This window comes from Chryseobacterium sp. Chry.R1 (assembly GCF_039645525.1).
In the GTDB taxonomy this organism is placed as follows: domain Bacteria; phylum Bacteroidota; class Bacteroidia; order Flavobacteriales; family Weeksellaceae; genus Chryseobacterium; species Chryseobacterium proteolyticum.
The window spans coordinates 4,267,693-4,325,363 of sequence record NZ_CP151793.1; the positions used below are offsets into that span (position 1 = coordinate 4,267,693).

A 57,671-nucleotide genomic window follows, 5' to 3' on the forward strand; every position below is an offset into this window, starting at 1 on the left:
ACCGTTTCATCTTTGCTCGTTTGCGGAGCAGTAGGATGATTATTTCTTGCCGTAACTGTAAAATTAAGTGTCCTTGCCACACTGGATAAAGACTCCCAACGGGTCGCATATACTCCGGCCAATACTTTATTAAAATCAGGGAAGTACCTTACAGGTGTACTTACCGGAGGTAAGGACCGGAAAGTAGGACCGGAAGGTTTGGCAGCATAGGTAAGAGAGTTCACCGTTCCTGTTTGTGCCGAACCGGAATCCATCTGCTCCCACGTATAAGTATAACCAGCACTATTGGCATCTGTTGTGGTTGCTTTCAATGCGAAAGGTGTAGATTTAGGAATTGTATAATCAGCTCCGGCATTTACTGCTGGTGCAGGGTTAGCAAACGGCACATTAACACCGCATGCCACGCCATTGATCACATCTTTGATCTCTTTAAGATTAAAAGCATGAAAATAATCAAATGAGTTAAACTGCACATCACTATTACCACCCATAATACCTGTATAAGCCATAATCGTAGATCCACTTCCCGGCTCTACTAAAGAAGCATCCGTATAGCTTGCATTATAAAGCGTAAATGTATGGTTCGCCCCCATCTGATGACCCATTTCATGAGCAACATAGTCTATATCGAATTTATCTCCTTCAGGAAAATTATGAGCTGTCCATCCACCTGCTTTAGCATTATCATCACAGATTACTCCGATATCTCCTGCCTGGCCGTTACCATTCTTTTTATCCAGCAAATGACCCATATCGTAGTCCTGAGCTGCAATACGCGCTGAAATCTGGGTTTGAGCTTCACCAGGTCCTCCGTTGGTATAAGGATCTGCAGTAGGTTCTAAAAAAATAAGCACATCATTATTGGCAATTAAATTAAAATGTAATGACAGATCTTTTTCAAATAACTGATTAAGACGGGTTAATGTCGTATTCATAGCTGCCAGTACTACCGCTTTTTTCTGCGCTTCCGTAGCATTTGCCGGTGTTCCGGCTGCTGTTAAATGATACTGGGCATATTCCCCGGTACATGACATAGCCAGCCTGAAAGTATTGAAACCTGCGGCTTTTTTGTTTTGTGCACCATTTTTACTAGATAGGGACTTCGTTGCCAGATTTTCAGCAGTACCACAAATGAAAGGTTCTGCCTCCTGGTTCTTTCTTGCTTTTGAATCGAATACAGCATATACTGTTCCGTCCTGTGAATAAGGTTCAATAAATTCAGAATTACCGGATCTTGTAATCATGGATGAAAAACCTACCGGTGAAAGACTAAATCTTAAATAAGCAGACGGGTCTTCTATTCCCCTTCCCATATAAGATTTTATGTCTGGATATTTCTCCTGTAATTCAGGAGCCATATTGGAATATTCCCATACCTGAAACCTTTCTGTTTTCCCATTGATATCAGGAATTGAAATAACAACACCTTTTCCCTCAGAAGTTTTAGAAGATGTATTTTTAAGGGTTTGTTTTAAAGCGTTTATATCTAATGTATACAAGCCTGAAAATTCCAGTTTTTCCTGTACTTTTTTTACGCTTTGTGAACGTAGTTCTGTTCTCTTCCATTGTGATGACCCCATAAAAGGAACCATCGCCAATGCGATCAATAAGTAGAATTTCATATCTATAATAATTTAAACTGTTTGTGTTAAGGTTGGTATATGTTCTAACTCACGCAAACATCTTAAATAAAATAAACGATATTTTCCAGAGCCTAAAACACTTTACAAAAAAAGCAAAAAATTAAACACAAAAACCATAATATTAATAATAAATAACACTCATTATTAACATTTTCACAATTAACTTAAATTATTTTACGATAGAAGTAAATAGATTAAAAATTTTATATAAAATAAGATTTAAAAAGAAATAAATTCAAATACACATGAAATAACATCAATGAAATCAAAGCCCACCTCACTGATTACCTGAATATTACATGTAATTTTCAAGTAACTAAATCACTGATAAAAGATTTAACAACAATAAATGGAATCGATTATCTTGTCCCTTTTACCCTTGTTGGTAAAGTATATACTGACTTTGAAGCAGTAATAAAAAGAATATCATTATGCTTTCCTCCGAATGTTACGTTAGAGGTCCATTCCTCTTCTATTGGAATATGATAGATTTTCTTACCATCGCGATTAAACACCGTAACCCCATTACCTGTTAAATAAACATTCCCGTGCTTATCTAATGTCATTCCGTCAGACCCCATTTCACAGAACAGTCTCTTCTCAGAAAGTTCTCCTGCATCCAATATGTCGTATACATAAGTTTTTCCTGCATCAATATCAGAAACATAGAGTTTTCTGTATTTCTCACTTCCGGCAATGCCATTGGGCTGGGTAAAAGTATCGATTTTTTTTACTTTACCTTCTTTATTTCTGTAGTAAAGACTTTTATGAGGAATTTCCTGTTTAAAATCAATCCAGTAATCTCTCTTATACAAAGGATCAGTAAAGTACATTCCACCTGAAGAATCTCCCCATACATCATTCGGACCATTAAGCCTTTTTCCTTCGAAACCTTTTAATAAAATCTGAATCTTTTTATCTTTAGAGATCTTCCAGATCTCGCCCTGATCATCAGAACAGGTAATCAGATTATCGTCTTGATCAAAATGGGTTCCATTGGCGCGTCCTGTTTTGCTTAAAAATTCCCGGATTTCATTTGTTTTCCAATCCCAATAATAAATTTTATCATTGGGCTGATCTGTAAAATAAACATTCCCTTCTTTATCTGAGGAGGGCCCCTCAGTAAAACCGAACCGGTCTGAAATCTTCTCTGGCATTACATCATGATAAAACATACGGGTATAATTTACTGATTGACAATTTAGTAATACTAAAACCAAACCAACCCAAGTCATTTTAAAAAGATTCTTCATTTCTTATTTCATTTTAGGCTCACAATGTACAACATGAAAAAATAAAATTCAAGAATTATTTTCTCATTTTGATACAATAATAAAAAATTGATAAATGTCCTATTTGTCCTATCCAATACGTGTATACTATTAGTAATGTATTCCCTTAATTAAGAGCTTTGCGGTAAGAAACTCAATAGATGTTTTTTAATAAAAAAAACAACAAAATGAGGGATTATTCAGTTGGTTATTTAAAATAAAAGAATGAATACAGACACCAAACCCGAAAAGGTTATAGCAATAGAGAATGAAGCTTTCAGAAATTCTGTGGGAACAATGGATGATACAGGAAAAAGAAAATGGGTGTTCCCCCGCAAACCCAAGGGGAAATATACCAATTACAGAAATTACACCAGCTACATCCTGCTTGCTTTGTTTTTTATTCTGCCTTTCGTAACTATTAATCATAACCCTTTTCTTCTGATTAATGTTATCGACAGAAAATTTTTCATTGTGGGGCAACCTTTTTATCTCCAGGATTTTTTTATTCTGGCTCTGGGCGCTGTTACTTCTGTCATATTTGTTATGCTTTTTACAGTAGTTTTCGGACGAATATTCTGTGGCTGGCTTTGTCCGCAAACTCTTTTTATGGAGATGGTTTTCAGAAAAATAGAATATTGGATCGAAGGTGACCGTAATAAGCAAATGAAGCTGGACCGACAGGAATGGAATAGTGAAAAAATAAGAAAGAGGAGTCTGAAATGGTCGGTATTCCTTTTGGTTTCATTAATTATCAGTCATTTCATGTTCATGTATATTGTAGGATACAGAGAGGTTTTTAAAATCATGAGTGAAGGCCCTGCAGAACATTCTTTGAAATTCATTGTTATGCTTTCTTTTACAGCTGTTTTTTATTTTACTTTCGCATGGCTCCGTGAGCAGGTATGTACATTGGTATGCCCCTACGGACGCTTACAGGGAGTTCTTATTGATAAACAAACCATCAATGTATATTATGATTTTAAAAGAGGTGAAAACCGTTCCAAATGGAAAAACGGTGAAGACCGAAAATCAGAAGGAAAAGGAGATTGTATCGATTGCCAGCAATGTGTCGTGGTTTGCCCTACAGGAATAGACATCAGAAACGGCCAACAGCTTGAATGTATTAATTGCACGGCGTGTATTGATGCCTGTGATGAAGTAATGGAAAAAATAGGTCTTCCAAAAGGATTGGTTCGCTACGCAACTGAAGCTGAAATTGAAAACCAATCCAGGTTTATTTTTACCTCCAGAATGAAAGTCACTACGGTTTTTCTGGCATTATTAATCGGTTTTCTTGGTTTTCTAATGTATGACCGTGGATCTATGGAGGCCAAATTTATTAAACCTGCCGGATCCACTTTCTTTACAAAAAATGGAAAAATAACGAATACATTTATTTATACTTTTTTAAACAAAACCAATGAGAAAAAGGTTTTAACAATAAAAGTAATAAGTCCTAAAAATGGCGAGATCACTTTTTTTGGTTCAGATAAAATTGTATTAAAGGGAGATCAGATTTTAAAAGGTAACATTAATATTACATTTCCTGAAAAAGACATCCGATTTTCCAAACAGAACATTGTGATTGCTGTACTTGATGAAAAAGGCAAAATTGTGGATACTTTTGAAACAACTTTTGAGGGACCTTTCAAACTTTTGTTGTAGCCAAAAAGTTTATGATTTATACTTTTGAATAAACTGAGTCGGGGTTATTCCGGAAGTTTTCCGGAATACCCTCACAAAATAAGAATATTCTTCATATCCTAATCTGAAGGCAATCTCAACAAGACTTTCGCTTAAATACATCAGCATCCGTTTTGCTTCCAGCACTACCCTTTCAGTAATAACTTCAGTAGCCGTTTTCTGAACCATAGTCTGCGTAATCCTGTTCAGGTGTTTAGGAGAAATATCCAGCAAAGAAGCATAAAATGAAATCGATTTTTCTTTTGTAAAATGTTCTTCGAGTAAAGTCTCAAAATCCTGATAGTGCTTTAAATATGAAATACTAACCGGGGAATTAAAAGTATTGTATTCTTTAGAAAACAACCTTGATGAGGTGATATACATTTTTGTAATCACTGAAAGTATCAGCCCCTCCTTCATAAGGTTATGAGAATAATACTCATTCTGAATCTCTTCAAACAAACCAACCATTGGGTTCAGGTATTTTTTTTCAAGCTGAAGCTTTCTTAAAAAATTAACCGAACTAAAAAAAGGGAAGTTTCTCAGATGCTGATTGATATAATGCATATCATAAAATTCCTGAGATAAGAAAAAAATATACCCGTCCGTGTCTTCCGAAAGTTCCCAGCTGTGGACCTGACCGGGTGATAGAAAAAACATGCTTCCCTCTGAGACATCATACCTGTGAAAATCGACTTCATGAATTCCTGTACCTTTTGTAAAAAGCACCGTTACGTAAAAATCATGCCGATGGGGCTTCTCAATATGTTTATGGCTACTGACCAGATGATCTTTCATTGTATTGAAATAAAAATCCGAAGTATTTTTCCCGGACTGAAAAAGATCAATATGAAGTACAGATATAGAATTCAAATCTATTAATTTACTTCAAAATTAAAAAAAGACTTCCATTTAATCTTAAATAGCACTGGAAGATTATAGTATTTCAAGAAAAGAAAAGAGTTTTAAGAATATATTTTGGATGGTAAATTTGTAAAAAAATTCAAAAAAAATTATCTTTGAAGATTAGGATTCATAAAATGAAGATAAATTTACCCGATAAGCTGTATTATTCAATAGGAGAAGTTGCTAAAGCATTTGATGTAAACACTTCATTAATACGTTATTGGGAGCAGGAATTCCCTATTATCAAACCTAAAAAAAACAAGAAAGGTAACCGGTACTTCACCCCTGAGGATATTAAAAACCTGCAGATCATTTACCATCTGGTGAAAGAAAAAGGTTACACGCTGGATGGAGCAAAGATCGCTTTGGCAACAAACAGTAAAATATCCGAAACCATTACTATTATCGACCGTCTGGAATTCGTAAAAGCTGAATTACTGAAATTAAAAGAATCTTTAGTAGAAAAAGACTCTGAATAACAGAAACGGATAAAAAATACCCTAACATTTTTTTCCAAATATCAGATTTTACATAAACATCTGCTAATCCTGTGATGATCAATTTTCTGCCCCTTTTCACACCTTGGCAAAATAAGATCAGCAATGAAAGCTCAATGACTTTTTCACTTATTTATTTTATTTTTTGGCATTATTTTAGTTAGTAAGAAACCAAATTTAAAAAACATATTATGAAAAATTTATTTCTCGCAGCAGCTTGCGCATCATTCATCGGATTTACTTCTTGCAGTACAATGAAAAATCAAAAGGAAAATACTTCGGTAACTAAAACTTCTACTTTTGTACCAGGAGTTTATAAAGGAAATATCCCTTCAGGAAACTCAAAACAGAATTTTGAAATCACTTTCAAAGATGATAATACTTTCGCTTTGTCTGAAACTTTTCCTGGTAGTACAGCTCCTATGTCAAGTACAGGGACTTGGAAGTATTACAAAGACACCAATAAGGTAATTTTAAAGTATTCAAATATTGCAGACCGTGTAACAACCTTCTCAATTGTCAATGATAAAACAATTCAAATGCATAGCGGAAGTGCATGGACAAAAGAAACAGCAGGAACAGAATATAATCTTGTTCGTCAGTAATACAATAATCTGTTATTAGTTAGATATATCCCCAAAAACATTTTGGGGATTTTTTATGCCATCATATATCATATTATCTCGATTATTCCGATGAGTAGGCTTGAAAAAATTCAATTAATCAAAAGATCAGCTTCATTTTAAAAAGGGTTACCATCAAAAAACAACCCTTTATATATCATTATATCAAATTCTGAACATTATTCTTTTAAAAGTTGAGGTTTATCAATAAGTTTAGCTTGATGAAAAGAAGCTACTATCAAAAGATTGCATTTTTAGGTATACTGCTGCTCATATTATTCATCTTCCAGGAGTATACCAGTAAAGAAAAAGAAAATTTCCCCGAAATAAAGTTTGTGTCGGAGGAAAACGCTTCATTGTATTTAACCGAATTTAATCCTAATGACCTTAACGAAAAACAGTGGCAAAGCCTTGGATTTTCTTCAAAACAGGTATTAACGATACTAAACTATAAGAAAATTGTTGGTGGAGAATTTACTTCTAAAGAACAATTACAAAAATGCTACGCTATTTCCAAGGAGAAATTTTCAGAGATCAGTCCATACATTATGCTCCCAAATGACCATAAGGGTATAAAAAATGATAGATCGGGAGTGCCTGATAAAAAAACAATCACCGTCTCCGGAACATTCAATCCGGATCACCTTTCTGAAAAAGAATGGGAGAATATGGGATTCAGCCCGAGACAGGCCCAAGCGATTTTGAAATACAAAGCTTATCTGGGAGGTAGTTTTGTAAGTAAAGAAAAATTAAAAGCCTGCTTTATAATCAATGATGAAAACTATCAATTATTAGCACCACATCTGCTTTTACCGGAAAAAACACCTGAAAATTTAAAAAACATTTCTAAGAGTACTGAGCAAAAGCCTCGTATTTATCTCCGTTTTTTTGATCCTAATACTTTAAACACAGCAGGATGGCAATCTCTTGGTTTTTCCGAAAAGCAAGCATTAACTATAGTTAATTACAGAGATAGAAATTTAAAGGGACGTTTTAATACCTATCAGGATATTCAGAAATGTTTCGTCATTTCTCAGGAAAAGTTTGAAGAATTAAAACCCTATATTAAAATCAAAGATCAGCAAAATGATGAAAAAAAGAATCCAATCATTCAGCAAAAAACAGATTTCGCATCTACTGATTTAAATCAAATTACTTTTAAACAGCTTCTGGAATTCGGACTTGATGAAAAAAGTGCAGGATCAATTATTGGTTTCAGAAAAAAACTGGGCGGATTCGTTACCAAACAGCAAATCCTGGAAACTTACAATATAGATACAGATCTTGTGCAGAAATTAATTTCAATTTGTAAGCTTGATTCGTCCGGCATCACAAAATATACACTTGTGGACGCGCCGGAAGAATGGTTAAAGAACCATCCTTATTTCAGATACTCTGCAGATAAGATTATTTATTACCGTGTGAGCAATCCCGAAGACAAAAAAATATGGAGGTTTCTGAAATTAAAGCCAGAATATGAGACAAGGATGAAATTATATCTGAAATGATTGAATCTTACTTTCTTATCAATTTAATCTACCGTTTTACTGGAGTCTTCAAGCAACTTGTTCAAAGCGGACAGCTCCTCATCGGTAAGATCTCTCCATTTTCCTACAGGTAAATCCAGCTTGATATTCATGATACGCATCCTTTTAAGTTTTTTCACTTCGTAGCCCAAATATTCACACATTCTGCGAATCTGCCTGTTGAGGCCTTGGGTAAGAACAATTCTGAACGTCATATCATCTACTTTTTCTACTTCACATTTTTTAGTCACGGTATCCAGGATGGGAACTCCATTTCTCATTTTCTCCAAAAATCTCGGATTAATCGGCTTATCGACTCTTACAAGATATTCCTTTTCGTGATTGTTCCTGGCCCTTAAAATTTTGTTAACAATATCCCCGTCACTGGTTAGAAGTATTAGGCCTTCACTAGGTTTGTCCAACCTACCAATCGGAAAAATTCTTTTAGGATGATTGATATAATCTACAATATTGTTTTTTTCTCTTTTTGTATCTGTGGTACAAACAATACCAATTGGTTTATTAAAAGCAATATAAACAGGTTTTTCTTCTGTTTCCCGGATCGGTTTACCGTCTACTTCCACAACATCTTCGTCGGAAATTTTCGTTCCCAATTCAGGAATCTGCCCGTTGATTTTTATTCTCCCTTCTTCCAGTAATTTATCTGCCGCTCTTCTTGAGCAGAAACCAACTTCTGATAAATATTTATTAATCCGTGTCTTTTCCATTAATCGTCTCCGTAACCCGTGTAGTTTTTATTACTAAAAAATGTTATCCCATAACTCAAACCGATAAAAAAAGCATTTGATTTTCCAAAGTTATGATTTTCAAGAACAAGTCCTCCTTCCTGGCTTAATCTTTTCGAATATGACACCTGTTTTCCCAACTTTATTCCCCAGAATTCAGCATTTGAAACAACAGAGTGGTTGATCTGCTTTCCATAATTAATATCAATAAAAAAAGGTTCATCTCCAGGACCAATTATGAATTTAGGCTGGATAACCCAATAAAGCAAATGAAAATTCTTATCCGTAAAACTATATTTTATCCCTGATCCTAAGGCAAAGTTAGGAAGAAAATTATACCCACCGATAACTGTCATTCCAAAAGTAATTTTATTAGGGAGATAAGGAGCTATGTATTGTTGATAATAGGCTGAATCCTTATTTCTGTCATCCTGAATACTATTTCCAAGATTATATCCTAAATTGAGAGTGGGATTAACATAAAAATCCATTTTCGGCTTTTTGTTCTCAACATTTTGAGCGTATGATAGAGTTATCGAAAATAAACTTATGAACAAAAGGAGAGTTTTTTTCATATACTTTCAAATTTAAAATCATTTTCTAAAAACTTTTCTGTACTGTCTTCTATCTTATATTCCCCGATCTTCGTGCGTCTCAGTTGCGTTAAATATGCACCAACACCAAGCTCCTGCCCAATATCATGTGCAAGACTCCGGATATAGGTCCCCTTTGAACATCCTACCGTAAAACTCACAAAAGGAAAATCAATCTGAATATTATTAAGATAAAAAATAGTAGTTTTTCTCGACTTCATCTCTACTTCTTCACCTGCTCTCGCTAGATTATAAGCTCTTTTCCCATCAATTTTTATAGCAGAAAAAACCGGAGGTTTCTGGTCTATTTCTCCAACAAATTTCTGTAAAACTGCTCTTACCCGCTCCTCGGAAACGTTTGAAATATCCTGATGAAGAATTTCAGGTTTTTCAGTATCGTAAGATTCCGTCTGAACCCCTATCTTGATTTCAGTCCAATATTCTTTAGGGGCATCCTGTATTTCAGGAATTTTTTTAGTGAATTTCCCGGTACAGACAATGAGTAAACCTGTTGCTCTAGGATCTAAAGTTCCGGCATGCCCAATCTTAAATTTTTTAGGAAGTTTAAACTCACTTTTGAGTTTATATTTCATTTTATTAACGGCCTGGAAAGAGGTCCAATCCAAAGGTTTATCAAGTAAAAATATATGGCCTGATTGTAATTCTTCGCTAGTCACTTAGTTTCTATTAAATTATTTAAAGCTGATTTTTAGATGTTTGCAGGTAATCATAGATAAGAGTACTATCATTTCTGTATATATAATAAAGGGCAGAACTTCTTTTTTTTGAAATGGAATCACCTTCTTTGATTATTTCATAAAAATTAGAATCAATATAAAATTTTTCTTTGTCGTAAAAGATGATATAGGGCATATTTCTATTTTCAGTATCCAGCCTCTTCTCAACTACACGTCCTTCCTTTCTATATTCTAAATTCTTTTGTAAATGTAACAGCATGATACGACTATAGTCAGAATCACGGTTACATTTTTGGGCAACAAGACCCACCATAGCGGCACCGATCAGCACAAAGATTACAAAATACCTTGTATCAGTAAATACTTTCTCAGCAATTTTATCATTAAATTCCTTACCAAACACTTACTTGAAAAAATAAAAATAAATAAGCAAGGCTACTCCCACAAAAATACGATACCATCCCCAAGGTTTGAAACCATATTTATTAAGGACTCCGATAAAAGCTTTAATAGCAATCAAAGCCACAATAAATGCCACGATATTTCCAATGATAAAAATAGTAAGATGATCTTGTGATGACAAAATCATTTCATATCCTTTCTGAGGATTAGGAGTTTCTTTTCCCCAAGTTTTTACAAAAACTGAATACACAGTAACTGCCAGCATCGTAGGAACAGCAAGGAAAAATGAAAATTCCGCAGCCGCCTTTCGCGTTAATCCCTGTGTCATTCCTCCGATAATAGAAGCAGCACTTCTGCTTGTTCCCGGCATCATTGCAAGACACTGCCAAAAACCTATGGTCACGGCTTTCTTGATAGTGATTCCCTTTTCATCATCAATTGTCGGGTTTTTAAACCAGGTATCTGCAAATAATAAAACGATTCCACCTAAAACCAAAACAGACGAAATAGCGATCTGATTTCCAAGAACAGCTTCAATCTTATCATCAAAAAGATATCCCAAAGCCAAAGCCGGTATTACCGCAAAGGCAAGCTTATAATAGAATTTAATATTATTAAAATCAAAGAACTTTTTCCAATAAGCAACCACCACTGATAAAATAGCACCAAACTGAATAGATACCTGAAACATTTTTAAAAATTCATCTTCCGGCAATCCCATTAAGCTAGCCGTGAAACCCATGTGGGCTGTAGAAGAAATTGGAAGATACTCAGTAAGACCTTCTATAATCGCAATAATAATTGCTTTGAATAAATCCATATGTATAAAATTAAAAGATTAAAAAGCCTGAAATCCGGAATACTCCGAATTTCTCAAACTTCTTAATCTTAAATAAAAAATTATTTTCTTTTTAAAATCGCATATACTTCTATGACGAAACCGATAACTACAAATAATGGAGCTATCCGGATTCTGCGAATAGAGAAGATACCGTCGTTCCATGAGTTCGGATCATATTTTCCATCGACAGTATTAGCGTCGGCACCCATCATCAGCAGAAAACCTACTACAATGAATGCTAATCCAATCAGCATCCATTTAAAGTTTTGTTGTCCGAAATAAAAAGTGTTTTCCTGTGGAGCTTTGGTATCCGTACCAAACTCAGCTGCAGAAAATTTATTTGTTTTTTTGCTCATCTTTTTAAGAGTAATATAAATCGTCAACGTTTGTTCTCAAGAATCTCCAGGTAGCAACAATGGTACTTAAAACAGTAATAAAAATCCCTACCCCGAATACCAATATAACAAGCCAGAAATATTGCTGATTATTCTGAACAAATGCAGACCCGATCTGACTTGTGAAATAATACCATACTCCAAATAGTGCCAGAAGTCCGATAACAGAGCCTATACAACCCAAAATCAAAGCCTCAATAATAAATGGTTTCAGGATAAACCTTCTCTTTGCCCCTACAAGCTGCATGGTCTTAATAATAAATCTTTTGGAGAATATTTTCAGACGGATTGAATTGTTAATCAAGACAACCGCTAAAATAAGGAATAGTATAGAAAAGCCTAAGATCCATTTCAAGATTCTGTTCAGGTTATTATAAACATCTACCATCAGGGTACTGTTATTCTTTACATCTACAATACCGGGAACGGATTTCAGCGTTTTAATAGCCGCATCAATTTTTGCCGGATCCACATACTCCGGTTTTAAGGCAACTTCGATAGATGAAGGGAAGATATTTTCTTCAAAAAGTGCATCACTATCAATTCCCATACTGGCTTTTGCTTCCTTAGCAGCCATCTCTCTTGAAATATAGGTTGCCCTTTTTACGGGGGCTAAAGTCTGTACTTTTTTAAAAGTTTCTTCTTCCAGTTTCGCAATTTTAACAGAATCTTTAGCGTCATAGTTTTCATCAAAGTATGCGTTTACAACCAACTGCTCCTTGATATAGTCAGAATATTTCTGGGCATTAATTAAAATCAATCCCATTAATCCTAACAAAAATAACACTAAGGCAATACTAATTACCACTGTAATATTGCTGGACCTAAGTCTCTTCTTATTAAATTCATCTACAGATTTCGCCATTAATATTAAATTTTTTGGCTAAAATAGAAAAAATCTTCCGAAATTTGGGACGAAAAAAAGAAAATCATTGTTAACAAAATCATAAAAAACTTTGAGTGTAAAAGCAAAAAAACATCTTGGTCAACACTTCCTGACAGATGAAAACATAGCGAGAAAAATTGTAGAAGGCTTAAGCTTTGAAAACTACAATAATATCATGGAGGTTGGTCCGGGAATGGGAGTCCTTACAAAATATCTATTGGAAAAAGACCAATATATTTATCTTGCTGAAATTGATAACGAGTCCATCGAATATTTGAAAAATCATTATTCAAAAATTACAGATAAAAATTTCGTAGGAGATTTTTTAAAGCAGGATTTTGCTTTTATCAATAATGAACAGCTTGCTATTATTGGCAATTTCCCTTATAATATATCTTCGCAGATCCTTTTTAAGATCATAGATCATTACGAGCTAATTCCTGAAATGGTAGGAATGTTCCAGAAGGAAGTTGCAGAAAGAACAGCTGCCGTTCCGAGAACAAAAGACTATGGTATTTTATCTGTTCTTATTCAGGCGTACTATGATGTATCCTATATGTTTACTGTTCATGAAAATGTTTTCAACCCGCCACCAAAGGTAAAATCAGGAGTTATCAGGTTAACCAGAAATCCCAAAGAAGGTTTAGCCGGCAATGAAGTCCTGTTTAAGCAAATTGTAAAGGCAGGATTCAACCAGAGGAGAAAGAAATTATCCAACTCTCTTAAAATACTGAATATTCCTGAAGCATTAAAAACGCATGAATTTTTAGATAAGAGAGCTGAAGAACTCAGCGTTAACGATTTTATTTCTTTTACAAAACAGTGGAAAGAAAACGCATAATAATAAACTAAGAAATAAAGAAATAGGAAAAGCCTTTCAGATATCTGAAAGGCTTTTCAATTTACAATCTATAAATAAATAATTTATTCTCTGTTTTTAAGTAATATCCAACCGGACCAGTTCATCTGGGCTTTTGATTTAGGATATTCAAAGTTAAATTTATACCAGTACGTAGCGGTAGATAATCTCTTTCCTCCTACGGTTCCATCCCAGATCGGATTTTCTTTAGAGAACCTGAACATTTCCACACCATATCTATCATAAATAGATCCGGTAAAGTTATTAAAGTTCTTTAGAGACGACAGGTCAAGAACATCATTGATTCCATCTTCGTTAGGAGTAATAATATTGGAAATCTTTAAAGTAAAGAAGTCAAGTGTTCCCACACAATGTGTTCCCTGTATTCTTACCTGAAGATTATATGTTGTATTATCCAATAACCCCGTAAACACGTTAGAGGCCTGCCATGAAATTCCGTTATCAATAGAATACTCAAGTACTCCCGGAATATTATTAAGCGATGGATTTACCGCTGTGATTGTTAATGTATTATTGCCATAATTTAATCCGGTGATAAAAGGCAGCGTAGCTCCCATCACTTTGACCGTGAATACTTTTGTACAGTATCCATTATCTATAGTAACAGAATAAATACCCAATTGGTCTACAGAAATCGTTTGCGTCGTTTCACCCGTACTCCATAAATAAGTATAATTAGGTCCGGCACCCGCATCCAGTGTAATTCTGTCTCCGATACACATTTCAACATCTTTCAAAGGAGAGGTTATTTCCGGAACTACTTCTACTGTGATTGTAGCAGGCTGCAATGATTTACATCCTTTTGCTCCGATAGCATATACTGTAAACGTTGTAGTATTGAATAAAGTTACGGTTTGTGTATTACCGGTTCCAGGGAAATTATTCCATTGGTAAGTAACTCCGCCAGTAGCCGTAAGGTCTACTGAATCTCCCGGACATATTTTCAGTTTTGTTGAAACAACATGTGCGGTAGGGGTAACCTCTTTTGATAAAGTTAATTTAATCAGCCGGCTACAGAACCCTCCATTAGACACCACAACATATAAAATCTGTCCATCATTACCATTATAATTAAGCGGAGTGGTAATATAATTATCATTTTGCGCTAAAGCATCTGCCTGATTTTCATAAAAATGGAATACCGCATTAGGTGTTGTACTTATTGAAGGCATTGCTGTAGTCAAATCAAATGTTGTAACATCCGGCGTAGAGCATAACAACAGCGTAGCATCATTGGCATTAGGAGTTGTCCCCCCATGAATCTGTATAGATGCTTTCCCCGGACATGGATTTCCCGGAAAAGTAACTTCAATAGTATAGGTTCCCGGCTGTACTGCTGTAATGGTATTGGTTGTTGCTCCAGGCACAATAGCACCGTTGTAGTACCATTGATACGCCATATTGGGATCACTCACTGAAGCTGTCAGTACCTGAGGAACATTATCACAAACATTGATATCTGATGGCAATGTACCTCCATCCGGATCCAATAATTCCACTCCGATATTAAAAGATCCACCTTCTAAAAATACCGCTGAATCATAACTTGTATCGATCGCATCAGCAAGAACCATTTTGAAATGATAGGCCTGTCCTGGAATTACCGTTGCGGTAGCCGTAAGAGGAACGGTTCTACCGTTAAAATTAGTCTCAATATTAGTTGTATTATATCCTCCGAAGAATGTTGGATTAATTGCTCCACAACTCAAAGGGCTCCCATCAAACTGAGTATCCGGGTGAATATTGGTTACACTTACAGGTCCTGCACCACTGGGTAATACCGCCATATTGACGTAAGGTGCTGTACCCGCTACAGGTTTAAGCAACAGCGCAAATGCATCGGAATAACTGCATGGAAAGGATGTTGTATATTCTTCGGAAGCAAATAAATAATTAAATTTCACCTGCGAAGAAGTAGGAACGAAATCAAACTCCAATACAACAGCATCATTTAGGTTCACTGACGGATTGGTAGCAGCTACCAGATCCGGGTCGCTTCCTGTACCGACAAGGTCACTTAAAGGACTCAATACATCTATATAGCTGTTTCCGGTCCTGTTCGCCTTTCCGGTCACAAGTACAATTCCATCTTTAAAAGGAAAGTTTGTGGTACCCTTATGAAAGTAACCCCACGCCCTATTGACATCACTTGCCGGTAAAGAAGGATTTACCTGGACATTTGACACATTGGGAGTAACACATGAGTTTGTTCCTGATGAAATAAGCACGTCTTTTACAAGCTGGGTAATGTTGTAAGCTGACTCATTATATCCCGGTGCATTTACATCGATAAATGCCCCTGCTTTGGCAGCTAAATTAGGTCTTGGCTTAGGAACTTTTCTGGGATTAATACTTTGTGAATGATAAATATTCAGCGAAACTAAAAAAAAAGAAAACAACAGGAGATATCTCTTCATAATATTTTTGTTTCAACAAATTTAAATTATTTTTAAACATACCACATACATATTTAACATTATTATGTTAAAAAAACAAAGCCTTCCAATTATGAAAGGCTTACATTTAAGAGTATATTTTTAAAAATTAATTCCTGTTTTTCAACAATATCCATCCTGTTCGTAATTCTAATTTTTTACTGGCAGGATTCTCCCACTGTACTCTGTACCAATAAGTAGCAGTTGGCAGTGCTAATCCTTTTACTGTTCCATTCCAGGCAGGTTCTAACTTAGTAGCTTTAAAGAGTTCCTGTCCATATCTGTTGAAAATAGAAGCCGCAAAATTATTATATCCGCTTATTCCTGAAAAGTCGATTGTGTCATTCTTTCCATCCGAGTTAGGAGTGATAGCGTTACTGATTACAAAAGTGAAGTAGCTTAATGAGGTACTACATTTGGCATCCTTTACCCTTACCATCAGATTATAATTTGTGTTATTTAGTACATTATTAAATATATTGGAATTCTGCCAGGTAAGCCCTCCGTCAATAGAATACTCCAATGTTCCTCCGGTAGGATTGGTTGCACTTAAAGTCAGCACATGGTTTTCATAAACAATATTGGTGAACTGTGGCAGATTAGGATTTAATAGCTGAGCGGTAAACGCTTTCGAACAGGTTCCATTACTTATGGTAACCGTATAGGTTCCTGTAATATTTGTTGAAATTGTTTGAGTCGTTGCTCCGTTACTCCATATATAAGTGTAATTCGGGCCACTTCCGGCATCCAGGATTCCTGTATCACCGGCACAAACATATACATCCTGTAAGGTAGAGGTAATAGCTGGCACCACTTCAATTGTAATCGTGGCAGGAACCAGTGATGTACATCCGTTCCCTCCCAGCGCATATACTGAGTAAGTTGTTGTAACCGTTGGAGAAACCACCTGGGTATTTCCGTTTCCTGTCAATCCTACCCAATTATAAGTAATCCCTCCGGAAGCTGTTAATGTAACAGATTCTCCGGCACATATTTTTGATTTTGAGGCAGTCACTGATGCAACCGGTGGCCCTACGATCACGGTAACCGTTGCAGGGTTTGTTGAAATACATCCATTAGCTCCTACAGCATATACAGTATAAGTTGTAGTGACTGTCGGAGAAACCGTTTGTGTACTCCCGTTTCCGGTCAGACCCGTCCAGTTATAGCTTACTCCTCCGCCGGCTGTTAAAGTCACCGACTCTCCTACACAAATTTGAGCGTGGGAAGAAGTTAAGGTTGCCGTTGGTGGTGTTTTATTTTCCACCACCGTAACATTGGCTGTGTAGCTACAGTTTACATTTCCAGGCTGTGTTGTATTCTGTACTGTTAATGTATACGTTCCGCCTGCATTAACAACCGGTGTTAATGTATTGGCCCCTGAAACAATATTGCCCCCTGTTGTAGTCCATAATATGGAAGAACCTGCCGGCACGACTGATGCCGATGCGTCCAATGTAATCTGTGTTGTGGTACATGTAATAGTTGGTGGAGTTGCAATCGTTAATGTTGTTTCGGCAGTTTTTAATAGCTGCAGATTGACCACATAACTACATCCGCCATTCTTCACCAGAACATAAACCGTTACATTCCCTGGCGTCGGATAAGCTGTTGGTACCGCAATCGTATTGGCGTTTCCTGCATTAGCGTCCGCTAAATTGGCATAGTAAGCAAAGGTTGCCGTTCCTACCGTTGTAATTTGTGGCTGAGCAGAAGTAAGATCATATGTTAAATTACCTGGTTGATAACATTTAAGCAAAGTAGCATTTTGCACTGCAATAGGTTGGGAAACCTCAATTGTTATACTTGCAGGATTTTGAGAAACACATCCATTTGCTCCAACAGCAGTTACCGTATAAGTGGTGGTAGTGGCTGGTGTTACGGTTTGCGTATTTCCCGTCCCCGGTAATCCCGTCCAATTGTACGTAGTCCCACCGGAAGCAGTTAATGTTACAGTCTCCCCTGCACAGATTAATACTTTAGTTGCCGATACAGCCGTAGTTGGAGGAGCACTATCCCCTACTACAGTAACGGTTGCAGTTGCTGTACACACTACATTTCCGGGCTGGTAGGTATTGGAAATAGTCAATGTGTAAGTTCCGGCCGCATTCACTACAGGAGTTAAAGTGTTTCCTCCGGAAACAATATTTCCACCTGTGGTAGTCCAGTTAAATGTAGATCCTGCAGGATATACAGAAGTCGATGCATTTAATGTTATTTGTGAATTAGCACATGTAAGCGCTGTAGGAGGAGCTATTGTCCCCGTCATTTGAGGGGCTTTGATCAACTGGAGCTGAGCAACTTTTGAACAAAATCCGTTTTTAACCAGAACATAGACCGTCTGTCCTCCAGGACTTGAATATGTTGCCGGTGTTGCTATCGTATTTCCATTTCCGGCATTGGCATCCGCTAAATTGGCATAATAAGCAAATGTAGCTCCTGGAGTTGTACTGATCGATGTTTGAGCAGCCGGTAAATTAAATATTGCATTTCCTGGAGCATAGCAGGCTGTCAACGTTGCATTTTGTACCGTAGGTGAAGTTCCGCCTACGATCGTTACAGTGGCCGTTCCCGGGCATGTATTTCCTGCAAGAAGCACCTGAAGTGTATAAACTCCTGGTTGGGTCGCTGTATAAGTCGCGTTGGTAGCTCCAGCAATAGGATTATTATTCAAGAACCACTGGTAGGAAGCTGTTGCATTCTGGATCGATGCAGTAAGTACCTGAGGAGTATTGTCACACATATTAATAGATGGAGGAAGTGCTACTCCTCCGGGACCTAAAATCTGAACTCCGATATCGAAGGATCCTGCCTCCAAAAAAACAGCAGAATCAAAATTTACGTCCTGATAATCCGCTAAAACCATTTTAAAATGATAGGTTTCACCTGGAATTACCGTTGCTTTTGCTGTTAAAGGAACCGTGCGTCCGTCAAAGTTGGTTTCAACCTGAGGATTATTCATTCCTGCAAAATATTGTGCATTTTTAGGACCACAAGCCAAGCCTGAGGGAATAATATTGGTTACACTTACAGGACCTGCACCATTGGGTAAAACTGCTAAATTAGTATAAGTAGGATCACCGACTTTTTTCAGTAATAAGGCAAAGCCATCTGCGATACTACACGTAAAAGTTCCTGATGGTGAATATTCTTTAGAAGCAAATAAGTATCGAAAAGAAACTTCAGTAGAACTAGGTACAAAGTCAAATTCGATATAAGTAGCATCCCTTAAATTGGCATTATTAACATTCAGGGCTGTTGCTAAGTCAACGTCACCTCCTGAGGGAAGCGGATCACTTAAGACACTTTGAAAGTTATTTCCTGCTTTTCTGGCAAATCCAGTTACAAGGACAATACCTTTTGAAAATGGAAAGTTGGTCCCTGCCTTATTAAAATAACCCCAGCTTCTGTTCTGATCCGTTGTTGGTAGATTAGGAGATACATTTACATTACTTACATTGGCTGTGGTACACGTAGACCCTCCTGCGATAAGAACATCTTTTACCAACTGAGTAATGTTATAGTTAGATTCTGCATATCCGGCTGCATTTACATCAATAAATGCTCCGGCTTTCATACTTTCAGCTGTAGGTTGTTTTAGTTTAATGTTTTGACCCCTGTTCTGGGAGAACACTATATTACCTGCAAGAACTAAAAATAAAGCCAGAAATAAACTTCTCATCCTCCTATTTAACATTTTATATTGTTTTAAACAAAAATACTATTTTTTTTAATTGAAACTCAAATCTATTCAAATTGTATTGTTAATAATGTAAACATATTTATCTTAAAATACTCTTTATAATTTAATAAAACACAAAAAGACTAACGAATCGTTAGTCTTTTTACAAATATGATTAATATTTTATTCAAAATTCTTCAGGAGGATCCAGCCGGTTTTCACTGCTTTTTCCTTACTGGCAGGATCTTCAAAAGTCACCTGATACCAATATGATGCAGTAGGTAAACGCTTGCCCTGGAAATATCCATCCCAATAAGGCCTTACTTTTTCGGCTTTATATACTTCTCGCCCGTAGCGATCAAAGATACTTGCAGTAAAATCTTTATACTCATTGATTCCTCTAAAATCGATGATATCGTTTACATTATCTCCGTTAGGAGTAATTACATTTTTCATCATAAATGTAAAGTATTCAAGAAACCCTACACAACTGGTATTCTTCACACGAACCCTGATCGATATCAGCTTATTTTTTGGAACATTATTGAATATATTGGAAGGCTGCCATGTTAATCCATTATCAATAGAATATTCTAAAATTCCGTTACTCGGATTACTTGCGGTAATAACCATCGTACCACTGGAGTTATAATCCACTTTAATGACAGTTGGTATCACTGCTTTAATTACCTGTGTTGTAAATACCTTAGAACAAACACCATTGTCGATAGTAACGGTGTACGTACCGTTTGTTGCTACAGTAATCGTTTGTGTTGTTGCTCCTGTATTCCAGGTATAAGTATAGTTAGGACCAGCTCCGGCATCTAACGTAATCTGATCTCCGGTACAGATCATTCCTCCGGTAAGATTAGAGGTAATAGCCGGAACCACTTCTACTGTTACCGTAGCCGGTTGTAATGATTTACAACCCTGCACCCCAATCGCATATACGGTATACGTAGTCGTCTGAGTTGGACTTACTGTTCTTGTAGGTCCGTTTGTTGAAACGTCACTCCATTGGTATGTGGCACCACCAGAAGCTGTTAAAAGAACAGATTCACCGGAACAGATTTTCATTTTTGAAGAAATCAGCTGTGCTACAGGAGTCGCTTCTTTTCTCAATGTCAACTTTACCATTTTGCTACAAAATGCACCATTAGAAACTACTACATACAAAATTTGTCCGTCAGTCCCGTCGTAGCTGGCTAGGTTGTTTATGAAATTATTATTTTGGGCAACTGCGTCTGCCTGATTTACATAAAAGTGAAACACAGCTCCCGCAGTAGTACTGATCAATGGCATTGCTGTATTTAAATCAAAGTTTAAAGCATTTGGCGTCGTACAAATCTTAAGCACTGCATCATGTGCTGTAGGAGTTGTTCCTCCAACAATCGTAATAGTTGCTGATCCTGGACACTGATTTCCAGGTACCGAAACTTTTACCTCATAAACGCCAGGCTGTGTCGCCACATACTGAATGTTGGTAGCTCCCGGAATCGGAACGCCATCTTTAAACCACTGAAAGGTCATTCCCGGTACTGTAACTACCTGTGCTTTTAATATCTGTGGAGTATTATCACACATGTTTACCGTGCCCGGTAAAACCGTACCATTTCCATCTACAATTTTAATTCCTATATCAAAGGATCCACCTTCTAAAAAAACAGCTGAATCTAAACTTTGATCATTGTAGTCTGATAAAACCATTTTAAAATGATAAGCAACACCAGGCGTTACATCGGCAATGGCTGTTAAAGGAATGGTTCTTCCGTTATAGTTTGTTTCTATATTTGAAGTATTATAACCCGCAAAATAAGAGTCGTTAAGAGCTCCGCAAGTTAATGGAGACCCATTATCCTGGTTTGCAGGACGTATATTCGTTACACTTACTGCACCTGCTGTTCCCGGAAGTACAGCGACATTCACGTAAGGTCCACCTGCTACAGGTTTTATCAATAATGCAAACGCATCAGAATAATTACACGGATAACCTCCTGTATATTCTTCAGAAGCAAATAAATAATTAAATTTTACCTGATTGGAGTTGGGTACGAAATCAAATTCCAATGCAACTGCATCCCGTTGGTTACTCAGGTTAGTTCCTGTAGCAGCTGCAAGGTCAGCATCACCCTGCATAGAAATGCTTCCGGATAAGCTTCCGCTTACCAGAGAGTTCCCGGCCTGTCTTGCATAACCCGTAGTAAGTACAATTCCGTCTTTGAAAGGAAAATTGGTAGTAGCTCTGTGAAAATACCCCCAAAACCTGTCATTGTTTGCAACATCATGATTCGGGCTTACTGTAACATTCGTCACATTCGGAGTTGAGCAGTTTGTACCTCCGTTAATCAGGATGTCTGTTACAAGCTGTGTGGGAGTAAAAGCAGATGGAGCATACGAGGCAACATTTACATCAATAAATGCTCCTGCCTTCAGACTTGCTGCCGTACTTTTTTCCTTTTGTGGCTTTCTTTGAGGCAGTTTCCCTACATTTTGGGAAAACGAAAAGAGCGGGGCTAATAGCAATATTAAAAAGAAAAAGTAGTTTTTTAGTCTATAATTTAACATTTTGGTATTGTTTGTTCAAAAATAGCAAAAATAAACATATGATGTTAATATTTTACGAATCAAAAGCAGTAATTAGATAAAATAAATACTAAAAAAATAATTCACTGAAATTAAACAATAACAGTATCCGTATTTGGAAATAAAATATTTAATATTTCGCTCAAAATCAGAAAAATTAAAATTTAAATAAAAATAAGACTTATAAAAAAGAGTTTCACACACTCAAGAAGTATATTGTATCTATATTGAACCATCTTTTTTTAGATCATCAATTTCATTCTGAAGCCTTAATATCTGATCTTTTAAAGCTTTTATCTCGTTCTTGTTGGAATTCACACTGCTTTTCAATATCACTTTTTTTGCCCGTTCATTGTGATCTTCATCGTCCTCATCCTCATTGATCTCCTCAATATCTTCCTGAATATCTTCAATATCTTCGTTAATTTCTTCGATATCCTCACTGATCTCTTCGATATCTTCGCTGATTTCCTCTATATCTTCACTGATCTCTTCAATGTCTTCCTGAATATCCTCAATGTCTTCCTGGATATCTTCGATCTTTTCGTGGCTCCTGTTAACAGACATCTGAATGAAGATTGCCAGGTAAATGGCTTCCAATGAAACTACGGTAGTAAGGATAAGAAGCATTTTATCAAATTCTACAATATGAAGTAAAGGCAGCAGAAATGAAATAATAAAAAATAAGGTATGGGCTATAAGGGATGGAATAGAACCAATCCACCACGTAATTCCATTAGCAATCCTTTCAAGAACTTCTGTTTTTTCAGTGTTTGATTTCATTATTTCCTCTTTATAAAAATTCTTTACTAACTCCTAATCCAAATAATGCAAAATCATATTTTGCAGGATCCTTATCATCAAACTGCCTGATTACCTGATCGAGCTCTTCTACTGTTTTCCAGTCGTTCTGAGTTCTTGTAATCAGACTAAGCTTTCTCGAAATGTTCCCGGTATGAACATCCAGCGGAATCGACAGGTATTTCGGGTCTATATTTTCCCAGATACCAAAGTCTACACTTCGTTTATCTTTTCTAACCATCCACCGTAAGAACATAATGATTCTTTTGGAAGATGAATTTTTGTAAGGTGAGCTCACATGCTTATGGCTTCTGTGTTTAGATGTTTCTAAGAAAGAAGTCCTGAACCTTTCAATAGCATGCAAAAAATTAAATTCGGAATCTTTGATCAGGAAAAGATTTTCCAGGCTTTCATTTTCTCTGTAAACCTTATTAAATTGCTGTATAAAATAAGTAAAGTCTTCCCCGTTAAAAGTTCTGTGGATACTTTTGTCCCGAATCGAATCCAGATCTTTTTCTGAAAAATTCATAACAAAATCGTATGGAGAGTTCCCCATGATATCCAGCATTTTTTCTGCAGAACGGATAATAGATTTTCTGTTTCCCCACGATATGGTTGCAGCCAGGAAACCTGCAATCTCAATATCCTGCTTTAAGGAAAAACGATGGGGAATCTGGATCGGATCATCTTCAATAAAATCATAGTTATTATACTGATCCGATTTTTCATTCAAAAAATCTCTTAACTCTTCAAAATTCATAACTTCATCTAAATTTTCACACTTTCCAATGCTTTCGGCAGGAATGTATTAGGAAAAACAGTTCTTGCCTCATCGGTAAATACGGTCAGATCTCCATATCTGTTGGAAAAATGCCCAAGAATAAGTTTACCTACCTCCGCTTTCTGTGCTATCGTAGCTGCTTCCAAAGCCGTAGCATGTCCGGTATAATCCGCCATTTCCTTTAAATCATGTAAAAAGGTTGATTCATGATACAAAACAGTAACATTCTTTATAATAGGAATCACAGATTCCAGATATCTTGTATCACTACAAAAAGCATACGAAACCGATGGCATAGGATCCACTGTTAGGATTTCGTTTTTCAGAACATATCCGTCACTAAGCACAAAGTCCTTCCCTGCTTTTATATTATGATAATCACATACTTCAATTTCATTGTACTTGGCTATCTCCTTCATATTGATATGTCTGTCCTTCGGCTTTTCCCTAAAAAGATAACCGCTACAGTAAATCCTGTGATCCAAAGGAATTGTAAACACCTCTACTCTATTGTCCTCATAGATCTTTTCGGAATAATCCTTGTCCAGCTCGTGATAAATAACTTCAAATCCACGATGGGTTTCCGTAATGGTAAAAATGGTTTCCAGCATTTTTTTAATCCCCTTAGGACCATACACGTGTAAAGGAGTTTCCCTGCCCAGCAAACGGAAAGAAGCAATAAGTCCCGGTAACCCGAAACAATGATCCCCATGAAGATGGGAAATAAAAATATGATTAATCTTTGAAAACCTTGCTTTGGCTTTTCTCAACTGAACCTGTGTACCTTCTCCACAATCGATCAGGAAATGTCTTTCTTCCATTTCAAGCAACTGTGCCGTTGGAGAGGTATTAATCGTAGGAATTGCTGAATTAAAGCCTAATATCGTTAAATAAGTACTCAAATCAATAGTTTATTATAGCAAATGTACGACAGAAATTTTGGATATGCCTGTTTCTAAAACTATTATTGATATTCACCAGCAACTTTAAGATGATCCAGAAACAAATCCAAAGCCTGTTTCCGGTGGCTGATCTTATTTTTGTCTTCAGGGTTCATTTCAGCAAATGTTCTTTCATGTCCTTCCGGAACAAAAATCGGATCATATCCAAATCCCTTATGTCCTTTATTCTCTGTCAACAGATTTCCGTAAGCCCTCCCTTCAAAATATTGAGCTCCGTTTTCATCATAATAACATAAGACTGTGATAAAATAAGCTTTTCTGTTTTCAACACCTTCCATTTCGCCTAAAACTTTTTCTATATTTTTTGCAAAATCATGATCTCCTGCATAACGTGCCGAAAAAATCCCAGGACGACCGTCCAAAGATTCCACAACCAATCCGCTGTCATCTCCAAGACTTGGAATCCCTGTCTTTTCAAAACAATATTTTGCCTTGATAAGGGCATTGGCATTAAAAGAGTCTCCATCCTCTATAATCTCCTCGTGGATGTCGTAATCCGTAAGACTTTTGACGGTATAACCTCCTCCTAATATTTGTTGAATTTCTTCCTTTTTATGTTGATTGTGCGTTGCAACTAGTAATTCCATATCCTTTTCATTTTTTTAATTAAATTTCAGCGTAATGTACCTTGTATTTTTTCATAAAAAGATAGTAAAACAGAGAAAAAAGTACAATTCCTACTGCCAGCAATATCCATTCAGAAATTTTAAATGCTTCTGAAAAACTTTCATTTTTTGTATACGTAATCAATAATGATGAACATAAGTTATTAAAACCATGCAGCAACATCGGCAATAAAAGCGACTTTGTCCTTTCATAAACAATCCCTAAAACGCAGCCCAGCAGAACTGCTCCCACAAACTGCCATGGATTCCCATGCACCAGTCCGAAAATAATGGAAGCATACAAGATCGCTTTCCAGGGTTTTACTCCTTTATTGATAAGTCCTTTCTGAATAATTCCTCTAAAAATAATTTCTTCAAAGATCGGAGCCATAATCACAGCCGTTATGATCATAACGACAGGATCATCTGTCAGCTGATTCATCAACTCACTGAAAAACTCATAATATTTCCCGAAAAAAGGCCCGGTTACAGGAATCTGAGAGGTTATAAACTCAGAAATAAACATCATCCCTATCATCATTGGAAAAATCAGAAGATAGGTATAGAAATTGGTAGGAGAAAAATTGAAATTCAGCTTTTGTTTTGTGGTAGGCCTAACAATGAAAAAATCAAAAAAAGCAATTGCCGTTAAAAATCCTGCCGCATTGGATAACATAAAAAACCAATCTTTGAGCTGCAGGTTTTCTTTAAAAATCAGCATCCAAAAGAAGTTCAGAAAAGTGACGAACATGGTTCCCACAAATAATCCTCCTAATAAAACAACGCCACCGATCCATGTAAAAGTATAGTTTGGATATCTGCTGTTTTTCATGTTTTCCTTTGTAATAATTAATGAACAAAGGTAATTTTTTTGAAGGCCTTAAACAACAAAAAAAGAAAATTCTTAGGGCTGTTTAAATTCCGGAAAGTGATTCGGTTCCGACATTCCGGTTATCCTTTGATTCCGAATATACCGGGGAGTTTTCTTTTTGTTTTGTAATTTATTTGACAGCGTCATAAAAAATCACGATTTTTGCAACTTCAAAATACACTATGTCAGACTTAATCAAAGAAATACAAAAAAGAAAAACATTTGGGATTATTTCTCACCCTGATGCCGGAAAAACAACCTTGACGGAAAAGTTACTTCTTTTCGGGGGAGCTATTCAGGAAGCTGGTGCAGTAAAATCCAACAAGATAAAAAAAGGAGCTACCTCCGACTTTATGGAAATTGAAAGACAGAGAGGGATCTCTGTTGCCACTTCCGTATTGGCTTTTGAATACAAAGGGCACAAAATAAACATTCTGGATACTCCCGGGCATAAGGATTTTGCCGAAGACACGTATAGAACATTAACTGCAGTTGATTCCGTAATCGTCGTGATAGACGTGGCAAAAGGAGTTGAGGAACAAACAGAAAAACTGGTTCAGGTTTGTAGAATGAGAAACATCCCGATGCTGGTTTTCATTAATAAACTGGACCGTGAAGGTAAGGATGCTTTTGACTTGTTAGATGAAGTTGAACAAAAACTGGGTCTTAGTGTAGTCCCTCTTTCCCTGCCAATTGGAATGGGTAGTGACTTCCAGGGTATTTATAATATCTGGGAAAACAATATCCAGTTATTTCTGGAGGAAAAAAAGCAAAAGGTTGGTGAGACGGTTAAATTTGATGATATCAACGATCCTGCCATCGATGAACTGATCGGGGAAAAAGCGGCTAAAACTTTACGTGATGAGCTGGAACTAGTGCAATCCGTTTACCCGGAATTCAGTCGTGAAGATTATATGAAAGGTGATTTACAGCCGGTTTTCTTTGGATCTGCTTTGAACAACTTTGGGGTACGTGAATTATTGGATGCTTTTATAGAAATTGCACCGATGCCTCAACCTAAAGAAAGCGATACCCGAATTGTAAAACCTGAGGAAAATAATTTTACAGGATTCGTTTTCAAAATCCATGCTAATATGGATCCTAAACACAGAGACCGCCTGGCATTCGTTAAAATTGTATCCGGAACTTTTAAAAGAAATGAAAATTACTTATTAGTAAGAGAAGGTAAAAAAATGAAATTCTCATCTCCTAATGCTTTCTTTGCAGATAAAAAAGAAGTAGTAGATGAAAGTTTCCCTGGTGATATTGTAGGATTACACGATACAGGAAGTTTCAGGATTGGTGATACATTAACCGGTGGAGAAAAATTGAGCTTTAAAGGAATACCTAGTTTCTCTCCTGAACATTTCCGTTATATCAATAATAACGACCCACTTAAAGCTAAGCAATTGGCTAAAGGTATCGATCAGCTAATGGACGAAGGGGTTGCTCAGTTATTTACCCTTGAAATGAATAACCGAAAAATAATCGGAACGGTAGGTGCGCTTCAGTATGAAGTTATTCAATACCGTCTTGAGCATGAATACGGAGCAAAATGTACGTACGAACCTCTTTCTATGCACAAAGCATGTTGGGTGGAAGCAGATGAGAAATCTGAGGAATTTAAAGAATTTGCAAGGCTGAAACAGAGATTCCTGGCAAGAGATAAGTATAACCAGCTTGTATTTTTAGCGGATTCTTCGTTTACCATCCATATGACTCAGGAGAAATTCCCGAATGTCAAACTCCATTTCATCAGTGAGTTCAGTCAACAATAAAAAATTGTTACCCAATAATTTAAAACCGTTCAGTAGATACTGAGCGGTTTTTTTTGTACAAAATCTATAAAACAAAAGCATTCCCCATTTGTAAAATAGTTTTACAAACAATACAAATGCCTCATTACATAGCACTTAAGATTTTACCGAAAGAATACAGTCTTTTTACAAGCGAAGCTTTGATCACCCAGCTAATTTTACCTCATCAAAAAAAATTAATCGTATGAAAAAGTATATCTTACTTATTGCTTTATCCACCTCCTTTATAGCATGTAAAAAAAGTGAAGCAACGCAATCTCAGCTGAAAGAAGCTGTACAATCTGTTGACAGTTCTGTTGTTGCTGCATCAGAAGGCATCAATAAGATGGCCAACACGGCAGATGCTGTATTTGATTCAGCAAATGTAAAAATCAAAGAATTTGATCAAGCCCAAAGCAACCTCAAAGAAACTATTAAAGCGACCTCAAAAAGTGTGGACTCCCTTTCGCAGCAGATTACTTCCACCCGGCTTGAATCAAAAAAAGAAAAGAAAGATTCTACCGAAAAAAAAGCTGAAAAAATGGTGATCAATGTTCCTTCTCCAAAGATCATTAGAGAAACCCGGGTTGTTTATAAAGATAAAAACAACAAGGCAAATGAAGAAGCAAATATTTCTAAAAACAAAATGATAAAAACGGGTACCCTGGAATTAAAAGTTGAAAACGCCGAAACAGCCAAAGACCTTGTAAGCGAGCAAATAAGAAAATATGATGGTTTTATAAGAAGTGAAAGTATTTCTTCGGGTAATGATGATAAGAAAACGGCTTATCTGCGAGTAAAGGTTCCCATCCAGAAATTTGAATATCTTATGGCTGATCTCAGTAGTATCGGCTCTGTTGAAAAAAAGGAAACAGAAGTTTCCGGGCAGAATTATCTGGAAAATACAATGTGTGATCTGGAAATTACTTTATACGGAACAACATCATGGTATGCGGAAGATAAAGAACCTGAAACTTTTGGTAATCGCTCGATCGCTGCCATCTCTTCAGGATGGGATGTTATCACAGGTATTTTTTTATTTTTCCTGCCTTTCTGGCCTGTATTCCTTATCGGAGGGATCGGATATTATTTTTACAAAAGAAAAAACAAAAATATTCCCAAAAGCCCTTCTCACTAAGTACAAAATCACCTTCAGACCTGGGGGTGTTTTATTTTTAATTTTTTTTTAATGCCCGGATGGTCATAAAGAAAATATTCTTTACTAACTTTATGATACAGAATTAAAAAACGAACACCTGGCAGTATAGACCAATTTCCAAAGTCCGGTTCAGGTGATTATTAAATAAAATCTTACTTTATTCAATACTTATATAAAGAAGATCATATAAAGAAACAATATTATATCTTAATATTTTGTGGTGCGTGTATATGAAAGGCTCTCGATCGAGAGCCTTTCATTATTTCATATTCACTACTTTATCTACAACATACCTGGTATTTCCTCTCCATGGTAAGGCTCCTTTATATTCTTTATAATGAAGATCAAAGCTTTTACCACTGTTGGTTTCAAGTTGTTTAAAAACTTCAGGATCGTTTACGGAAAACTCAAACTCATAGCTTGTTATACTTCCTGTTTTTCCCCGGCCGAAGCCTTCCTGAATCAATTTACCTTCATACGTCTTAAAAACATATCCTTTCTTAATCGCGTAATTCAGATAACCAGATTTTACTCCTTCTCCGAAAACGAAGAAGTATTTATACCATACAAATACTCCTAAAAGAAGTACAATGACTCCGAGAGTAATCCACCAAGTTTTTTTCATAAATAGTTGTGTTTGTTTGTTTTTTTTTTATTTTGAAATACTTCTTGAAATCACAATTTTCTGGATTTCAGAAGTTCCTTCATAGATCTGGGTGATCTTAGCATCACGCATAAATCTTTCCACGTGATATTCTTTCACGTATCCATAGCCACCATGGATCTGTACTGCTTCAATAGAAGTATCCATTGCTACCTGGGAAGCATATAACTTTGCCATCGCTCCACTTTCAGAGATATCTTTTCCTGCATCTTTTTCAGTTGCAGCCTTAAAGCAAAGCATTCTGGCAGCTGTAATTTGCGTAGCCATGTCTGCTAATTTGAAGGCAATAGCCTGGTGGTTGATAATTTCAGTTTTAAACGCTTTTCTCGTTTTAGCATATTTCAAAGCCAGCTCATAAGCTCCGGAAGCAATTCCCAAAGCCTGAGAAGCAATCCCGATTCTTCCTCCATTTAGTACAGCCATAGCAAAATTGAATCCAAATCCATCTTCTCCTATTCTGTTCTCTTTTGGTACTTTTACGTTATTAAAGATCAAAGAGTGCGTATCACTTCCTCTGATTCCCAATTTATCTTCTTTCGGTCCGATTTCAAAACCTTCCCATCCTCTTTCCACGATAAACGCATTGATTCCCTTATGCTTTTTCTCAGGGTCAGTTTGTGCAATAACGATGTAATAAGTAGCCGTACCTCCGTTGGTAATCCAGTTCTTGATTCCGTTCAAAAGGTAATAATCTCCCTTATCCTCTGCAGTGGTCTTTTGTGATGTCGCATCAGATCCTGCTTCAGGCTCAGATAAAGCAAATGCACCAATTACCTGTCCACTTGCCAAAGGGGTAAGATATTTTTGTTTTTGTTCCTCAGAAGCAAATTTTTCCAAACCTGCACAAACTAATGAATTGTTTACAGACATTACAACCGCTGCAGATGCATCTACTTTTGCGATCTCCTCCATTGCCAAAACGTAAGAAACACTATCCATTCCTGCTCCACCGTACTTCGGATCTACCATCATCCCTAAAAGCCCCATTTCACCCATCTTCTTTACCTGCTCAGTCGGGAATTTCTGATCGCGATCTCTTTCAATAACCTCTGGTAATAGTTCGTTTTGTGCAAAATCTCTTGCTGCCTGCTGTATCATCAGCTGTTCTTCGGATAAATTAAAGTCCATAAAAATTAATAATTAGATGGTCGTAAATTTACACTTTTTAAGCAAATCTGAAAAAATAATTACTATTGGAAAATTCCAGTGAGGTTTATGCTATTTTCACAAAAATGCTTATATTTAGATTTCCTTAAAAATTACATAAAAAATTATGACGATCAAAAGATTATTCGATATACCTCACTATGCTTTGGAGAAATTTCCTAAAACGGACATGTTCGTTACAAAGTATCAGGGTGAATGGAAAAAAACATCTACACAGGAATTTATCAATCAGGGAAACAAAATATCCAGGGGACTTTTAAAGCTTGGAATAAAACCCGGAGATAAGATTGCACTCATTACCACCAATACCCGTACGGAATGGGCGGTGATGGATTTGGGACTCTCCCAGATCGGTGTTGTTTCAGTCCCTGTATATCCAAGCATATCCCATGAAGATTACGAATTCATCTTTAATAATGCCGAAATACAATATTGCTTTGTTTCTGATAAAGAATTGCTTGCCAAAGTAATGAAAGTGAAGCATAACATTCCTTCTTTACAAGGAGTTTTCACATTTGATATGATCAGTGGTGCTCCAAACTGGCGTGAAATTTTGGATCTGGGTGAAGATGATTCTACACAAATTGAAGTGGAAGATCTATCGAATGCCATTAATTCTGAAGACCTGGCCACCATTATTTATACTTCAGGAACTACGGGAAGGCCTAAAGGAGTAATGCTTACCCACCATAATATCGTTTCCAATGTTCTGGGTTCTGTTCCAAGGATTCCCAAGAAAAGAAGCCTTGACTATAAAGAAACAAGAGTGTTAAGCTTTTTGCCGATCTGTCATATTTTTGAAAGAATGCTTTTCTACCTGTTCCAATACAATGGGTTCTCCGTTTATTTCGCTGAAAGCATTGATAAAATGGGAGAAAATGTAAAGGAGGTAAAACCTCATTATATGAGTGTTGTTCCGCGATTGGTAGAAAAAGTATATGATAAGATTTACAACACCGGATCTTCAGCAGGAGGATTAAAATCAAAAATCTTTTTCTGGGCCCTGAACCTGATCTCAAAAAAGAAAGAAGTTTCAAAGCCTTCCGGTCTTTTGGAACTTATTGCTGATAAACTTGTATTTTCAAAATGGAGAGAAGGTCTGGGAGGTGAAATCATCACTTTGGTTTCAGGTTCTGCAGCACTTTCCACAAGATTAAACCTGATGTTTCAGAATGCCGGGATTCCTATTCTGGAAGGATATGGATTAACGGAAACATCGCCCGTGATCTCCGTAAATAGTTTTGATAAGATGAAAATCGGAACCGTAGGACTTCCATTGGATAATTTACATGTAAAAATCCAGGAAGACGGTGAAATAACAGTAAAAGGTCCTTCTGTTTTTAAAGGTTATTTTAAAAATGAAGAAATGACAAAAGAAGTTTTTACTGAAGACGGATATTTTAAAACCGGAGATATCGGAAATATTGATGCTGACGGCTTTCTACAAATCACCGATCGTAAGAAAGAAATGTTCAAAACATCCGGAGGTAAATATATTGCACCACAGATTATAGAAAACCAGGCAAAAGCTTCTAAATTCATAGAACAGATTATGGTAGTCGGTGACGGCGAGAAAATGCCATGTGCACTTATTCAGCCAGACTTTGAATTTGCCAAAAGCTGGGCTATGAGAAATAACCTGAATGTAGGCTCTACTCCTCAGGAAATTGCAAAAAGCCCTGAATTAAAAGAAAGAATAGAAAAAGAAATTGATGGCATTAATGAACATCTCGGAAACTGGGAAAAAATTAAAAAGATTGAATTGACTCCTGAAGTATGGAGTATTGAAGGAGGTCTTTTAACGCCTACCCTTAAACTCAAGAGAAAAGCGGTCAAAGAAAAGTTTATTGACTTATACAATAAAATGTATGAGCATCATGAATAAAATAGTAACCGCCCTTGCAGGGGCGGTTTTTTTATGTTTTAAATATTGTGTTCATCCTTAGAAAGTCAGATAAAATTTCATCATTATAAATATTTTAAATACAATTCTTAAATTTTATTATTCAAATAAACGCAATAAAGTTTTAATTAACATAATTTTCATTTTTTTATTGTTTTTTAATAATACGAACACCCCGTTAGGAACAATTATTGAACTGTATGTTATACACCAAAACAGAATATTATGAAAAAGTTGATATTGCTAACCCTGGGTTTAGGGATATTTGCAGTGAGTTGCGGAACCAAGGAGGCCCAAATGTCATCAGGAACTACAGATTCTACAGCAGCAGATAAAACTGTGAAAACAGCACCTTCTACTACTGACACAGTCAAAACAAAGACATTACCTCCTGATAGTATCAAAATGAAAATGGATACGGTAAAAGCTCCCGCAACCCGATAATAAATTTTTAACTTAAATATGGAAAATCCGCAGCTGAAACGCTACGGATTTTTTTATGGAGTACAGATTTTGATTCTTGTGTACATATTGAATAGCCCTGAACCTTAAACAGGAAACACTGCAATACTAATTTTAGTTTTCATGATTAGTGGTATTGCTTTCAAAAGTACACATTCCTCTCTATGAAAAATTGTAAAATTGTAAACCTGGCTAAAGAAACAACCATTTTACTTTTCCTTCGGAATATACCTTGTCAAAAAATTTTCTAGGGGTAAAACCTGTAAGCGCTTTAAAATCTTTTATCAGGTGGGATTGATCATAAAACAAGTGATCATAGCTTAGTTCGGTAAGAGTTTTCTTCCCGACATGCTCAAGGAGAGTTTCTCTGAACCGTTGAATTTTCCTGAAATCGGACGGACTTTTACATAAATAAAGATCGAAAAGCTTATTAATCGTCTGCCTTGTTGTTTTATATTCGCAGGCATGAGCTTCTACAGACTTATCCAGGTCCATCAGTACATCACCCACCAATTCATTAAGGAATGCATGATTGAAACCTATATACCTGGACATCCAAAAATCTTCAATCATTTCTACTCTTTTTTCAGGATCCTGTTCTTCTAATATCGGAATCATTGAGGCTTCAAAATCATCATAAGGGAAAAACATTTTGGAAAAGTCCTTGGTATATTCTTTCAATGGCCGTTCTAAAAAAGCATTTAATCCCAACGGCTTAAAATAAAAGGTTATTTCATTTAAGCAGCCTTGTATTAATACTTTTATAGGCCTTTTATAATGGCATATCAAGTCTGATGAAAATCCTCCGTTATTTTTTTCAATGACCCGTATCTCATTATTTTCAAACTGCAACTCTACATTACGGGATATTGATACAATACTGTAGTTATTAGGAAAAGTGAGATACTCTATATCCTCTGAATACCGGCTTTTATTCAGGAAATAATAACCTTCCAGAAAATTAGCCAGCGTGGGATTCTTAGGTTTCATCAATTGCAGTTCCATGTCTTTTTCTTTATAATGCGTTGATATACAATAGGTCTCAAAAATAACTGAAAAATTACATTATCTCGTATTTTTATAATGAATATAAGCTTATATACTCTTAATACTAATATTTTTCTATATTTGATTAACAAACATTAAAAGAAATTACTATGAAAAAATTATGGATCGGAGCAGTTTTAGGATTATTTATTATGGGAAGCTGCGCCCAGAATAAAGAAAAGCGGGAAGAATTTAAAGATGAGCATGATAAAAATGCCATGAGAAATACAATGGGAGATTCTGCAGTTGCCAACTCTGACACGGCTCAAACCAGCCCATCGGACAGTTTAAAAGCAAAAACAGATTCTACAAAAACAAAATAATAAAATAATCCGCAGAAATTCTGCGGATTTATTTTTACATAGAAGAAGAGCCCCAATCAACTGGTATTAAAAATTTATCATTAAAATAGATAATATCGTAACAATTTTCACTGTAGTACGACTTATGCATTGACATATTTATTACATTTGCAATCAATAAAAAAGTATTTATGAAAAAGTTAACGATACTCTCTTCAATCTTCGTGGGTGTATTTGCTTTCGCACAAGGTATCAAATTTGAGGATACCAGCTTCGCAAGCGTTGTTGCTAAAGCAAAAAAAGAAAACAAGCTGATCTTTATCGATGCCTATGCATCATGGTGTGGACCATGTAAACTGATGGCAAAAAACATTTTCCCATTGAAAAATGTGGGAGATTACTATAATTCTCATTTTATCAATGCCAAAATTGACATGGAAAAAGGGGAAGGAATTGACCTTGCCAAAAAATATAATGTAAAAGCGTTCCCTACTTACTTGTTCATTAATGCAAACGGTGAAGAAGTACACAGAACGTTAGGATACGTAGAAGAAAATGATTTCGTTCAGTTTGCTAAAGATGCGGAAGACCCGAATAAAAGACTGACTGCATTAAAGCAAAAATTCGAAAACGGAGAAAAAGATCCTGAATTCTTAAAGAATCTTGCCGGACTTACCATTTATAATGACTCGGAATTTGCAGGTAAAGTCCTGGATCGTTATTTCCAAGGAAAATCCAGTCTGAATCAGGAAGATGTTCAGATATTACTTGCCGGAATTCAAAGTACTGAAAGTCCTTTGTACAAAATTTTTAAAGATAAAAAAGCGGACATTGTGAAGATCCTTCCTGGTGAAAAATACGATATGGTGGATAAGAATATTAAGATGAATACCATTGTTAAAAAGTCTTATAATGCCGACACCAAAACATGGAATGACAGTTACTTTTTAGCAGAAACCCAGAAGTTTCTAAGCAAAGAAGAATCTGAAAAAATCTTAAAAAGAGCAAAATCCAGCAGAGCATTAAAAAATAAGGACATTGCCACTTATGAGGCATTAACTTTAGATTTATACAAAGATTATTCGGCTGCCTCTTCTGAAGAACTGAATTCTATTGCATGGAACTTTTTTGAAAATGTAACCACAAAATCATCTCTTGAAAAAGCAATCCTTTGGGCTCAGGAATCGGTAAAGAAAAGTGAAAGCTATGCAAATACAGATACCTTAGCGAACCTTTACAATAAGGTTGGGGATAAAAAGAATGCTAAAATCTGGGCTGAAAAGTCTGTAGCACTGGCTAAGAGCAATGGTGAAGATGCTTCAGATACTGAAAAATTATTGAAGAGTCTTTAATTCGACGCTTATACACAATAAAACCGTAGAGAAACTCTACGGTTTTTTTATAGAAAAAATTTTTCAGCAAATTATCTTAAACGTTTCAATGACATCTGTGTAACAGGCCCAGAGCCCGTACTTCCTGAACTTAAATATTTTACAGTAACTGGTTCATTATTGGTAATTCTAAACGAGTAAACATCACTAGCTACCATAGGAATAGAAGTCAATAAAGTATATGTCTGAAGCTGTCCATCCGTAGCTGTAAAACGGTCATTAACCCTGGCAACCCATTGATTGCTTGTGTCATTCCAAATACCAATAACAGGAGATTGCCCATTCTTTGTTGACAATTGGGCATTCATTGTAACCTGATAAATACCATCAACCGAAACTTTAAATGAATTTGTAGAAGCTGTTGCTGAATACTTGTTTTCGTTGTCAATAATCTTATTGGTTAAATTTCCTATTGGATCCGTTATTGAAACTGATGTCGTTTTGGTATAATCTTCTTGCATCTGCACCACAATTTCCTGCGCTACAATAAACTCACCATCAACAACTATGACTGTACCTGTAGCATTCGGAACACCTGCAAGATTTTGCCAGGTTGGAGCTTTTCCCGGGCCGTTAGATTTTAAGACCTGTCCTGCTGTTCCTGCAGAACCTGCTGTTGTACCATTCCCACCTACATTTAGTTCATTGACTACTTGTAAAGAACCATTTACATGCAATGTTTTTTGAGGTGTCGTCGTGTTAACTCCTACTTGTGCGTAAGAGATTAAAGGAAGCAAGGCTACTCCCAAAAATAAACTTTTTTTCATCGTTTGTATTTTAAATAATTGTAGATTGATCGGATCAACAATACCTGATTTTTTAATCAGGATTGGACAATAAATGACAACTTATATGCCAAAACATCTAGATATTATTTTTCTAATGAGATTCTAATGTTATTTTAATACGATCATTTACAATGCAATATTTTATAAAATACATAAAATAGCAACCTCATAAGTATATTATCAATCAAAGTAGAACATAAAAAAACCGCAAAAATTTGCGGTTCTTTTATGCTTTATCAAAAATTGAATTAGTATTCAAACAGTACACTTCCCCAGGTAAATCCACTTCCGAAAGCGGAAAGAAGTACCAGGTCTCCTCTTTTGATTTTACCTTCTTCAATCGCTTCGCTTAAAGCAATCGGAATAGAAGCTGCCGTTGTATTCCCATATTTCTGGATATTGTTGTAGATTTTTTCATCCGGTAATCCGAACTTCTGCTGTACAAATTGGGCAATTCTCAGATTCGCCTGATGGGGAATAAACATATCGAGATCTTCAACTGTTTTTCCTGCTTTATTTAATGCTTCCACCATCGTTTCAGGAAATCTTGTTACCGCATGTTTGAATACGAAGTTTCCATTCATAATAGGATATACTTCTTTATTGGTAACATTTTCGGGCTCCTTTCTCATGCGATCACTCCAGCCGTATTTTGAACCCGGAAACTGGGTACATAATTCGTCTGCATATTTACCTTCAGAATGCATATTAAAGGATAAAATATCTCCCGCATTTTCGTCTTCAGTTGCAGAAAGAATAACAGCTCCTGCCCCATCCCCGAAGATAACGGAAACCCCTCTCCCCTCATCAGAAAAATCCAAACCAAAGGAATGTACCTCAGCGCCTACGACTAAAATATTTTTATAGGCTCCGGTTTTAATAAAAGCATTAGCTACACTCATCGCGTAAACAAATCCTGAACATTGATTCCTTACATCCAATGCTCCGATGGTATCGCATCCCAGCATATCCTGAAGCAATACCCCACATCCTGGAAAATAATAATCGGGAGAAAGCGTAGCAAAAATAATATAATCGATATCCTTAGCCGTTAATCCTGCTTTTTCAAGGGCTTTTTCAGACGCTTTGAATGCCAGGTAGGCTGTCGTCTCCTGTGAATCGTTTCTGTTTTTCCTGTGTCTTCTTTCTTTGATGCCTGTCCTCTCCGTGATCCATTCATCATTGGTAGTCATTAATTTAGCTAAATCATCATTCGTTACAACATTATCCGGAACATAAAATCCGATTCCTTTTATTGTACTTTTAATCATATAGTTTTTTAATTTTGGCAAAGATAAACTTATTTGACCCATAGTATTTCAAAATATTAGTATTTTTACTTTATGCCAATCGATACGATATACAGAGATTCCCACTGCGAATGGGTGGATGTAGAAGCTCCAACCCCAGAAGATTTACAGTTTCTTCATGAAAGATATGAGATTAATAATCTCCTTCTGGAAGACACCCTTGATCCTAATCACCTTCCGAAATATGAAGAGGATGGGAACGTAAAGTTCTTCCTGCTGCGGGAAAGTACAGAACTGGAAAGGAAAAATCTGAATACGATAAGTGATATCAGCACCAAGATTGGAATTTTTCTTCTGGAAAATACGATCATTACAGTTCACAGGATGAAAACCAGAAGTATCACCGAAACAAAAAAACAACTTTCTTCCAGCACCACAGATTCGTCACCGGAAAATATCGCCCTGATGATCGCCCTATTGATCATGAAAAGCTTTGATGATGAATCAATCAGCTTACTGGAAACCATGGATAATATAGAAAATGAAATTTTCTTAAAGAATACCAATCATACGACCCAGATCCGAAGGCTTTATAAATTAAAAAGAAAATCAGGTTTAAATTCAAGGGTCCTTATTATTTCTACAGACGCTGTTGATAAATTTAAGCTTTTAAATCTCCGGGATTCCGAATTTGTAGACCTGAAAGATAAGCACAAAGACGTTGTTGCCGATTTTGATCACCTGAACATCCAGATCACCAACCTTATTTCCATGTTCCTGGCACTATCGGATCAAAAAGCCAACCAGGTGATGAAAGTATTGGCAATTTATTCTGTTTACTTCTTACCGATTACTTTTATAGCGGGAGTCTACGGAATGAACTTTGATAATATGCCGGAACTGCATCATAAGCATGGTTATTATTTCACTTTGGGATTAATGGCTTTAATTGTCATTGTTACTTTTATTTATGCGAGGAGAAAACAGTGGTGATGGATCGGTCTTCAAGATATGGAGTTTTTTAAGGGAAGGATTAGATTTGCTTACCAAACATAATTATAAAATTTTCAATTTTTCTTAAGAGCTAAGTTTTTTTAATCCCACAGGTCACTCAGTTTAGCACCGATGCTTATTGAATATTTAACTCTGAAAATGGGGTGAAATTTGGATATCTTTTGGTATTTTTATCTTCAATAAAACCACTGAGCTTTAAAGCGACTATACAAAAGCTACAGTTTTTTATTTTAAATCTAAAAACACCAAACCACCATGAAACCGGATCTTCTTAATAAAATTCTCGGTGATAATGTTCTTTCAAAAGAGTCTAAGGACAAACTTATGGCTCTGCATGAAAATATTTCCACCAAAGAGTTCTCGGACCTACTGGACGCTGAAGACCATCAATATGTCGAATTTGTACAGGAAGGCGGTGGTGTTTGGGGAAGTGCACTGGTAGGTTATCTCTATGGTCTTGAAATATTCGGTGTCCGTTTTCTGAAAGTGGCAGGTACAAGTGCCGGGGCTATCAATACAATGTTAATTGCTGCTTATAAAACAAAAGAAGAAGCGAAAAGTGAAGTAATCAAAGAAATTTTATTCAACTGGAATTTTGCAGATTTTATGGATGGTAAACCTTATGTAAGGACTACTATCCATGCAATGCTTAATAACAAAAACTTCCTGAAGATAAATACGATTATTGCCATTATTATTTTACTCATCCTTGTGATTACCCCATTTGCGGTATCCTCTGAAACGGTATGGAGGGCAAAGCTTATTTTCCTTATTCCCATTATTCCTTTAATTCTGATATTTTTCTGCCTGAAAAAGTTTTATAATGATTTCCGTAAACAAAACAGCGGTCTTAATCCCGGAAACACATTTTTAAATACCATGAAAGATGCTCTGGATAGTTTCGGTGTGAAAACGGTCGCTGACCTTAATCAGAAATTTTCTGCCAGGGAGGGTGCACTCAATCTTAATTACCGTTACGGCAATAATCAGGAATACTACACCATAGCACTAAGAAGTATAGAAGAAATAAAAAATGCTAATCTGGAACATATAGACGAAACGCAGTATAAAATATTTTATGACAGTGCCGTCAGCAATGATCATTATAAAAATAACCCCTTCTATCAGTTAAGATCAGAATACGTTGTCGTTACAACAGATATTAACGCTAAAATAAAGGTGGAACTGCCTACGATGGCCAATTTATACTGGTCAGAAGAAGAACTCAAACACAGCAGTCCGGCTGAATTTGTGCGTGCTTCCATGTCTGTTCCTTTCTTTTTTGAACCTTTTCAAAAGAGGATTAATAAGGATGATGATTCTGTAAAATACGCATGGAGGTTCTGGATGAATACAAAACCGCAAGATATTTATCCTGTGGGTGTTTTCATAGATGGGGGAAGCATTTCCAATTTCCCTATTGATCTTTTTCATGCCAATGATGTATTCTATCCGAGAATGCCTCTGTTTGGTGTACAGCTTACGAGTAAGTCCGAAGGGGATGCCGATAAGGGGAAAACCAGCGAGCAGATCTTAAAAACCCCTTTTTCATATGCAGGAAATATCATTGAAACCCTGAAAGGCTTTAATGATAAATCATTCCTCACCAAACATACTTTTTATCGTTTGTATAGCATACAAACCGTAGATTGTGGAACCAGCAGCTGGCTTAATTTCTTTATGAAAAGGGAAGAAAAGGAACAACTTTTCAATGCGGGTTTTTCAGCCGCACTGGATTTCCTCAATGGATTCGACTGGAAAAAATACAAAAAGGAAAGAATGATGATATCGATGAAGGAGAAAAAAATACTGAAGGAAGAAGATACGAAGACGGTGGGATGAGATGGTTTGTTTATTTTTGAATGTATAAAGAATTATGAAAAAATCAACCTATAAACATTTCTGGATGAAACAAATGTTCGAGTAAACTATTAAATAACCAAATATTCTCCTTCAAATACATAAGTTTAACTATAAAATAAGTTGAGTTACCCAAGACTTCGACTAACTCAACTTATAATTTGAAAGTCTATAAACTGTCAATAAACTTTATGTACATTGGGACACTTTTCTCTATCCATTCCTGTGAAGTATTAATTTCCAAGTTGTAATAGGTAAAAAGATCTTTATAATCAGCTTGAATATATTCAAAAGTGAGTTCAAAAGGTCTGGTCAATTCTTTCATTGTATATTTATATTTACCGGAAGCAGAATAATCTTCTTCTTCCACCCCGGCTGTAATAGCCAAAGCAACTTTCTTCCCTCCTACTTTGAATCCGCTTTTGCTTCCGTATGCCCATCCATAGGTTAAAACTTCATCAAACCACTTTTTTAAAAGCGGCGGACTGCTGAACCAATAAAAGGGAAACTGAAAAACTATTTTATCATAACTTTCAATCAATTCCTGTTCTCTCTTAACATCAATTATACCATCAGGATATTCCTTATACAGATCATGAACGGTATATTTTTCAGGATACTGAGAGAGCTCTTCCACCCATCTTCTATTGATCAGCGAATCTTTCATTACAGGATGAGTAACAATTACCAATGTTTTCATTTTAATGCAATTTATAGTTACAAAAATAATCCTATCCACTTACATTTCGTACATTAGCAACCTAATGTATGGTACTATAAAAAAAGTAAGTAATGAGCAAAATAAAGGAAACATCAACAAATTTTGAGAATAAAAAACTCTTATCCGATGAATGTTCTGAGGTTTATGCTTCCAACATTATCGGTGGACAATGGTCACTGGCTATATGCAGCTGGTTGATTAATGGTAAACTGAGATTTGGGGAATTAAGGAAACTTTTACCCAATATTACAGAACGTATGCTTACCTTACAACTCAGGAAGCTGGAAGAAAATAAGATCATTACAAGAACCGTTTTTGCGGAAGTCCCACCTCGTGTTGAATATGAACTTACAGCAATAGGTTATAAGCTAAAGCCTATCATTAAAGAACTTGAGCAATGGGGAACGGAGCATAAGGAAATTGTAAATCCGGATAGACTAAATTGACACGAAGTTTCTGCCTATACTAAAGACGGGTATTCTTAGGGTTTTCTGTTACTATCAGAAAATAAAATATTGATTTTACAGGCTTCCTGATTTAACCTTTTTGCCACATGGGATTATGTTTCAGAATGGTTTTGTATACAGAGCAGTTTTCTGTATGGGCACCACCAAGATAACCAATACTCATCAGGAATTCATTGACGATTTCTCCACCTGTGAATTTAAATGTTTTTTTAAAAAGCTTCATCCATTCCTGTAAAGTTTTGGGATGATGATGTTCCAGCCATTTTTCAAATGATCCGAATTCTTTTTGCAGCTCAATGATTGTTTTGGCATTTTCAATGGCAGCGTTCACCTTAAGTTTATTTCTAATGATGCCGCTATCATTTAATAACCTTTCACGATCTTTTTCACTATATGCGGCTACTTTCTGAATATTAAACTGATCATAGGCATTTCTGAAACTTTCTTCTTTTTTCAGAATGGTTTCCCAGCTTAATCCTGCCTGATTAATTTCCATTACCAAGCGTCCAAATAATTCATTATCATCATGAATAGGGAATCCATAATGATAGTCATGATATTTTTGGTGTAATGCCTTTCTGCTTTCAGGCTGCATCTTTTCTATGGCTGAACAATAACTCATTTAAATATATTTTCTGTTTTGGTTAAAAACTTCTCTAAAGCATTTTTGATATCAATACCTGTCCGATCTGCTAAGATAAACAACCACCAGATATTTTCCGCTAGTTTATGTTCCAATTCTGCAGAGGCATCTTTTTTAATCCATGTTTTCTCATGTGACATAATATCCCGTCCGACAATGCCGGCATCGGTAAGGTAGGCAAGTGCATCCTGTTCCAGGGTCCATTCACTACCGTTCTGCTGTTTTTCAAGACGGTGGTATTTCTCTCTGATGTCAAGAGCCCTTTCTATGATCTTATCTAAATTATTCTGATCCATTATTCTGATTTTTGAAGGGATTGTCTGTATTGATTAGGTGTCTGTCTTGTCTTATTTTTGAACAGTTTACTGAATGACTGCGGATGCTCGAACCCCAATTGATAAGCTGTTTCGGAAACTGACAATTGAGTTTCGGACAAATATTCTTTAGCCTTTTCAATAAGCTTTTCGTGAATATGTTGCTGTGCGTTCTGCCCTGTATGGTGTCTGAGCATATCACTCAGGTATCTTGGTGTAAGATTCAGCTGTGATGCAATATATTCTACTGTTGGCAGTCCTTTTATGCCTTTTTCCCGATCAAAATAATCATCAAGTAAAGCCTCCATCCTTGAAAGAAGGTCATTATTTACCGCCTTCCGTGTAATGAACTGGCGATTATAAAAGCGATTGCTGTAGGTAAGCAGCAACTCAATCTGCGAAATAATAACATCCTGGCTAAACTGATCTATCCTTTCATTTAATTCATTCTTAATGCTTTCAAAAACATCGAGAATTGCTTTCTTTTCATTTTCGGAAAGATACAATGCTTCCGAAGTTGCGTAAGAAAAGAAACCGTAATTTTTAATTTTTTTCATTAAAGAATATGGTCTTATAAAATCCGGATGAATATGCAGGGACATGCCACTATAATTCCTTTCCTCCTGTTCCATAATAAGAACCTGCCCCGGAGAAACAAAAGAAAGGCCTCCTTCCTCAAAGTCATAATATCCCTGGCCATAACGGATTTTACCGTTGAAATTGGTTTTAAATGAGATTTTATAAAAATCCGATTTTGTCCCCTGTTCAAAGGTTTTCGGATCGAAGCACGTTTCATCATAATTGATAATTGTGATAAGAGGATGTTTGGGTGCAGAAAGTCCCATCGCTTCATGTAAAGCTGACAGAGATCGGAAATGAACGGGTGACTGATTCGTTTTCATAGTACAAAGATAAGGTGGGTTTGTGACAACTGTTAGTCAGTAGGAATGTGAAATTTGATGAATTGATGATTGATAGTTGATAGTTGATAGTTGATAGTTGATAGTTGAAGGTAGTAAATTATAGGTTGTGAAAATAAAGATTTTGCATATTTAACATTACAGCTATTTACTCTAACTTATTTAATTGCAATTCATTAGTAAAGCCCGCAACATCTAACATCTAACATCTAACATCTAACATCTAACATCTAACATCTAAGTTCTAACCTCTAATTTCTTCTCTTCCCCAAACAAAAAGCCGGATTTTATTTTCTGAACATGATTTTCCACTCCGATGGAATTCCGGTCATTGTAAAGGGCATTAGCATCTTTGCCGGCAACATACCTCAGCTGATCTTTACCATCAGTTGCCGCTTCATAAATAACGTAGGCAATATCTTCCGGTTTTGAGTAATTGGATACCTGATCCGGACTGTAGCCTTCCTGTACTTTTTCTGTCAATTGGCGATACGCGCTATGCTGGGCTCCATCTAATGAACGGCCAGCAAAATCCGTTTGTATTCCTCCCGGAGCCACTACTTTAACCTGAACCCCAAATTGAGCCAGCTCGTAACCCATACTTTCCGAGAAACCGTCTACTGCAAATTTTGTCGCACTATAAATAGAGCATGTAGGAAAACCCATTAAACCGAAACTGGATGTGATATTAATCAATACCCCTTCTTTTCTTTCTCTGAAGTATGGGGTAAAAGTCTTCGTAATCCGGATTACTCCCATGAGATTGGTTTCAATCTGTTTTTTAATCTGTTCATCTGTAAAGGCTTCTAAAGGGCCTACCAAACCATATCCGGCATTATTCACAACCACATGAATCTCCGTTTCGGAAAGAACCTTTGCAATCGTTGATTCCAGCTGTTCCTTATCGGTGACGTCCAGTCCGATAACGGAAACATTTTCTAATGCTGTGAGTTCAGTTTCATTTTCGGGGTTTCTCATGGTCGCAATGACATTCCATCCTTGGCTTTGAAATAGCTGAGCTGTTGCTTTCCCTAATCCAGATGAAGCTCCTGTGATAAAAATTGTTTTTTGCATTGTTCTGATTTTATGATACAAAGGTCTTTAGAAATTAAAAATTAAAAGTAGCCATATTGAGTATCGTTGTAGCTATTTTGACGAATTACAGAATTTTTTATCATAAATTAAATGACAGAACAATGTAATACTTCTTTATTATTAATTATTTTATCTTTACCCATCTTCTTATATTTATATCCGACTGCTATGAAACAGGTTATTTCAGTTCTTTTCCTCTTATTTGTATGCTCATTGAATGCACAGGCAATTTACTCCAGGGATTACGGAAACAAGGAAAATCCGCCTGTTATTTTTATTCATGGCGGACCCAGCGGAAATGCTACATTATTTGAAGGAACTACAGCTGAGGCATTAGCTAATAAAGGGTTTTATGTAATTGTTTATGACAGACGCGGTGAAGGACGATCGAAAGATGACCAGGCAACAATGACTTTTAAAGAAAGTTTTGATGATTTGCTCAATATTTACAAACTGTATGGTCTGAATAAAGCAAATATTCTGGGACATAGTTTTGGGGGGATCATAGCGACTTTATTTACGAATCAATATCCTCAAAAAGTAAGCTCATTAACGCTTGCAGGTGCTTTGTTTTCGCAACAGGAAACCTATGATCATATTCTGAAAGAAGCCAGGGAAAAATTTAAGAATGATCCATCAAAATTAAAGCAGATTACAGACATTGAAGGTTTACCGAAAAACTCCGCAGAGTACAGAAAAAGCTGCTATAATATTGCGGGTGATATGAATTTCTTTTCCATGCCCAATCCAACACCCAAAAGCCGGCAGCTCAGAAAAGAATACGAAGCAGGTGATTTTTATAAACAGAATTACAGAAACCCTGATTCACCTCTGAAATTCTATAAAAATGAAAGCAGGAATAATCTTAATAATATCAGTGTTTTAAAAAATATAAAAAAGAAAGATGTCCCTATCTTTGCGGTCTATGGAAAGAATGATGCTATATTTTCTGAAAAGCAGATCAATGATCTTCAAACAATAGTAGGAAAAGAGAACTTCGATCTTATTGACAACTGCTCTCACTATTTATTTGTAGACCAGCAGGATGAGTTTTTAAAATTTATGGTTGAGCATCTGCATTAAATTCTTTCATTCCATTATAAAAACTTAGTTTTGCAGATCATGCAGGACTACAAAATACATACGAGAACCTACAAAACAATCATTATCATGCTTGTTTTGATGTTTTCATTATCTCCCTGTTCTGTAAAAAGGGACCTGTTAGGTATTTTCGATATCCAATATATCAGCCCTTTAAATAAGGTAAGAGTTACTTCAAATCCCACTTTCAGCTGTGATAGTTTGATTACGAACTCATCACAGAAAACACTTATTTCATCAATACAATCCAAATCGGTAAAAGGCTTTTTCTTCTATTTGCATATCTGCTTACATCCTTTAAAAGAAGGTAAACAAATTTGCAATACCTATTCCGGAACAACTTCAGGAAATAGCCCACCAAGGTATATTTTATTTCAACAATTAAAATTGGATATAGCACAGGAGATTACCTCCGGTCATTTTTAATTTTAATTATTCAGTAAAATATACATTCAATGAAAAATACAACTTACCAGCTTACGGATCATGCTGGTTTATATACATTATCTATCCGCATGGTCATCGGATGGACTTACTTTTCAGCTTTTTGGCGGCGTCTGGTCCTGGAAAATAAACTGGATCCCGAAGTAAAAGGATATATCGGCGAAAAATTCAATCATTTCCTGCCCAATGCTTTGGGGATCAAACCAGTTATAGAATACCTTGTTACCCATCCCGATGCATTGCACACCTCTATGGTAGTTTTTACCATCATAGAAGCGATTGTAGGACTAGCGGTCATTTTTGGATTGTTTACCCGTCTCATGAGCATTGGAATTTTTGGACTGGCTTTAGGAATTCTTCTGGGATCAGGCTGGCTGGGAACAACATGTCTGGACGAATGGCAAATCGGTGTTCTGGGAATTGCGGGTGGGTTCACATTATTTCTTACAGGCAGTGGTCCTTTTTCTCTGGATGACTACTTTTTAAAGAAGAAGATCGGTTTCACTTCTAAAAAATGGTTCCCATGGCTCGCCTCAAGTCATCTCCCTATTCGGAATCCCAGATATTTTGTGCTTACAGGTTCTGTTTTTATTATGGGACTTACCCTCTTTACCAATCAATATTTTCATGGAGGAGTCTGGGGAACTTTGCACAATAAATCAGTTCAACCCAAAGTTGAGATTTCAAATCTTTCCCTTAACCGTAATACCATTCATTTTGAGGTATACAGAACCGAGGGTGCTGACGTCTACGGTTCGTTTCTGATCGGTATTCATATTTTAGATAAAGATGGGATAATTTTAAAAGCATTGACCCAGAAAGAACTTTCGGAACTGCAATCGGAAAATATTCAGAATCATTATGTAGCCAGGGTAAAGCCAGGGAAACACAGTCTGATCATTCCGCTTGGAGCCAAGGCAGATCTCAAATTCAATATTGAAGATATCTCAGACAAAAGAAATATGATCCATCGCGTAAAGCTGATTGACATCAGCGGAGCTGAATGGTTTGCTGATCTTTAAACTTTTCAGCATAAAAAAATACCTCCGGATTCCAGAGGTATTTTTAATTTAAATTTAGTGCATGGCTTCACTCAAATCTATTTTTTCTTTACTTTTTCGCTCTTTCACGAAGAGGATAAATGGTATACAAATCAGGAAGGCTACCCCTAAATAAAGGAAAACATCCATATAAGACAGTACCGTTGCCTGTTTTGTTACTGAAAGATCAAGCATTTTATAGGCCGCGTTCAATGCAGCATCAGGAGTCATCCCTTTGGAGATAAAACTTGCTTTCAGTGTTGCTAAACGCTGCTGAACCTCAAAACTATCACTATCGAGATGGGTAATAAGATTCACCCTGTACTTCTGACTTGCATTGGCAATAAAGGTTGTAATGGCAGCAATACCAAAAGAACCACCCAACTGTCTCATCATCCCCGTAAAAGCTGCACCCTGTCCAATTTCCTGACCTTTCAATGTACTTAGCGACAAGGAAGTAATCGGTATGAACAAGAGTCCTAATCCGGCTCCTCTTACAATCAACATCCAGAAAAAGGCTTCTTTACTGGTGTCTGGTGTAAGGATCTTATATCCCCAGAAACTATAAACAAAGAAAATGAACAATCCTAAGGAAACCAGAATCTGCTGCTTTGCTCCTTTAGAAAGCAATCTCCCGATGATAGGCATCATGAAGGCAGTAGTTAATGCTGCAGGGATCATCAATGCACCCGATTGCAGGGCAGTCCAGCCTAAGATACTTTGAGTGTATAAAGGGACAATAAATGTAGACCCATACAGCCCAAATCCTAATACAAAAGACATCGCCGTTCCGATCCTTAAATTACTGTTCTTCAGAACCCTTAATTCAACAATAGGAAATTTAAAGGTAAGCTCCCTCCAGAGAAACAGTATAAATCCTAATACAGCGGTTACGGTAAAGGTAACGATCATTCCGCTTGCAAACCAGTCTTCTTCATGACCTCTTTCTAGAATAAACTGTAAAGAACCCACAGTAACGGCTAACAGGGCAATTCCAAGCCAGTCGACATCAGAAGCTTTTCTCTTCTCGGCATATTTGGGACTTTTTACAAATTGTAAAGTCATCAGAGTTGCTGCAATACCAATTGGAATATTGATATAGAAAATATAAGGCCAGCTAAAGTTATCTACAATATATCCTCCTAACGGTGGTCCCAAAGTTGGACCAATGATTACCCCTAAACCATAAATCGCCTGAGCCATACTTCTTTTTTCAACAGGATATGATTCCGTGATAATGGTCTGTGAGGTTACCAATAATGCGCCTCCACCAATACCCTGGCATAATCTGAAGAATACCAGTTCCCAGATATTGGTTGCATTTCCACATAAAAATGAAAATATGGTAAAGATGATAATAGAGGCTGCAAAATAATTACGACGTCCGAACTGCTGTGACAGCCAGCTCGTCATTGGTACGATAATTACGTTACCTATAGCATAAGCCGTAATTACCCAACCCACTTCAGAAAGTGTAGATCCCAGGTTACCTTTCATTTCATTGAGGGCAACGTTTACAATCGTGGAATCCACAATTTCAAGCAGAGCACAAAGAATAGCTGTGATCGTAATGATCACTCTCCGGGCTCCATATTCTACTAATGAATCTTGCATAGTTAATTTTGTGTGATGTACAATTGTATGAATGTGAAATGATTGATTTAAGGATTGAGAAATTTAAAGATTAAAGATTTCTCAATTGAAAACAAACCCGTTATTATGTTTGCGTAATCTATCTAAATCATAAAAACATTCTACATCAATACATTTTACATATTTATTTTAGCGAAACTTCAGCTTTCACATTCATTCCTGTTCTCAGTTTTTTAGCGATATTCGGATCCAGTTTTACAAAATCAATTTTTACAGGAAGTCTTTGTACCACTTTTACGAAGTTACCACTTGCATTATCCGGAGGCAGGATAGAGAATGTAGCACCGGTTGCAGGTGAGAAAGAGCTTACAACCCCTTCAAATTCCTGATCAGGGAAAGCATCAATTTCTATTTTCACTTTTTGTCCCTCAACCATTTTGTCAACCTGAGTTTCTTTAAAGTTCGCAACCACCCATTTCTGGTCATTTTTCACTACACTGAATAACTGCGCACCTGCCTGAAGATATTGTCCAACCTGAATCGGAACTTTTCCTACATATCCGTCTTCAGAAGCCAAAATAATCGTGTAAGACAAGTTTAATCTTGCATTTTCCACATCTACCTGTCTTTGTTGTGCCACTGAATTGGCTACACTTATCTGTTGAGAACTAGCTGCAGTCTGAGAAGAAGCAATACCTGTCTGCTGAGCGATCTGATTTCTCTGCTCCACTAAAACCTGCAACTGCTTATCTGCGGATTGTTTTGCAGCAAGCGCCTGCTCATATTGTTGTTCTGTAATGGAATGATCCTTTACAAGATTAGCATATCTTTTCAGGTCAGAAGAAGTTTTCCAGACATTTACTTTTGCAGCTTCGATCTGGGCATTTGCTGTTGCTACAGCAGCTTCAGAGCTTCCGATGTTTTTAGAAGTAGCTGTTGTAGTAGCCTGAGCAGTTGAAATATTACTTTTTGCTGTTGCCAATGCTGCTTCGGCTTGCTCTAATGCCATTTTCTGGTCTCTGCTATCTAAAATAACCAGAGTATCTCCTTTTTTTACAAACTGATTATCTTTTACTTTTATCTCTTTTACATATCCTGATACTTTAGAAATTACAGGACTCATATTGGATGCAATCTGGGCGTCATCCGTTTCTTCATGCACCTGTCCGTAAGAATAAGTTCTATATCCATAAATTCCACCTCCGATTAACACAACCGCTAAAATGATAGGGAAAACTAAACTTTTCTTCTTTTTTGGTTCTAAGTTCTCTGCTTGTTCTGTTTTATTATTTTCCATTGTGGTATTATTCTTTTATTTAATTGTTAAAGTTCCTGTAGTTTGTAATAGTTTTCTGTAAGCTAATGCGGCATCTGCTTTTGCATTGATCACTCCTACATTGGCTGAGATCTGAGCAGCATCTGCATCCAGGAGTTCGGTCATGGTGGCTAAACCATTATCGAACTTATTTTTAGTAATTCTATAGTTTTCATTAGCCTGAATAGCAGATTTTTCAAATACAGCAATTCTTTGCTTAGAATAGTTTGTATTTTGATATTCTCTGTTTACATCAAGCTTTATATTGTCATTTAAAAGTTCATTGCTTGCTTCCAGTTGTTTTTCTCTCGCCTTGGATTGTCTCAAAGATGAATTCTTCTTCCAGATATTAGCCAGATTATACTGTATCCCTATGCCTACGTTTACGGCATTGTAAACCGTTAAAAAGTTGGGTGCATCTGCTGCAATATACCCTCCTGTTAATGCAATAGTAGGTAAGTTTTCAGCTTTTGCAGCTCTACTTCCCAACTCTGCAGCTCTTCTTTGCTGGCTTAAGGCTTGTAGATCTTTACGATTTTGCTGAGCCTCATTCAGATAGTAATCCACAGGCTTAGCATCCTCAGCTTCATCTATATAATTGGGATCCACTTCAATAATTGTTGTTTCAGGAATTCCTAGTAACAGGTCCATATTGATGTTTGCAATATTGTAGTTATTTTTGGCTTCCAATAGCTGCAATTCAATATCTGAGGTTTGAAGATTTGCTTTTAAACGGTCATTTCTTGCGATCAATCCGTTATTTTCCATTTTAAGAAAAGTCTCATCTCTTTGATTGGAAGCTGTAAGGTTTTCTTCTAAAACCTTGATCGATTGGTTGGCCTTAAACAAATTATTGTAAGCTTGGGCAACATTGTAAGCGATGGCAGTTTTATCATTTTCCGTGCTTAGTTTGGATGCCTCCACCAGATATTTTGCAGACTCAATTCCATATTTTATTCTTCCTCCAGCATAAATAGGCATAGATAAATTAGCCTGACCTAAAAATACAGACTTCGGTGAGGCTACTCCACCACCTGATCCGGATTCGTTCAGAAATTTTACATCTACTTTAGCATTCGTTAAACGCATGTACTGCCCCGAAAGCTTAAAATCCGGCAGCTGTTTATTTTTTGCTTCTAAAAGGTCGGCTGTCGCTTCTTCTATTTTAGCGGCATCGATCTTTAGATTCTTGCTGTTTTGGATACCTAACCTCACAGCTTCATCAAGGCTGAGTTGTTTTTTCTCCTGAGCATTTATGTTAGCAATTCCTATAAATAGTGAAAGTGCAATAACGGAATTATTTATTTTCTTCATAACCCAAAAGGTCTTTTAGTAAATATTTTATATGTTTATTAAGTTCTGTGTAGTATTTTTCATCGAAAGCTTCTTCGTCCTCCGTATTATTCAGGAATTCTTTATACATTTCTTTAGCATTGGAAGCGTAAAATAACGTCCCGCTAACTGTAGTATGTAACAAATAAATAAGGGGGTTCTTGGTAAAAATGCCTTTTTCCAAACCACTCTTTAAAATCTGTGAGTACATGGAAAGAAAGCCCATTTTTGTTTGCTTCAGGAATTCTACAATTTGTGGGTTCTCCGCATGGAGCTGCTCACGCTGCATAATCCGGTAAAAGCATCTGTTATTTCTTACCTTTCCTGAAAACACGTCCACTATCTTTTCTATTTTCTCCCATTCATTAATATCTGTTCTCTCCAGAATATCTTTTGAAAAAAACTGGCTTTCATTCATTCTGTATTCTACCAATTTCTCGTAAAGTTTTTCTTTTGAGCCAAAATAATAAGAGATCATAGAAATATTTACATTCGCTGCCTTTGAGATTTCCCTTGTAGAAGTCCCGTCAAAACCTTTTTCAGCAAAAAGCTTTTCTGCAGCAAATAATATATTTTCTTCTTTTGAAATCATGTCACTGCTAATTTTTCAGGCTGCAAATTTACACAAGTTTTGTAAAGAATCAAACGATTGATTGATTTTTTAATGTATTTTTAATTTTACTTAATATAACTTACTGTAAACTAATACATTTTGATTAAATAAAAATACTAATTATTATAAATAAATTCATAATTAATTAACTATTTAAATATTTGATTTAATTTTTTCAGGTAAAAATTGTCAAAAATACAGCATTGGCCGAAGAAAGAATCTTCAAAAAATGATGTAAATAATTGGAATTATTTAAAATTGAAATCTGCCTTCCTTCTTTTATCGTAATTATTTGTTTGCTTTTATTCTAATAAAAGTATCTAAGAAACACTTTACCATTCCTTTTTCAAAACAAAAAAGTCCGGATTATACCGGACTCATATCTTATTTTAAAATTTTATGTTGTTTTATGAATATATCTGGATAGCTTTATTCCGAGGTCTGTCCATATGATTTTAGGATTCCCGTTTCTTGTTAAATGCAGATCGGCAGTACTTACTTCTTCAAGAATATTTTCAATATTGGCACCACTGATAAATTTAGAAAATCCAGCCCAGTTAAAACCATTGGCATTGATCTTTTTATACACCAGATCCTCAGATTGATAGTTTTGCAGTAAAGCTAATCTGAATATTTCAGAACAATAATTCAGAAAGTTTTTCTGCTTCTCACGATTCCACCCGGCTATCTCTCTTGCCCAAAGGATGATATTTTTAAGAAATTCAGGCCTCTTTTTCACCTGGAATGCATCCCGAACCCATTGGATGAAAAGTCGTTCGAACTCTTCATTTTTATTCCCCGATTTTAAAAGTTTTACAGCGTCATTCAGATTTCCCTGAGCTTCATGAACAATTTCCCTGGACTGCTCATCAGATACTGAAAAGTTGTTCCGAAGATAGGTTGCAATATCCGTATCGTTAAGTCTGGGAACTTCTACAATCTGTGTCCTGGAAAGTATGGTGGGTAAAATATCGTTTGAATTTTCTGCGGTAAGCAGGATAATGGTTTTAGCAGGTGGCTCTTCCAGGAATTTCAAAAATTTATTGGATGCCGCTACATTCATTTTATCAGCTCTCCACACAATGAGAATTTTAGTTCCGCCTTCAAAGCTCTTAAGAGAAAATTTCTGGTTCTGATCATCTATCTCATCAGCTGAAATAAAAAGCTGTTTGTTTTCAGAATCCAGAAAAGCAGTCCAGTCATCATAGCTTGCGTAGGGAGAAGCCAGTATCATTTCGCGAAAATCCTCAAACTTATTTTTGCTTAAAGAGTTCTTGTTATCCGTATATACCGGAAAACTAAAGTGCAGATCCAAATGATTTAGGTGTTCCACTTTTGAAGCGGCATGCTCATTTTCGCCCTGCAGGATTTCTTTTGCATAAGCTAAAGCCAAAGGAAATGTACCATATCCTTCCTTTCCAATGAAAAGCTGGGCGTGGCTTACTCTGTTTTCTGCAATGCTATCTTTAAGAAGTTTTTTCAGATTGTCTTGTCCGGCAATGTTCTCCCAATTCATGCCTCAAAGATAAAAAATCTTCTCTCAATTCAAGGAAATTTAATGTGATCTATTGATTAAAATAATTTTCAAAAACAGAAGAATCCGCTTAGGAGTTCGTAATTATAGTCTCTGTCAATAATCTTATTTATATAATTCATCAATTAAATTGTACGCAATTTAATTTTTAGCAATACATTTGCTGTATCAAAAAACAAAAAATAAACTCACATTATGAAAGTATTGTATAGTATTGGCGCTACAGCCACAGGAGGAAGAAACGGACATGTAAAAAGCGAAAACGAAGTATTGGATCTTGAAGTAAGAATGCCAAAGGGTCTTGGTGGTACAAATGATGATTATGCTAATCCGGAGATGTTATTTGCTGCAGGATATTCGGCATGCTTTGACAGTGCCCTCAACCTGGTCATCAAACAGAATAGGATAAAAACAGGAGAAACTACCGTTACAGCAAAAGTAAGTCTTGGACAGATTGAAAATGGAGGCTTTGGTCTCGCAGTTGATTTACATGCTAATATTCCAGGAGTATCTATGGAAGAGGCCCGCTCTTTAATTGAAAAAGCACATCAGGTTTGTCCTTATTCTAATGCAACCAGAGGAAATATTGAAGTTAATTTAAGTGTAACAACGGCTGAGTCTTAAATTAATCATGGAGCCTTTATCTGATATCAGTTTAAAATGAATAATTTAGATAAAACTTTCACCAAGATTAATAGATCATTATAAATAGTACTATGACACCAGAATCAGAACAAAAAATTAAGGAGGTTTTTGAAAAGCAAAAGGCATTTTTTAAAACCAATAAGACTAAAAATATTGAATTCAGAAAGGAGCAGCTAAGAAAATTTCGTGAAGTATTTCTTAACCACACGGACGCATTATGTGAAGCTTTGGACATTGACCTGGGAAAAAGCAGAAAAGAGGCAGAATATGTAGAAATTCAGATCGTATCCAGTGAACTGGATTATTTACTGGAAAACATTGATGAATGGGCAAAACCCACTCCGGTAGAATCCAAATCTCATCCTTCAGGAGCAAAAATTGTGAGCAAAATAACATATCAGCCTTATGGTGTAAATTATATTATAGGACCTTTCAATTATCCTGTCCAGCTCACTTTCAGCCCTTTGATCGGTGCATTGATTGCCGGAAATACAGCAATTATCAAACCTTCTGAAAACACTCCTCATGTGGCAAAGGTAATCGAGAAAATTATAGATGAATCTTTTGATGAGTCCTATGTTAAAGTATTCCAGGGAGCTATAGAGGAAAATACATTGCTATTAAGTCTTCCTTTCGATTATATATTCTTTACCGGAAGCCCCAATGTAGGTAAGATTGTCATGAAAGCCGCCGCAGAACAGCTGATTCCGCTTACTCTGGAGTTGGGAGGCAAATCACCAACAATAGTACACAAAGATGCTGACCTCGATAAAGCTGTGTCCAGAATTTCCTATGGAAAATGGATCAATTGTGGGCAGACCTGTGTAGCCCCCGATTATATTTACATCCATGAATCTGTAAAAGACAGCTTTATAAATAAATTTATAGCTTACCTTAAAACGACTTATCCTGAAGGATCTTTAGGAAAAATAGGAAAAATCGTTAATACCAATCAGATCAAACATCTTGCAGGTTATCTGGACGCTGCACCAGAAAAAGTAATTTACGGAGGAGCATATGATTCTGAAACCCGTCATTTCGAAGCAACCTTAATGGATCAGGTGACCTGGGATGATCAGGTGATGCAGCAGGAAATTTTCGGTCCTATATTGCCCATCATGACCTATACTGACATTGATGTCGCTTTGGAAGAAATCAACAATCGCCCCAAGCCTCTGGCTTTATATGTTTTTTCTGAAAGTGAAGAATTTGCCAATGATGTTTTAAACCGTACCACAAGTGGTGATGCTGAAATCAACAGCGCCATCATCCATGTAGGCTCTCATTTTCTGCCTTTCGGAGGCGTAGGAACTTCCGGCATAGGAAAATATCACGGAAAGTTCAGTTTCCAGGCATTCAGCCATAGCAGATCGGTTCTGGAAGTATTATAAGCTCAATTATTAATTGACAATACATAAAAAGTTGGAAGGCAGTTTTCTTTGTGGAAAACTGCCTTTTACAATTACAAAAATCAGATAAAGCAACGTCTATTTATAGCACAGCTCTTCTTTTCATTAATGTAATCAACTATTATTGTGAAAGATGTATAGTTGCAGGAATCCTGACAATTCCATCCTTAGAAAAAAAGAAGCTCACTTCGGCTAAATTTATTTTTATAACAAAAAATCAGCTTTTGATTTAAAGATAATTCCCCTTAACAAACTTTAACCTCATGAAATTTTTACAATTCATTAATATTTAAGATATTTGCGCATTATTTTAAAAATAAAGAATGAAAAAAATCTTTGTACTATCATTCATTTCTGTTGGCTATTTCCTTAATGCGCAGAGTTTAAGTAATTCACCATATGCAACTTACGGAATCGGGGATGTAAAATATGATAATACGATTGAAACAGCTTCTATGGGTGGCATTTCAACGGCTTTTATAAGTGATTTCACGAGTAATTTCAATTTTGCCAATCCAGCAAACAATACGAATTTCGAACTGACCAGTATTAAGCTTGAAGCGACGAACGAAAACAACTATTTCAAAACGAATTATAACAATACGAAGTCTACTAAACATTCTACGTATTTATCCAATATTTCATTAGCATTTCCTATCTCCTCAAAGGTGAAAATGGGATTATCTTATCAACCTTACAGCTCAAAGAGCTATGATATTGTTAATACCAGCACGACCACTGATGGAACTGTTTTTTCCAACCGGTTTAAAGGAACAGGAACATTAAATACAGCACAGATAGCTGCGTCTTATAAAGTAAGCAATGAATTTGCTTTAGGTTTAAGAGCGAATTATTATTTCGGTAATCTGTATGATCTTAACGAGATCACTACTGCTGATAGTCAATTGATCAATGGATACGAGACCAAAAATAATGTTCGAAACTTTAATTTTACTTTAGGGACAAGCTACCAGCATTTAAATACCCGTACTGATAAAAAACTAACCATTGGTGCCACTACTACTTTTGGAAACACAAGTAATATGACTACCGATTATACAAACAGTACTTATTTCTATGCTGCCGATGTGAAAAAAGAGGAGCAGATCATAGAACAGAAAAGCACAAGCTCTAAAAATCTTTTACCCGTACAAGCCTCTTTAGGGGTTGGATATGGAAGTGAAAACCAATGGTTCGTTTCGGGCCAGATTGATTATAAAAAAGGAGAAACCATTTCTTATTTTGGAAAAACATTTGATTTCCAGGATACCTACAGAATATCTGCCGGTGGTTGGTATTTACCTAACTACAATAACTTCAGAAACTATTTCTCAAGAGTAGTATACCGTTATGGTGCATTCTATGAAAG

The 57,671-nt window shown here is 36.1% G+C and carries 53 protein-coding genes (2 of these 53 only partly in view); 20 read left to right on the forward strand and 33 right to left on the reverse strand.

The genetic code is table 11. From position 1 onward, the window contains the following. Together AAEU33_RS19045 and AAEU33_RS19050 are read right to left on the reverse strand one after the other, a co-directional pair. Positions 1–1,622, reverse strand: partial view of a reprolysin-like metallopeptidase gene (locus AAEU33_RS19045; RefSeq protein ID WP_345989687.1) — the 5' portion only. It extends 1,063 nt beyond the left edge of the window; only the first 1,622 of its 2,685 coding nucleotides appear in the window; the start codon lies at positions 1,620–1,622; its stop codon lies beyond the left edge, outside the window. A gap of 380 nt (positions 1,623–2,002) precedes the next feature. Beyond that, the gene (locus AAEU33_RS19050; RefSeq protein WP_172277441.1) at positions 2,003–2,896 is read right to left on the reverse strand and encodes an SMP-30/gluconolactonase/LRE family protein; all 894 of its coding nucleotides are present in this window, start codon (positions 2,894–2,896) and stop codon (positions 2,003–2,005) included. Between the two features lie 243 nt (positions 2,897–3,139). On the opposite strand from AAEU33_RS19050, the gene ccoG reads away from it, so the two are divergent. After that, complete coding sequence (ccoG, locus tag AAEU33_RS19055; protein WP_345989689.1) at positions 3,140–4,582, forward strand: cytochrome c oxidase accessory protein CcoG; 1,443 nt, start codon at positions 3,140–3,142, stop codon at positions 4,580–4,582. Between the two features lie 9 nt (positions 4,583–4,591). Here the strand turns inward: ccoG and AAEU33_RS19060 are convergent, their stop codons facing one another. After that, positions 4,592–5,473, reverse strand: a complete 882-nt coding sequence (locus AAEU33_RS19060; RefSeq protein ID WP_345989691.1) for an AraC family transcriptional regulator — start codon at positions 5,471–5,473, stop codon at positions 4,592–4,594. 167 nt (positions 5,474–5,640) lie between these two features. Here AAEU33_RS19060 and AAEU33_RS19065 point away from each other — a divergent pair, with 167 nt between their 5' ends. The 3 genes from AAEU33_RS19065 to AAEU33_RS19075 all read left to right on the forward strand — a co-directional run bounded on the left by AAEU33_RS19065 (position 5,641) and on the right by AAEU33_RS19075 (position 8,134). Further along, positions 5,641–5,985, forward strand: coding sequence for a MerR family transcriptional regulator (locus AAEU33_RS19065; RefSeq protein ID WP_172277432.1), 345 nt, complete (start codon positions 5,641–5,643; stop codon positions 5,983–5,985). A 209-nt stretch (positions 5,986–6,194) separates the two neighbouring features. Next, entirely contained in the window at positions 6,195–6,608 is a 414-nt protein-coding gene (locus AAEU33_RS19070) for a copper resistance protein NlpE N-terminal domain-containing protein (protein ID WP_345989693.1), read from the forward strand. 239 nt (positions 6,609–6,847) lie between these two features. Continuing rightward, entirely contained in the window at positions 6,848–8,134 is a 1,287-nt protein-coding gene (locus AAEU33_RS19075; protein ID WP_345989694.1) for a hypothetical protein, read from the forward strand. Positions 8,135–8,157: 23 nt separating this feature from the next. On the opposite strand, the gene rluF is transcribed toward AAEU33_RS19075, so the two are convergent. From rluF to AAEU33_RS19110, 7 genes are all read right to left on the reverse strand, one after another. Beyond that, on the reverse strand, positions 8,158–8,880 hold the full coding sequence (gene rluF, locus AAEU33_RS19080; protein WP_172277423.1) for a 23S rRNA pseudouridine(2604) synthase RluF: 723 nt from the start codon (positions 8,878–8,880) through the stop codon (positions 8,158–8,160). Then, the gene (locus tag AAEU33_RS19085; protein ID WP_345989696.1) at positions 8,880–9,389 is read right to left on the reverse strand and encodes a hypothetical protein; all 510 of its coding nucleotides are present in this window, start codon (positions 9,387–9,389) and stop codon (positions 8,880–8,882) included. Before AAEU33_RS19085 ends, rluF begins: the two co-directional genes overlap by 1 nt. A gap of 80 nt (positions 9,390–9,469) precedes the next feature. Continuing rightward, positions 9,470–10,168 (reverse strand): tRNA pseudouridine(55) synthase TruB, encoded by a 699-nt coding sequence (gene truB / locus AAEU33_RS19090; RefSeq protein ID WP_345989698.1) that lies wholly within the window; start codon positions 10,166–10,168, stop codon positions 9,470–9,472. Between the two features lie 19 nt (positions 10,169–10,187). Beyond that, positions 10,188–10,592 carry a hypothetical protein gene (locus tag AAEU33_RS19095; protein ID WP_345989699.1) on the reverse strand — a complete coding sequence of 135 codons (405 nt, stop codon included), beginning with the start codon at positions 10,590–10,592 and terminating at the stop codon, positions 10,188–10,190. After that, positions 10,593–11,411 carry an undecaprenyl-diphosphate phosphatase gene (locus tag AAEU33_RS19100; RefSeq protein ID WP_345989701.1) on the reverse strand — a complete coding sequence of 273 codons (819 nt, stop codon included), beginning with the start codon at positions 11,409–11,411 and terminating at the stop codon, positions 10,593–10,595. Positions 11,412–11,491: 80 nt separating this feature from the next. Continuing rightward, the gene (locus AAEU33_RS19105; RefSeq protein WP_034686639.1) at positions 11,492–11,788 is read right to left on the reverse strand and encodes a DUF3098 domain-containing protein; all 297 of its coding nucleotides are present in this window, start codon (positions 11,786–11,788) and stop codon (positions 11,492–11,494) included. A gap of 4 nt (positions 11,789–11,792) precedes the next feature. After that, entirely contained in the window at positions 11,793–12,692 is a 900-nt protein-coding gene (locus tag AAEU33_RS19110; protein ID WP_345989703.1) for a permease-like cell division protein FtsX, read from the reverse strand. Between the two features lie 91 nt (positions 12,693–12,783). Between AAEU33_RS19110 and rsmA the strand changes: the two genes are divergently transcribed. After that, positions 12,784–13,554, forward strand: coding sequence for a 16S rRNA (adenine(1518)-N(6)/adenine(1519)-N(6))-dimethyltransferase RsmA (gene rsmA, locus AAEU33_RS19115; RefSeq protein WP_273647395.1), 771 nt, complete (start codon positions 12,784–12,786; stop codon positions 13,552–13,554). Positions 13,555–13,637: 83 nt separating this feature from the next. Here the strand turns inward: rsmA and AAEU33_RS19120 are convergent, their stop codons facing one another. The 8 genes from AAEU33_RS19120 to AAEU33_RS19155 all read right to left on the reverse strand — a co-directional run bounded on the left by AAEU33_RS19120 (position 13,638) and on the right by AAEU33_RS19155 (position 26,274). Then, positions 13,638–16,010 (reverse strand): choice-of-anchor L domain-containing protein, encoded by a 2,373-nt coding sequence (locus AAEU33_RS19120; RefSeq protein ID WP_273647394.1) that lies wholly within the window; start codon positions 16,008–16,010, stop codon positions 13,638–13,640. 127 nt (positions 16,011–16,137) lie between these two features. Then, on the reverse strand, positions 16,138–19,710 hold the full coding sequence (locus AAEU33_RS19125) for a choice-of-anchor L domain-containing protein (RefSeq protein ID WP_345989705.1): 3,573 nt from the start codon (positions 19,708–19,710) through the stop codon (positions 16,138–16,140). Between the two features lie 183 nt (positions 19,711–19,893). Beyond that, positions 19,894–22,275: a choice-of-anchor L domain-containing protein gene (locus tag AAEU33_RS19130; protein WP_345989706.1), complete on the reverse strand. Its 2,382-nt coding sequence runs from the start codon at positions 22,273–22,275 to the stop codon at positions 19,894–19,896. A gap of 240 nt (positions 22,276–22,515) precedes the next feature. Beyond that, the gene (locus AAEU33_RS19135) at positions 22,516–23,076 is read right to left on the reverse strand and encodes a DUF1003 domain-containing protein (protein WP_172277396.1); all 561 of its coding nucleotides are present in this window, start codon (positions 23,074–23,076) and stop codon (positions 22,516–22,518) included. A gap of 10 nt (positions 23,077–23,086) precedes the next feature. Next, positions 23,087–23,854 (reverse strand): TIGR02757 family protein, encoded by a 768-nt coding sequence (locus AAEU33_RS19140; protein WP_273647390.1) that lies wholly within the window; start codon positions 23,852–23,854, stop codon positions 23,087–23,089. 8 nt (positions 23,855–23,862) lie between these two features. Beyond that, positions 23,863–24,777 carry a ribonuclease Z gene (locus AAEU33_RS19145; RefSeq protein WP_345989708.1) on the reverse strand — a complete coding sequence of 305 codons (915 nt, stop codon included), beginning with the start codon at positions 24,775–24,777 and terminating at the stop codon, positions 23,863–23,865. A 62-nt stretch (positions 24,778–24,839) separates the two neighbouring features. After that, positions 24,840–25,424 carry an RdgB/HAM1 family non-canonical purine NTP pyrophosphatase gene (gene rdgB, locus AAEU33_RS19150; protein ID WP_345989710.1) on the reverse strand — a complete coding sequence of 195 codons (585 nt, stop codon included), beginning with the start codon at positions 25,422–25,424 and terminating at the stop codon, positions 24,840–24,842. Positions 25,425–25,443: 19 nt separating this feature from the next. Then, positions 25,444–26,274, reverse strand: a complete 831-nt coding sequence (locus AAEU33_RS19155) for a type II CAAX endopeptidase family protein (protein WP_345989711.1) — start codon at positions 26,272–26,274, stop codon at positions 25,444–25,446. A gap of 221 nt (positions 26,275–26,495) precedes the next feature. Between AAEU33_RS19155 and AAEU33_RS19160 the strand changes: the two genes are divergently transcribed. Together AAEU33_RS19160 and AAEU33_RS19165 are read left to right on the forward strand one after the other, a co-directional pair. Further along, complete coding sequence (locus AAEU33_RS19160) at positions 26,496–28,091, forward strand: peptide chain release factor 3 (protein WP_172277381.1); 1,596 nt, start codon at positions 26,496–26,498, stop codon at positions 28,089–28,091. A gap of 223 nt (positions 28,092–28,314) precedes the next feature. Further along, entirely contained in the window at positions 28,315–29,247 is a 933-nt protein-coding gene (locus AAEU33_RS19165; RefSeq protein ID WP_345989713.1) for a DUF4349 domain-containing protein, read from the forward strand. 280 nt (positions 29,248–29,527) lie between these two features. Here the strand turns inward: AAEU33_RS19165 and AAEU33_RS19170 are convergent, their stop codons facing one another. Together AAEU33_RS19170 and AAEU33_RS19175 are read right to left on the reverse strand one after the other, a co-directional pair. After that, positions 29,528–29,893, reverse strand: a complete 366-nt coding sequence (locus tag AAEU33_RS19170) for a hypothetical protein (RefSeq protein WP_172277375.1) — start codon at positions 29,891–29,893, stop codon at positions 29,528–29,530. A 27-nt stretch (positions 29,894–29,920) separates the two neighbouring features. Continuing rightward, positions 29,921–31,060: an acyl-CoA dehydrogenase gene (locus AAEU33_RS19175; RefSeq protein ID WP_345989715.1), complete on the reverse strand. Its 1,140-nt coding sequence runs from the start codon at positions 31,058–31,060 to the stop codon at positions 29,921–29,923. A 145-nt stretch (positions 31,061–31,205) separates the two neighbouring features. Here AAEU33_RS19175 and AAEU33_RS19180 point away from each other — a divergent pair, with 145 nt between their 5' ends. Both AAEU33_RS19180 and AAEU33_RS19185 read left to right on the forward strand, forming a co-directional pair. Beyond that, the gene (locus tag AAEU33_RS19180) at positions 31,206–32,984 is read left to right on the forward strand and encodes a long-chain fatty acid--CoA ligase (RefSeq protein WP_345989716.1); all 1,779 of its coding nucleotides are present in this window, start codon (positions 31,206–31,208) and stop codon (positions 32,982–32,984) included. Between the two features lie 243 nt (positions 32,985–33,227). Then, complete coding sequence (locus AAEU33_RS19185) at positions 33,228–33,446, forward strand: cytochrome C551 (protein ID WP_345989718.1); 219 nt, start codon at positions 33,228–33,230, stop codon at positions 33,444–33,446. A gap of 210 nt (positions 33,447–33,656) precedes the next feature. Here the strand turns inward: AAEU33_RS19185 and AAEU33_RS19190 are convergent, their stop codons facing one another. Then, positions 33,657–34,469, reverse strand: a complete 813-nt coding sequence (locus AAEU33_RS19190; protein WP_345989720.1) for a helix-turn-helix domain-containing protein — start codon at positions 34,467–34,469, stop codon at positions 33,657–33,659. A gap of 152 nt (positions 34,470–34,621) precedes the next feature. On the opposite strand from AAEU33_RS19190, the gene AAEU33_RS19195 reads away from it, so the two are divergent. Together AAEU33_RS19195 and AAEU33_RS19200 are read left to right on the forward strand one after the other, a co-directional pair. After that, positions 34,622–34,834: a hypothetical protein gene (locus tag AAEU33_RS19195; RefSeq protein ID WP_345989722.1), complete on the forward strand. Its 213-nt coding sequence runs from the start codon at positions 34,622–34,624 to the stop codon at positions 34,832–34,834. A gap of 170 nt (positions 34,835–35,004) precedes the next feature. Beyond that, the gene (locus AAEU33_RS19200) at positions 35,005–36,165 is read left to right on the forward strand and encodes a thioredoxin family protein (protein WP_345989724.1); all 1,161 of its coding nucleotides are present in this window, start codon (positions 35,005–35,007) and stop codon (positions 36,163–36,165) included. 71 nt (positions 36,166–36,236) lie between these two features. Here AAEU33_RS19200 and AAEU33_RS19205 read toward each other — a convergent pair whose 3' ends face one another. Both AAEU33_RS19205 and AAEU33_RS19210 read right to left on the reverse strand, forming a co-directional pair. Beyond that, positions 36,237–36,971, reverse strand: coding sequence for a hypothetical protein (locus tag AAEU33_RS19205; RefSeq protein ID WP_345989725.1), 735 nt, complete (start codon positions 36,969–36,971; stop codon positions 36,237–36,239). Positions 36,972–37,240: 269 nt separating this feature from the next. Continuing rightward, positions 37,241–38,263 (reverse strand): beta-ketoacyl-ACP synthase III, encoded by a 1,023-nt coding sequence (locus AAEU33_RS19210; RefSeq protein WP_345989727.1) that lies wholly within the window; start codon positions 38,261–38,263, stop codon positions 37,241–37,243. Positions 38,264–38,335: 72 nt separating this feature from the next. Here AAEU33_RS19210 and AAEU33_RS19215 point away from each other — a divergent pair, with 72 nt between their 5' ends. Both AAEU33_RS19215 and AAEU33_RS19220 read left to right on the forward strand, forming a co-directional pair. Then, positions 38,336–39,235, forward strand: a complete 900-nt coding sequence (locus AAEU33_RS19215; RefSeq protein WP_345989729.1) for a CorA family divalent cation transporter — start codon at positions 38,336–38,338, stop codon at positions 39,233–39,235. Between the two features lie 276 nt (positions 39,236–39,511). Then, entirely contained in the window at positions 39,512–41,098 is a 1,587-nt protein-coding gene (locus AAEU33_RS19220; protein ID WP_345989730.1) for a patatin-like phospholipase family protein, read from the forward strand. Between the two features lie 187 nt (positions 41,099–41,285). Here AAEU33_RS19220 and AAEU33_RS19225 read toward each other — a convergent pair whose 3' ends face one another. Beyond that, positions 41,286–41,816 (reverse strand): NAD(P)H-dependent oxidoreductase, encoded by a 531-nt coding sequence (locus AAEU33_RS19225; protein ID WP_345989732.1) that lies wholly within the window; start codon positions 41,814–41,816, stop codon positions 41,286–41,288. A gap of 92 nt (positions 41,817–41,908) precedes the next feature. On the opposite strand from AAEU33_RS19225, the gene AAEU33_RS19230 reads away from it, so the two are divergent. Continuing rightward, positions 41,909–42,283, forward strand: coding sequence for a helix-turn-helix domain-containing protein (locus tag AAEU33_RS19230; protein ID WP_345989734.1), 375 nt, complete (start codon positions 41,909–41,911; stop codon positions 42,281–42,283). A gap of 91 nt (positions 42,284–42,374) precedes the next feature. On the opposite strand, the gene AAEU33_RS19235 is transcribed toward AAEU33_RS19230, so the two are convergent. The 4 genes from AAEU33_RS19235 to AAEU33_RS19250 all read right to left on the reverse strand — a co-directional run bounded on the left by AAEU33_RS19235 (position 42,375) and on the right by AAEU33_RS19250 (position 45,255). Next, complete coding sequence (locus AAEU33_RS19235; protein ID WP_172277335.1) at positions 42,375–42,926, reverse strand: DNA-3-methyladenine glycosylase I; 552 nt, start codon at positions 42,924–42,926, stop codon at positions 42,375–42,377. Continuing rightward, the gene (locus AAEU33_RS19240) at positions 42,923–43,243 is read right to left on the reverse strand and encodes a MazG-like protein (protein ID WP_345989736.1); all 321 of its coding nucleotides are present in this window, start codon (positions 43,241–43,243) and stop codon (positions 42,923–42,925) included. The genes AAEU33_RS19235 and AAEU33_RS19240 overlap by 4 nt, the downstream gene beginning before the upstream one ends. Next, positions 43,243–44,163 (reverse strand): helix-turn-helix transcriptional regulator, encoded by a 921-nt coding sequence (locus tag AAEU33_RS19245; RefSeq protein ID WP_345989737.1) that lies wholly within the window; start codon positions 44,161–44,163, stop codon positions 43,243–43,245. The genes AAEU33_RS19240 and AAEU33_RS19245 overlap by 1 nt, the downstream gene beginning before the upstream one ends. Before the next feature lie 255 nt (positions 44,164–44,418). Next, the gene (locus tag AAEU33_RS19250; protein WP_345989739.1) at positions 44,419–45,255 is read right to left on the reverse strand and encodes an SDR family oxidoreductase; all 837 of its coding nucleotides are present in this window, start codon (positions 45,253–45,255) and stop codon (positions 44,419–44,421) included. A gap of 189 nt (positions 45,256–45,444) precedes the next feature. On the opposite strand from AAEU33_RS19250, the gene AAEU33_RS19255 reads away from it, so the two are divergent. Genes AAEU33_RS19255 through AAEU33_RS19265 form a run of 3 tightly spaced genes read left to right on the forward strand, consistent with a single transcriptional unit; the run spans position 45,445 to position 47,843 of the window. Then, on the forward strand, positions 45,445–46,359 hold the full coding sequence (locus tag AAEU33_RS19255) for an alpha/beta hydrolase (RefSeq protein WP_345989741.1): 915 nt from the start codon (positions 45,445–45,447) through the stop codon (positions 46,357–46,359). Positions 46,360–46,398: 39 nt separating this feature from the next. After that, positions 46,399–46,803, forward strand: coding sequence for a hypothetical protein (locus AAEU33_RS19260; RefSeq protein ID WP_172277320.1), 405 nt, complete (start codon positions 46,399–46,401; stop codon positions 46,801–46,803). Between the two features lie 29 nt (positions 46,804–46,832). Further along, the gene (locus AAEU33_RS19265) at positions 46,833–47,843 is read left to right on the forward strand and encodes a TQO small subunit DoxD (protein WP_345989743.1); all 1,011 of its coding nucleotides are present in this window, start codon (positions 46,833–46,835) and stop codon (positions 47,841–47,843) included. Between the two features lie 54 nt (positions 47,844–47,897). Here the strand turns inward: AAEU33_RS19265 and AAEU33_RS19270 are convergent, their stop codons facing one another. The 5 genes from AAEU33_RS19270 to AAEU33_RS19290 form a co-directional block, all read right to left on the reverse strand. Next, on the reverse strand, positions 47,898–49,475 hold the full coding sequence (locus AAEU33_RS19270) for a DHA2 family efflux MFS transporter permease subunit (RefSeq protein WP_172277314.1): 1,578 nt from the start codon (positions 49,473–49,475) through the stop codon (positions 47,898–47,900). A 163-nt stretch (positions 49,476–49,638) separates the two neighbouring features. Beyond that, on the reverse strand, positions 49,639–50,751 hold the full coding sequence (locus tag AAEU33_RS19275; protein WP_273647372.1) for an HlyD family secretion protein: 1,113 nt from the start codon (positions 50,749–50,751) through the stop codon (positions 49,639–49,641). A gap of 15 nt (positions 50,752–50,766) precedes the next feature. Beyond that, complete coding sequence (locus tag AAEU33_RS19280) at positions 50,767–52,083, reverse strand: TolC family protein (protein ID WP_172277308.1); 1,317 nt, start codon at positions 52,081–52,083, stop codon at positions 50,767–50,769. After that, the gene (locus AAEU33_RS19285; RefSeq protein ID WP_345989746.1) at positions 52,067–52,693 is read right to left on the reverse strand and encodes a TetR/AcrR family transcriptional regulator; all 627 of its coding nucleotides are present in this window, start codon (positions 52,691–52,693) and stop codon (positions 52,067–52,069) included. The genes AAEU33_RS19280 and AAEU33_RS19285 overlap by 17 nt, the downstream gene beginning before the upstream one ends. Positions 52,694–53,111: 418 nt before the next feature. Continuing rightward, complete coding sequence (locus AAEU33_RS19290; protein WP_172277302.1) at positions 53,112–54,230, reverse strand: DNA polymerase III subunit delta'; 1,119 nt, start codon at positions 54,228–54,230, stop codon at positions 53,112–53,114. A gap of 213 nt (positions 54,231–54,443) precedes the next feature. On the opposite strand from AAEU33_RS19290, the gene AAEU33_RS19295 reads away from it, so the two are divergent. The 3 genes from AAEU33_RS19295 to AAEU33_RS19305 all read left to right on the forward strand — a co-directional run. After that, positions 54,444–54,872 carry an organic hydroperoxide resistance protein gene (locus AAEU33_RS19295; RefSeq protein ID WP_273647370.1) on the forward strand — a complete coding sequence of 143 codons (429 nt, stop codon included), beginning with the start codon at positions 54,444–54,446 and terminating at the stop codon, positions 54,870–54,872. A gap of 92 nt (positions 54,873–54,964) precedes the next feature. Beyond that, positions 54,965–56,284 (forward strand): NAD(P)-dependent benzaldehyde dehydrogenase MdlD, encoded by a 1,320-nt coding sequence (gene mdlD / locus AAEU33_RS19300; protein ID WP_345989748.1) that lies wholly within the window; start codon positions 54,965–54,967, stop codon positions 56,282–56,284. A 341-nt stretch (positions 56,285–56,625) separates the two neighbouring features. Beyond that, positions 56,626–57,671, forward strand: partial view of a hypothetical protein gene (locus AAEU33_RS19305; RefSeq protein WP_345989750.1) — the 5' portion only. 229 nt of this gene lie beyond the right edge of the window; 1,046 of the gene's 1,275 nt are visible here — the first part of the coding sequence; the start codon lies at positions 56,626–56,628; the stop codon falls past the right edge of the window.

Excerpts from the sequence above, each read along its gene's own strand:
- AAEU33_RS19050 (WP_172277441.1), bottom strand. The coding sequence starts at position 2,896 with ATGAAGAATCTTTTTAAAATGACTTGGGTTGGTTTGGTTTTAGTATTA.
- ccoG (WP_345989689.1), top strand. The coding sequence starts at position 3,140 with ATGAATACAGACACCAAACCCGAAAAGGTTATAGCAATAGAGAATGAA.
- AAEU33_RS19065 (WP_172277432.1), top strand. The coding sequence starts at position 5,641 with ATGAAGATAAATTTACCCGATAAGCTGTATTATTCAATAGGAGAAGTT.
- AAEU33_RS19070 (WP_345989693.1), top strand. The coding sequence starts at position 6,195 with ATGAAAAATTTATTTCTCGCAGCAGCTTGCGCATCATTCATCGGATTT.
- AAEU33_RS19075 (WP_345989694.1), top strand. The coding sequence starts at position 6,848 with ATGAAAAGAAGCTACTATCAAAAGATTGCATTTTTAGGTATACTGCTG.
- rluF (WP_172277423.1), bottom strand. The coding sequence starts at position 8,880 with ATGGAAAAGACACGGATTAATAAATATTTATCAGAAGTTGGTTTCTGC.
- AAEU33_RS19085 (WP_345989696.1), bottom strand. The coding sequence starts at position 9,389 with ATGGATTTTTATGTTAATCCCACTCTCAATTTAGGATATAATCTTGGA.
- AAEU33_RS19100 (WP_345989701.1), bottom strand. The coding sequence starts at position 11,411 with ATGGATTTATTCAAAGCAATTATTATTGCGATTATAGAAGGTCTTACT.
- AAEU33_RS19105 (WP_034686639.1), bottom strand. The coding sequence starts at position 11,788 with ATGAGCAAAAAAACAAATAAATTTTCTGCAGCTGAGTTTGGTACGGAT.
- AAEU33_RS19110 (WP_345989703.1), bottom strand. The coding sequence starts at position 12,692 with ATGGCGAAATCTGTAGATGAATTTAATAAGAAGAGACTTAGGTCCAGC.
- AAEU33_RS19120 (WP_273647394.1), bottom strand. The coding sequence starts at position 16,010 with ATGAAGAGATATCTCCTGTTGTTTTCTTTTTTTTTAGTTTCGCTGAAT.
- AAEU33_RS19125 (WP_345989705.1), bottom strand. The coding sequence starts at position 19,710 with ATGAGAAGTTTATTTCTGGCTTTATTTTTAGTTCTTGCAGGTAATATA.
- AAEU33_RS19130 (WP_345989706.1), bottom strand. The coding sequence starts at position 22,275 with ATGTTAAATTATAGACTAAAAAACTACTTTTTCTTTTTAATATTGCTA.
- AAEU33_RS19135 (WP_172277396.1), bottom strand. The coding sequence starts at position 23,076 with ATGAAATCAAACACTGAAAAAACAGAAGTTCTTGAAAGGATTGCTAAT.
- AAEU33_RS19140 (WP_273647390.1), bottom strand. The coding sequence starts at position 23,854 with ATGAATTTTGAAGAGTTAAGAGATTTTTTGAATGAAAAATCGGATCAG.
- rdgB (WP_345989710.1), bottom strand. The coding sequence starts at position 25,424 with ATGGAATTACTAGTTGCAACGCACAATCAACATAAAAAGGAAGAAATT.
- AAEU33_RS19155 (WP_345989711.1), bottom strand. The coding sequence starts at position 26,274 with ATGAAAAACAGCAGATATCCAAACTATACTTTTACATGGATCGGTGGC.
- AAEU33_RS19160 (WP_172277381.1), top strand. The coding sequence starts at position 26,496 with ATGTCAGACTTAATCAAAGAAATACAAAAAAGAAAAACATTTGGGATT.
- AAEU33_RS19165 (WP_345989713.1), top strand. The coding sequence starts at position 28,315 with ATGAAAAAGTATATCTTACTTATTGCTTTATCCACCTCCTTTATAGCA.
- AAEU33_RS19170 (WP_172277375.1), bottom strand. The coding sequence starts at position 29,893 with ATGAAAAAAACTTGGTGGATTACTCTCGGAGTCATTGTACTTCTTTTA.
- AAEU33_RS19175 (WP_345989715.1), bottom strand. The coding sequence starts at position 31,060 with ATGGACTTTAATTTATCCGAAGAACAGCTGATGATACAGCAGGCAGCA.
- AAEU33_RS19180 (WP_345989716.1), top strand. The coding sequence starts at position 31,206 with ATGACGATCAAAAGATTATTCGATATACCTCACTATGCTTTGGAGAAA.
- AAEU33_RS19185 (WP_345989718.1), top strand. The coding sequence starts at position 33,228 with ATGAAAAAGTTGATATTGCTAACCCTGGGTTTAGGGATATTTGCAGTG.
- AAEU33_RS19190 (WP_345989720.1), bottom strand. The coding sequence starts at position 34,469 with ATGGAACTGCAATTGATGAAACCTAAGAATCCCACGCTGGCTAATTTT.
- AAEU33_RS19195 (WP_345989722.1), top strand. The coding sequence starts at position 34,622 with ATGAAAAAATTATGGATCGGAGCAGTTTTAGGATTATTTATTATGGGA.
- AAEU33_RS19200 (WP_345989724.1), top strand. The coding sequence starts at position 35,005 with ATGAAAAAGTTAACGATACTCTCTTCAATCTTCGTGGGTGTATTTGCT.
- AAEU33_RS19205 (WP_345989725.1), bottom strand. The coding sequence starts at position 36,971 with ATGAAAAAAAGTTTATTTTTGGGAGTAGCCTTGCTTCCTTTAATCTCT.
- AAEU33_RS19210 (WP_345989727.1), bottom strand. The coding sequence starts at position 38,263 with ATGATTAAAAGTACAATAAAAGGAATCGGATTTTATGTTCCGGATAAT.
- AAEU33_RS19215 (WP_345989729.1), top strand. The coding sequence starts at position 38,336 with ATGCCAATCGATACGATATACAGAGATTCCCACTGCGAATGGGTGGAT.
- AAEU33_RS19220 (WP_345989730.1), top strand. The coding sequence starts at position 39,512 with ATGAAACCGGATCTTCTTAATAAAATTCTCGGTGATAATGTTCTTTCA.
- AAEU33_RS19225 (WP_345989732.1), bottom strand. The coding sequence starts at position 41,816 with ATGAAAACATTGGTAATTGTTACTCATCCTGTAATGAAAGATTCGCTG.
- AAEU33_RS19230 (WP_345989734.1), top strand. The coding sequence starts at position 41,909 with ATGAGCAAAATAAAGGAAACATCAACAAATTTTGAGAATAAAAAACTC.
- AAEU33_RS19235 (WP_172277335.1), bottom strand. The coding sequence starts at position 42,926 with ATGAGTTATTGTTCAGCCATAGAAAAGATGCAGCCTGAAAGCAGAAAG.
- AAEU33_RS19240 (WP_345989736.1), bottom strand. The coding sequence starts at position 43,243 with ATGGATCAGAATAATTTAGATAAGATCATAGAAAGGGCTCTTGACATC.
- AAEU33_RS19245 (WP_345989737.1), bottom strand. The coding sequence starts at position 44,163 with ATGAAAACGAATCAGTCACCCGTTCATTTCCGATCTCTGTCAGCTTTA.
- AAEU33_RS19250 (WP_345989739.1), bottom strand. The coding sequence starts at position 45,255 with ATGCAAAAAACAATTTTTATCACAGGAGCTTCATCTGGATTAGGGAAA.
- AAEU33_RS19255 (WP_345989741.1), top strand. The coding sequence starts at position 45,445 with ATGAAACAGGTTATTTCAGTTCTTTTCCTCTTATTTGTATGCTCATTG.
- AAEU33_RS19260 (WP_172277320.1), top strand. The coding sequence starts at position 46,399 with ATGCAGGACTACAAAATACATACGAGAACCTACAAAACAATCATTATC.
- AAEU33_RS19265 (WP_345989743.1), top strand. The coding sequence starts at position 46,833 with ATGAAAAATACAACTTACCAGCTTACGGATCATGCTGGTTTATATACA.
- AAEU33_RS19270 (WP_172277314.1), bottom strand. The coding sequence starts at position 49,475 with ATGCAAGATTCATTAGTAGAATATGGAGCCCGGAGAGTGATCATTACG.
- AAEU33_RS19275 (WP_273647372.1), bottom strand. The coding sequence starts at position 50,751 with ATGGAAAATAATAAAACAGAACAAGCAGAGAACTTAGAACCAAAAAAG.
- AAEU33_RS19280 (WP_172277308.1), bottom strand. The coding sequence starts at position 52,083 with ATGAAGAAAATAAATAATTCCGTTATTGCACTTTCACTATTTATAGGA.
- AAEU33_RS19285 (WP_345989746.1), bottom strand. The coding sequence starts at position 52,693 with ATGATTTCAAAAGAAGAAAATATATTATTTGCTGCAGAAAAGCTTTTT.
- AAEU33_RS19290 (WP_172277302.1), bottom strand. The coding sequence starts at position 54,230 with ATGAATTGGGAGAACATTGCCGGACAAGACAATCTGAAAAAACTTCTT.
- AAEU33_RS19295 (WP_273647370.1), top strand. The coding sequence starts at position 54,444 with ATGAAAGTATTGTATAGTATTGGCGCTACAGCCACAGGAGGAAGAAAC.
- mdlD (WP_345989748.1), top strand. The coding sequence starts at position 54,965 with ATGACACCAGAATCAGAACAAAAAATTAAGGAGGTTTTTGAAAAGCAA.